Raw genomic sequence first — 57,671 nt, forward strand, 5'->3', positions numbered from 1 at the left:
AGTTCACTTGCACAACCCGCCACTGTAGGAAGTCCGATATCCTTCGGCTTCTCCGACATAAAATAATCGTTCAATAATGTTTCGAAACGCTCAATAATACTTTTATGCACCTGGTCACGTGTAATAAATTGCCTGTCATAAAAGCGCGTACAATAATTGAGGAAGAGCTCGATATTGCTAGTAATGAGAGTTCGGCTGTGTTTATCGATTGCGTGTTCCGTTTCATATTCAATTTTTGCAAAGCAGTCCAGCACGATTTGCCTTTCCCGGTCTGATAGATGCAACGCCTCATTGACATCATAAGAAAAGAATGAAAAATCATGGATATGCTTTCCAAGAGAGGTCCCTTTAATCAGATCAGGGTGGAACAATAGGGCCCATCCCCTTGGCTCAAATACTTTAACACCGGGCGGAACACCCATTATCTGACCTGGGGCGATAAACACCAGGGTGCCCTCCTGATAATCATAGGTCTTTCGGCCATATCGTAATTCGCCGCAATTGATTTCCTTAAGATAGATAGCATAAAGTCCAAAATTAAACGTTTGGGCTGGCATCGGTGCAGCCTTCGATAAATCAATCACTGTTATCAAAGGGTGCAAAGTCGGTACATCACGCATTTTGTTGTACTGCGCAACGCTTTCTATTTTTATAATTTCTTCCATCAATTTCTGGTTGTGTAAATCAAATTTAGCTGTTTAGTTTAGCTTTGGTATATCTTTTCAGTTCGACCTGTAATATTGGTAGGCAATCCCGTAATCCATATAACTCACAAACCAAAAACAGGTAGGAACTTTGTGGTGTTCAATTAGAAATGCATTGGCGGTTAAGTTCCTTTCTGCTTTCAATCTGGACTGTTTTTTTAATATTTTATATAAACTCCATGAAAACAAGAACATTAGGAAAACAAAGCCTCCAAGTTTCTGAACTGGGCTTTGGCTGTATGGGACTAAATTTTTCATACGCAAATTCGATCAGTAAAGAGGAGGCTGTTAAAATCATCCGTGCAGCGGTTGAAAAGGGTGTCACTTTTTTTGATACAGCTGAAGCGTATGGACCTTTTTCCAACGAAGAAATTGTTGGCGAAGCGCTGGCACCATTTCGTAAAGATGTAGTAATTGCCACCAAGTTTGGTTTTGACATCATTGATAATAAGATGGTTGGCGTAAACAGTCGCCCTGAACATATAAGGCAAGCGGTTGACGGTTCACTGAAAAGGCTTAACGTAGAAGTCATCGATCTGCTTTACCAGCATCGTGTTGACCCGAACGTTCCTATCGAAGATGTGGCTGGAACAGTAAAAGAATTGATTGCGGAGGGTAAGGTGATCCATTTCGGCTTATCGGAAGCGGGATCCGAGACTATTCGCAAGGCGCACGCGGTTCAACCACTGACGGTCGTGCAGAATGAATACTCTATGTGGACCCGCAAGCATGAAGTAAACGTGTTCCCATTGTTGGAAGAGCTTGGCATCGGTTTGGTCGCTTACAGCCCGCTTGGGAAAGGATTTTTAACAGGTGCGATGAATGAAAACACGAAAATCGAAAACAATGATTTTCGTCATCAATTGCCGCGTTTTCAGCCTGATGCTATGAAAGCAAACCAGGCATTGGTGGATTTACTAAAGTCCGTTGCGAATCAGAAGAATGCGACACCCGCGCAAATAGCACTGGGTTGGGTGCTTGCACAAAAGCCATGGATTGTTCCAATTCCAGGTACAACTAAATTATACCGCCTCGAAGAAAATCTTGTCGCAACAAGTATTGAATTAACAGCAGATGAATTAAGGGACATTGACCAGGCAGCAGCTAGTATCAGAATTGAAGGCGACCGTTACACCGAAGCCTTGGAAAAAACAACAGGGTTATAAAATTTAATAATACAAAAAAGATGAATTCGAACAAAGTATGGTTTATCACCGGCGGAAACAAGGGTATTGGTGCCGCCATTGTAAAAGAAGCACTAGGGAATGGCTATAATGTAATAGCTGCGGCGAGAAATATTGATAGTGCAAAAGAAACACTTGGGCATCATCCAAATCTTCTAATAGTTAAACTCGACATTACCAATAATGAGGACGTGAATAACGCTGTGAAGGCCGCGTTAGACCGCTTTGGAAGAATTGATGTATTGATAAATAACGCTGGTTATGGCTTACTGGGCTATTTCGAAGAAATGTCAGAAACATCAATTCGTAAACAAATCGAGACTAACCTATTTGGTACAATGAAGATCTCCAGAGCTATCCTTCCCGTAATGCGGAAACAAGGTTCGGGCTTTGTCGTTGTCGTCAGCTCTACGTCAGGAATAAAGGCCGTTGCCGGTAGTTCTGTTTACAGTGCATCAAAATTCGCTTTAGAGGGTTGGGTAGAGGGAATGAATATCGACATGAAAAGCTTTGGCATAGGCTTTATGTTATTAGAGCCGGGCGCATTCCGTACTGACTTTGCCAATGAAAATGCCTCTATGCAATTGCCAGACCTGGAAGTGGAGGGCTATAGTGAAGCTCGTGAAAACCTTGCTCAGATATTCCATACCATGAACGGCAATCAGGCCGGCGACCCCGCGAAACTGGCAAGGGGGCTTGTTAAAGTTGTAAAATCAGAAAATCCACCGTTACGTTTACTGATTAGCAAAGGTGCAATCCCAGCGGTTGAAACCTACTATAAAACACGTTTCGCTGAGTTCGAGCATTGGAAAGAAGTGTCAGTTGATAGTGATTTCGACAAATAATCATAATGATTGTTTGTCTGATTTTATGCCATAATTTTCTTTACATAATCCATAAAAGTGTTTTACATCCGCACTTTTGGAATCACAAAAATAACCCTATGTTTCCTTTATTATTTTGCAAATATCTCTTTAATAATTGCCAAAATCGCAGAAAGGTGTTCAATCCTGCGCTCTTTATCTCCGCCGATCGATATAACTGACTAACTAACAATCAGTTAGTTATATCGATATTTTAAGAATCGAAAAAGATTTTGAATCTTGCTTTTTTTAATTGAAAAACCCCTTAATTAGCGAAATTAAGGGGTTTTTCAATTTTAACTCTCTTTAAAAATCAAAAAACAATCACAATTCCATTGCGTCTTTCGTATCGTCTTTTTTTTCCAAAAAAAGATGCTTTCTGACTTACTTTATTGTAAATGAATGAGTTACAACAAAGTATAAACATGCTTTATAAGAAAATATAACTATCTAATAATAAGTTAGTTATGGTTTTTAAAAAAATCGAGTATAATTCCACTTTAAATCCCAGATATACAGATATATTAAGATGACTTTGAGAGTTACTATGCGGAATGCGGCCGTAATTTTATAGTACTGATGAAACAAGTTAAACCTCATGCCTTTATATTGGATTACCTGTGCTACAGCCTTATCCATTCAGGCTTAAACACAAACATCAAAATAAACATGCTGAGACATCTGATGGTAGACAAGTAATAGAGATGGTAATAAAGAAGGTAATAGAGATAGTGGCTACCGGTGGTGATGGTAAATTTGCAACTATGAGTATAGATAAAAATACGCGTTTGATTGATCTGACCGTCGCGGATTTAATGGTCATTATAAAAGAATGCATGACCGGGTTCATGCCGGTTGATGAAACCTTAAATGACGAAGACGAAATTGGCGGATACGAGATCGCCGAAACAATAACCGGGTATTCCCCTCAAACGCTTTACCAGTTAAAATCTGCCGGAGAATTACCTTATATAGGTTTACCTGGCGGGGGTATCCGGTTTTCAAAAAAGATGTTAATGAACTGGTTGCTATCTCATCAAAAGCTTACGCACCAGGAAATAGAGGAAAAAGCGGAAACCCTGAAACTTAAGCGTAAGCTGCGAAGAAAATAATGTTTACCACAAATTATTCAGATAGTATTCTGTACAGTTCCAGATTTAGGTAATAGTTACCTTTACCGATTACCCTCTTTTCCAAAACACCCATTTCCGTTAACTGATCAAGGTATTTTCTGGCGGTATTTTCAGCATAAATACCACCGCTAACAAGGTGCTTTACCCGTGTGTAAGGTTGGGTAAATATGGCGTTGACCAGCGATTCGGGGCGTGCGATGTCGGTATCTTCGATGATGGCTTTTAAAATGGCATCTTTTGCACTAACGATGTCGTTGATCTTGTCATAGGTGATGTTCGATGTCACCTCGACAGCTTTCAACATATACAACAACCAGCTCTTCCAACTTCCTCTTTGGGTTACCCCGGCAAGTCCTGCGTAGTAATCTTCTTTATGGTCCATGATGTAACGGCTTAAAAAAAGGATAGGATAATCCAGCAAGCCTTTTTTGGTCAGATAGTGGATGTTGAAAATTCTGCCGGTGCGGCCATTGCCATCCCGGAAAGGGTGTATCGCCTCAAATTGAAAATGGCCAATGGCCATTTTCAACAATGGGTCTATGGCATAAGTTTTGTCGTCGTTCAAAAATTCGATCAGGTTGTGGAGTTTTGCTTCGACTACTCCTTTGCCCCTTGGCGGCGTGTAGGAAACTTTCCCAGCATTTGGCCCGGTGCCACCCTCTTTGATAACAATTTGGGCGATGGGTGTTCTGATGCCATCATTAAACTGGCTGACGATCCGGTACATTTTCACGAAGTAATTTTCGTCAAAAATCTGCTCTTCCTTTAAATACGTATAACCTTCCCATAAGGCTTCCCGATAATACAGTACTTCTTTGGACGGCCCGTTTAATTGCTGGATTTGTTCTTCACTATAGGCCTGGTACAATTCATCATCAGTTGTAAAGATATTTTCTATTGCGCTGGATGCTTTCGCTTCCTGTAAACTAATTGAATTAATAAGCAGCCCTTGATTTGGAATGACGATACTTCTGCCCTGTAAGCGGCCAAGCGCGGCTTTGGCATTACCCAATTGACTATAAATTTCGACATCTTCATAGAGGTTTTTGTCAATTGGCAGTTCCGGCAAGGTATTCCAGGGAACATTCCGGTCAGGGTTTATTGGGTATGGCATAATACAAATATATACCATTGACCTTAAAAATTAAATATTTTAATGTCAATGAATTTTATGGCATTAAAATCATCTCGGATGACATTGATTACCTTAAAATAATGCAATTTTAAGGTATAACTTAAATTTCGCATTAACACGTCTTTGGAAACCATATTAACATAACGAAGTTTTATTAGGTAATTACTGTCGGTACACTAAATTTTTAAGTATGGCACGTACAAGAATCCCTGAGAAAAAACAAATATCTATTGGTCGCATGCTTTTAAACGGAGCAATCAATATCAGACAAACCTCCCGGCAATTAGCCATTTCCAGAAACACAGTGAAAAGTTATATCAAAAAATACAAGGCACTTGCCGATAACTGTCCAGGCGGAGCAGTTTATCAAGATGCTAGAATTCCCGTTTTCAAAATCGAATATCCACGGAATGATAAATATCAGGAATTGATAAATGTCTTGCCATTATTAATAGGTTTAGATAAACCCGCCAGCGCAAAGGATGTCTGACTACGTTATTTGGCTATTTATCCAAATGGTTACAATCGCTCCGCGTTTTGCCAGCATTTATCCAAATGGTTAAAAGAGAACAAAGTCGTGCTTCGTAACTTTTCGCAAGTGCTTACAATATCTGCGGAAGACTTAAAAATATTAAAACGATGGCGTAGATCCTCCGACAGACGTAAATGGGAACGGTCAGTGGTCATCATGGAGTCTTTTCATTTTAAATCCGCCGCTGATATTGCTATTAAGGTAGATCGCGGCACTGATAAAGTATCGGATTGGATCAGGGACTACAAAGCAAAAGGCATTAAAGGATTGGAAAAGCAACCCCGTCGTGCGAATAAGGATATCATAAACGTGCTATTGATAATAAACTGAAGAATAAAATACAAGGCATAGCTACCGCGGTTAACCAGGCTGCTATAAATAAAACTTACAATGAAAGTGATCAATTATAAATCAATGAAGAACAGGGACGGTTGTTGCAATTTTTTCAACATGCCGGAAAATTGAAAGAGCTTTTTCACCAAAGTCAGCGAAGGGATTTATAAATTCTTCACATCGACTACTAATCAGTAATATGTTTCATTATTGCCGTTAAATGTTTCGGTAAGTCATTAGGCTATATTCTATTTTTGTACAGTTAACAAACACGGATTTTGGCAACGAGCAAAACATATAACATACCGTCTTTTCTGAAATATATCAATGTAAAGGGTAATAACAGTGATTTAATACAGGTTGTCCATTATGATAAGCATCCTGATATTTTATTAAAATCGCTCCCGGCCCAGATCGACTTTTACTTATTGGCCTTAAAAGACAAAATAGAAGTACAGTCGCCTATTGAAAGTATGTCAGATTGTTATCTTTTCCTTGATAAACCGGGAAACACCGTAGCATGGGATTTGAAAAATCCTTTTTCCGGTTATGCGATATTTATTAATAAAAAGTTATTGGACAAAACGGTTAAAGATATTTCATTTGCCAATTATGACCGCCATGAAGCCTTATTTTTAACACAGGAAGAAAAAGATACCCTGTATGATCTGTTTTCAAAATCCTATAAGGAGTATGAAAAAGAAAGCTTTTCAAAAGAAGTACTGCTTTCCTATGCATCACTTATCCTTTCTTATACACAGATTTACTACGAACGTCAATTTGAAGCCCGGAGTAAAGTTTACAATAAAGTCGTTGCCAATTTTTACCAACAGTTAGACACCTGTTTAAATAATCCAAAAGGATTGTCTGAACTCCCGTCGGTAGCCTATTTTGCAGAAAAAGCAAACCTGTCCACCAATTATTTTGGTGATCTGATCAAACATTTTACGGGTACTTCGCCTATTGACCACATACACGAAGGTATAATACAGCTGGCAAAAAATAAGCTGCGGCAGACCAGGCTATCCGTAAGTGAAATTGGTTATAGCTTAGGCTTTGACTATCCTACCTATTTTGCAAGGTTCTTTCGCCAGCAAACAGGAATATCGCCTAAAGTATTCAGAAATCAGGGATGAATTAGTTCAATCTGACTGTTTCTATTTAACCCTTTATCTTTTCAATAATCTTAATTACTTAGAAGCAGCCTTTCGTTTGCTTCTTTTTTTTGTGATAGATGCTAATTCAGCAATCAGTAAAATGTTTCAGTCTTAGAGTGATATGTTTTCGTTTACCGCCTGCTGCTCACACTAATTTTGTCTTATCAAAATGAGTAATACATAAAAAAGCAAATATCATGTCACAGCAAAAAAACAATTTCAAAAACAGTAACAACGGAAACATCACGATGTCGGCCGTTATCAATTTTCCTGAAGGATTTAATGAGAACCAAAAATACCCTGTTATCGTGGTTTCACATCCGGGCGGTGGTGTTAAGGAACAGGCATCGGGATTGTACGCTAAGAAGCTGGCAGAAAAAGGGTTTGTGGCCATTGCCTATGATGCATCTTATCAGGGGGAAAGTACCGGGGAGCCACGTCAATTGGAAAACCCGTACATCCGTACAGAGGATGTAAGTGCAGTAATAGATTATCTGACCACATTGCCTTATGTTGACCAGGACAACATCGGTGCTATGGGAATTTGTGCAGGTGCAGGTTATACCGCCAATGCAGCGATAAACGACCACCGTATCAAAGCCGTAGGAATGGTAAGTGCTGTTAATATCGGTTCAATGTTCAGAAACGGCTGGGAAAACAATGTGAAGGATGCAGATGCACTTCCATATCTTGTAGCTGGTTCCAATGCCAGAACCGCAGATGCAAAAGAAGGAATCCAGACCGTTCCGTTAGCACCAATGAAAGAAGAAGATGCTCCTAACGAAGAATTGAGAGAAGCATGGGAATATTACCATACAGATCGTTGTCAGTATCCTACAGCTCCTGGGTTTGCCACAGCGAGAAGTTTAACCCAGATTATTTCTTATGATGCTTATAACAAAGCAGAAGCATTCTTTACACAACCTTTATTGGCGATAGTCGGTAGCAATGCAGGCAGTGCATGGATGAGTGAAGACCTGCTTAGCCGTGCCGCTTCAGCAGACAAAACCAAATACGTGGTGGAAGGAGCCAATCACATGACCATGTATGACGGTGAAAAAGAAGTAAATAAAGCCATTGGTCAGTTGGCACCCTTCTTCAAGAAAAACCTTGCATAATTAAACACCATCTTTTAAGAAAGCCAGGTGAGGTATGAAAGCACCCTCAGGCTTTTTAAATCTTAAAAAAATTGAACAATGAGTACACAAGCAATAAAATTCAAGAATATAGCCTGGGATAATGCAGGAATTTTGCACTTCCCTGCTGATTTTGACGAAAACAAAAAATATGCAACTGTTGTAACCATGCACCCTATAGGAAGCTGTAAAGAACAGACAGCAGGTAATGTATATGGTAAAGCATTGGCAGAAGCAGGCTTTATAGTTTTGGCTTTTGATGCCTCTTTTCAGGGAGAAAGTGGCGGAACGCCGAGATACATCGAAAATCCATATCACCGAACAGATGATGTGCGATATGCCATTGACTATCTCGAAACACTTCCATACGTAGATGCTGACAAAATCGGTATTCTTGGTGTATGTGGCGGTGGTGCTTATTCACTAAATATTGCCATGACCGAACGCCGTATCAAAGCCGTTGTATCCATTACAGGGGTTAACTTTGGTCGTTTGCTCCGTGATGGTTTTGCAGGCGGAAGCCCGATGGAAGTATTGAGCAAAGTCGCTACGCAACGTTCTGCGGAAGCGAAAGGTGGGGATTTATTGACCATCAATATGCTGCCGGATAGCGTAGAAGCAGGAAAAGCAGCAGGTATCGAAGATATAGACGTGCTGGAAGCTACTGATTATTACAAGACTTCTCGTGGTCAGACCAAGGGCGGAGCGACCAGTGCCGTGTATTCCCGTATGGGTGTCGGAATGGGTTGGGATGCTTTCTACCTGTCTGAAACTTTACTGACACAGCCTATCCTTGTGGTAATCGGTGACAAGCCGGGAGGTTTTGGGGCATTCAGGGACGGGTATGAAATTGTTCGCCGTGCCGCTTCAGCAAAAAAAGAGCTTTTGGTTATCAAAGGGTTTTCTCACTACGACCTGTACGACCAGCCGGAGCCTGTGAAACAGGCATTGGAGAAAGCTATTCCTTTCTTTAAAGAAAATCTCTAATCATTAAAATACGAAATGCCCATGGTCCTTTTCCAAGGTGCGGCTATGGGCTTATTTAATTTTCAAGAAATGTACAACGTAAATGAATTACCAGAAAAAGGATATAGCGATGTAAGGAGAGATCTTTTCACAGGCAAGGCCTGGTTAAAAACCTATGTGAGCCCCGAACATGGTACCAATGCCTATGTTGGAGAAGTTCTGTTCGAACCAGGGGCCCGCAACAATTGGCATACCCATGGAAGCAATCAGATCCTCTTGATAAGAGAAGGGGTTTGTTATTATCAGGAAGACGGCGATCCTATTCAAAAGATCCCGGCTGGAGGCCTTATTAATGTTAAACCTGGTGTAAAACACTGGCATGGGGCATCGCCTGATGGTATTATGATCCACACTGCAATAGGACTTAATGCTGAAAAAGGATTGGTAAACTGGATGGAACCTGTTTCCGACGAGCAATACAATTTTTAATAATTACAGCAAGATGAACATGAAAACAAAAGTATTGGTATTGGGTGCAAACGGAGCGATTGCACAACACGTTATAGCATCTCTTACCACTAAAGAAAATATCGAATTAACACTCTTCGCAAGAGATGTCAATCACATAAAACAGTTTACGGCATCCGCAAAAATCATTGAAGGAGATGTGTTAAACGCAAACGATTTGAACGAAGCGATCAAAGATCAGGATATTGTTTACGCAAACCTTTCGGGTGCAGTAGATAAAATGGCAAAAGAAATTGTAGTTGCAATGGATACCAATGATGTGAAGCGTTTGATATTCGTAACCTCTTTAGGCATTTATAAAGAAGTGGTAAGCAAGTTTGGAGAATGGAACGAGATGATGATCGGTTCTGATCTTGTTCCTTACCGTAAAGCGGCGGATATCATTGAAAAGTCAGATCTGGACTATACCGTTGTCCGTCCGTCCTGGTTGACCAATAATGATGAAACGGATTATGAAACCACCCAAAAGGGAGAGCCATTCAAAGGCACGGAAGTGGCAAGAAAAGCAGTAGCGGCATATATAACCGACATCATCGAAAATCCCCGCAAAGATGTAAATGCAAGCGTTGGTGTCAATAAACCGAGTGTTTATGGAGATAAGCCGGCTTTCTATTAAAATAGATAAACAATGAAAAAAGAAAGATTTGAAGCAATTACAGATGCGATATTGGCTATTATTTCAACATTACAATGAAGCTTCATAATATTAGATTTCCTCTATCATATCGCTACGGCTTACAACAAATTAGATGATGCCAAATGATTTATGAAACTTAACCAAAATCGAACCTTAGAAAAAATGCTCCCAGGCATATGTAAACGCACTTTTTGAGTTCCTAAGTCAAAAAGGAGAAAAAGCCATCGTGAAATTATCGAACCAATTTTAAAATTGGCTAAGATTCTTATTGCCACAAAGTTAGGAAGCATAAGGGAACGCGGCACTATTGCGTTCCTTTATGCTCCCTAACTGGGCTCGAACCAATATCTTATTTGAAGATAGTCATCGCATCCAAATTCCTAAACTTTCAGTATATTTGAAATAACAATTAGAGTTATTCGCCCATTGCGTGATTCGTTGCGTTTGAAAAAATGGCAATGTTAACATATTGACAGTGGGGGAGTTATATAGAAATATTCAGAACCCTCCCTCTCCGCATTCTATACCTATAAAAAGCCTAATACATACCGTAAAGGCTTTTTTTATAAACACACACGGTATCACTTTAGGTATCACTTTAAAGGATAATATACCCTGTTTTTGATAATATTTTGAATTTGTATTTTTACTTAGTGTATCAAACCTAATAAGCGTAATATTTACAACATGAAAAACCTAATCCTTTTACTTTCAATTTTCCTTATCAGCAAAGCTACTTTTGCTCAAACTGAAACCCTGGGGAATACCAACCTTCCAGGAATCTACACTGACACGGTATCAATTGACTGCAGTAAAGCGGAACTATACAGCCGTGCTAAAGCATACCTAGCTAAAAATACTATTCTTAAGAAAGATGTTATACAGATGGATGATCCTGCATTGGGTCGGTTAATTGCAAATTCTACAACCATAGAAAAGGATAAAATGAGCGACCTGGGCGGAACTTCTTATATTGTAAATTTTAGCACGGACATATCAGTTACAGACGGCAAGTATAAATATGTGATCAATAATGTCACCTATGATGAAAAGGTGGTAACCCCGCGCCGGGCAACTGGAATGTTGAAGAAAGTTGTATCCCAGTTGAAAGAGACAATGTCAATAAAAGCAGTTTGGGTTTTAATAAAATAAGGTAACACCGCAAAGTAAAGGTTATGGTAAAACACCGCTTCCTTAAAATACAGTAGTTTCTAGCAATGTGGATAAAACACACCAAAATGTTAGCTTTCAGGAAAGTAAAGACAGGTTCTAACTGTTCTTTTTCGTAAGCCAAATGGAGTGTTGCTTTGATTCTCCTGGATTCTGTTCTTTCGCCGCCAGTAAATCCTCGTCAATCATTCTCGAAGCGAGGTTAAAAAGTATGTTCAGCTCCCGCCGCCTGTTCATGTAATACGTTGCGGAAGAGCCAAAAAGCTGTAAGAACTCTTCAATCCTGGAGGTGGTCAATTCACGGATCGACATTTTACGTCCTTCCGCTCCAATAAACTCCATGAAATGGTTAAAGGCATAGCGTAAATTGTTTTTGTGGTGCTTGCTTAGATCGGATTCGAGCTTTTTATTCAAGGCCTGCTGGAAGAGCAGGCCGATTGAATCGCTTTTATTTGATTTGTTCATCCAACAAAAATCCTGTGATGCCGCGAAGTGAGCCGTAAACCCGTTTGTAAATTTCCAAAAGTCTTAGGAGTTTAATAGCTGAAGATATCCATTGAAGCATAGCAAACCAGAAGGGATAATGGTTATTCTGTTGATTCAATTTTCTTTAATTCTTTCTTGTAAAAGTTTTCGACCTGTACTGTCAAACGGCGAACGGTATCAATGATGTTATTTACGACGAATATATTAAGGGAACTTTCGTAATCTGCAACCTTGGTGTAGCGGTCACATAGACGTTGAAAATTCTTTTTGCCAATGGTTGTGTCCAATCTAAAAACATTGGCGAAATCATCGGATAACATCCGTGTTAAAGTCAATAGCTTCGCGAGGTCATCAACCGGCTGCCGGAAGCCAATGGCCAATTGAAGCACACATTTGAGTGCATGGCCTGAGACCTGGCTTAAAAAGAAGGTTGCTATCCCGCAATCGTAATCTTTGGCAATCCGCTCGGCATCTGCTAAAAATGCTTTGCCGATTTTATTCCATTTGGTCCAAATCGCTCTCATCGCCGCTATCTGCTTCTCGGCTGACTGGATCTGGAATGGGGGCAGTGTAAATCCATCTTTAGAATAGATATTAACTCCCTTGGTAAAAACATAATTCCAGAAACGACCATCGGATTTTATACCTTCAACTGCACTTCTGACACTGTAAACAATGGGATACACCTCGGTTTCATTTGTAATCGACTCTGCCAGTTTTCTTTTCCACACCGCATCTTCATTGTCTGTCAAGATTAAAAGGAAAGTGAAATTTGGGGATTTGGCCTCATCAAGATATATGATCGCTGCCAGTGATTGTTCAAGATCTAATATCGCCCCTGCAAGTTTCGTATGATCATCCCTACGGGGCGAGGCAAACTCCGACATTCTGATTGATTCGAGGTTAACAAGATTTTGCTGTATTAGTCGAATGTCCCCGGCTGGCGGGGGATGAGCTTCAGTGGTAACGGGATCATTATCCTTGGATTTATACTTTTTACTTTCATAAGGATAACCACTTTCAATTTGGTTAAGCAACCACGCAGCTGAGTGTAGTTTGCAAAGATTATTGTAGATACTCTCCATTTTCAAGATGACGCTTTCATTATTCAATTCGTAGTCTTGTAAAGCAGCATACAGCCACTGTTGCAAATGATCGCGGTAAAGTTCCACGCCTATCTCTTCATACACTTTAGTTAAAGCATAGAATGGGTTCAGTAACTCTTTTTCATATAAATCATCCGGAAAGTACGACCATCGCTGTTTGGCTTCCTGCAGTGCCTCAGCTGTTATAATATCAGGACCTTCATCAACACAATCAATTTTGCGTGTATTCCACAGTACATGGCACGCTTCGATCAAGCGGAACCATTGGCGAACGCTGTAAACTAACTCGCCCGGGCCCCGCTCGCCAGTATAATAATCATCAGAAAGCGCCGATTCTTTCAGCTTGGTTAACTGTGTTTTTTCAAAACAAGGGTGGTCTGCGAAGAAAAAGAATTCTGAAAACGCAGCGTAAGGATTTTGTATCTCCTCGAAATACAGATTTTTAGGGTAGTGTTCCCAGGGTACGTAATGACGAAAATACATATGGTTTGATTTAACTGGCGATGACTGTCATCGCCGGTACAAATTTTTGCATATTGAGTTTTCTAACCTAATCGACTCCTGTACTATGTAATACCCTTAAAGGGATAAATTACCGGATATTATTTCTATATTAGATAAAGCCGGGCTTTTAATATTTTGTTTATTTTTGAACGAACTCTACATACTGACTTATGAATACTACTGACACGAAAAAAAATATTCACCAAGGCCGGAACATTAAGCGCTTTCGTGAAATGATGGGTGCGCCCGTAAAGGGGCTTTGATAAATATACTTTAGCAAGTATTGGGCATGTGTTCCGAAGCCCATCATCAACCGACCTATCCTTGAGGGAAACCAATAACGGAGAAATCAGCATGTCGGTAAACGCATAAGTCAGGTAGCTATCGAATTTGCGACTGAATGCGGAGATGAAACGATAGATATAAGGATAAAACCCAAACTGGTTCAACGATAGTCCAAGTGGGGAGCCTCGCATCAGTGACGTAAGATAGCTGAATTGTCACTCTGTAACACCGACATGGCCTCCTAGCAGTCATGACGGCGGGAACAAGTTACAGCACAGCTGCAATCAGCAGAAAAGGACGGAAATCGTATCCGACAATCTATTAAGCTATGTTATCAAAGTGCTAAACGGGGATTGCCTAAATCGGAACGCCACTGGCGTGGCTATTAAGCTTCTGGCTTATGAATATTCGACATGGCAACGGAGTTCCCATAGTAGTCCGGGCAAGGGAAAGCCTTGTACATGGCGAAGGGGAACAGCGGTATCGCCTAACATTACTAATGGAAAATGTGAGAGACATTGAGACATCCGGCAATAATATTAGGCAGTCTATGGAAACACTGTCGATCCTCGGAGTATAAGTTTGAAAGGCTTTATCGGGTCCTGTTCAATCAGGAAATGTACTATGCTGCCTATCAACGTATCAATGCCAAAGTAGGGAACATGACGCCAGGTACTGACGGTACCACCATTGATAGCATGAGTTTAACCCGTATCGACAAACTCATAGGCGCACTCAAAGACGAAACTTATCAACCTCAACCGGCCAGGCGGGTCTACATCCCCAAGAAAAATGGTAAAAAAAGACCATTGGGTATCCCATCTTTAGATGACAAATTGGTACAGGAGGTCATCCGAATGCTACTGGAAGCCATATTTGAGGGTCAGTTTGAAAACTGTTCTCATGGTTTTCGGCCAAGCAGAAGCTGCCATACCGCATTAATGCAGGTCCAGAATCGTTTCACTGGCGCTAAGTGGTTCATTGAGGGCGACATCAAAGGGTTCTTTGATAATATCCAACACAACGTTTTGATCGAAGTCCTTAGAAAAAGGATCAGTGATGAGCGTTTCCTGCGCCTCATCAGAAAGTTTCTAAACGCAGGATATATCGAAGACTGGATATTTCATAAAACGTTCAGCGGGACACCACAAGGCGGGCTAGTCAGTCCCATACTGGCGAACATATACCTTGACCAGCTGGACAAGTATATTGAACAATATATAGCCAACTTTGATACGGGTAAAAGAAGAACAAGCAACCCTGCTTACTTCAAACTTAAAAATGAAAGATGTACCCTTATTCGCAGAATAAATAAGGGTAAACACGAGGAACTTAAGCAGGTCAGGCTGCAGCGGATCAAAGAGATCGGAGCAAACATAAGACTTGCTTCTTCTGCTAATGAGATGGATAACGGATACAAACGGCTCAAATATGTGAGATATGCGGATGATTTTATCATAGGTGTGATAGGCAGTCGAAAAGATTGTGAGAAAATAAAAGGAGACATTAAGACCTTCTTAAGCGAAAAGCTCGACCTCACCTTGTCGGACGAAAAGACCTTAATCACCCATGCACAAAGACCTGCACGTTTTCTCGGATATGATGTCCACGTCCGAAAATCCAATCATGTCAAAAGAAACAAACTAGGCCATATCAGGCGTGCATATAACAGCAAGGTAGTACTACGAATGCCCATCGAAGCAGTTCGTAAAAAGTTATTCGACTATGAAGCGCTCAAGCTGATCCGGCATAACGGAAAGGAAAAATGGAAACCAAAGGGGCGCATCAAATTGCTTAATAACGACGACCTTGAAATACTGAACGCCTATAACGCCGAAGTCAGAGGTTTCGCCAACTACTATTCGATTGCAAACAACAGTGCCGCTTTGCACTCCTTTAGATATATTATGGAATATAGCATGTACAAAACTTTCGGAAGAAAGTATCGCGCTAATATTGGACGGATAACCAAAAAATACCGGCATAATAAAGACTTCGCTGTAAAATACAGTAATCAAAAAGGGGAGCAAAAAATGAGGGCACTGAAAAAGTCTAAATAGGCAAAACGGGGTTGAAAAATCAGTTTTTCAACCCCGTTTTTTGTATCTTGAAGTGTCAAAAGAAAGCCACTACAAGATGCTCGTTCAACAACAAAAGATCCATTTTAGCGCGTTTTCGGGCTTATATGACCTGATCGTTCCTAAAGACAATCTTCTGCGGAAGATCAATGACCTGGTAGATTTTACCTTTATCTATGATGAACTGATCAGCAAATACAGCATTACTAACGGCCGGGCAGCAGAAAGCCCTGTACGGATGTTCAAGTATCTGTTGTTGAAAACGGTTTATACGGTTTCAGACGTTGATGTGGTTGAGCGTTCGCAGTATGATATGTCTTTCAAATATTTCCTTGATATGTCGCCTGAAGAAGAAGTTATTGATCCCAGTTCATTAACAAAGTTCAGAAAGCTGCGGCTAAAGGATAATGATCTGTTAAACCTGCTCATTGGTAAAACGGTCGCTATCGCTATTGAAAAAGGGGTCATCCGGTCCAGATCCATCATTGTTGATGCTACGCATTCCCTGTCACGGTCAAACCCATATTCAGCATTGGAAGTATTGCGGGAACGCTCGAAACTGCTCCGCAAAGCGGTATATGCTATCGATGAAGACATGAAGGCCGGTATGCCTGAAAAGAACACAACTGACGAACTGGAAAAGGAACTGGCTTATTGCAGCGCGCTGGAAAAGCACATCGAAGCTGATCAAACGTTAAGCCAGATACCTGCGGTGAAGGAAAAGCTGAACCTGCTGAAGGAAACGGTAGCGGATACGCAGGATCATTATACATTATCTAAAGACAGGGATGCCAAAACAGGGCATAAATCAGCTGACAACTCATTCTTTGGTTACAAGACCCATCTGGCGATGACCGAAGAACGCATCATTACCGCTGCGGTAGTAACATCAGGTGAAAAAGGTGATGGGCCGGAACTTCCCAAGCTTCTGGAGATCAGTCAGAACAACGGCATTGAAGTAGAAAGGATCATCGGCGATTCGGCTTATTCAGGAAAAGAGAACCTTGCGTTAATGAACGGACAGGATATTAAGGTGGTAGCCAAACTAAACCCAACCATTACCCAGGGGTTTAGAAAAGAAGAAGATAAGTTCAATTATAACAAAGACGCTGATATGTTCGTTTGCCCTGCAGGGCATTTGTCCATACGAAAATCAAGACAGGGAAAAAAGAACGTTGGAACAAATCAGACAGACACGTATTACTTTGATGTTGAAAAATGCAAAATCTGCCCATTTAGGGAGGGTTGCTACAAACCTGGGGCAAAAACCAAGACCTATTCTGTAAGCATAAAGTCAGACCTGCACCAACAACAGATGGCTTTTCAGGAAACGACACAATATAAGGAAAGCATCAAACACAGGTATAAGATCGAAGCCAAAAACAGTGAACTAAAAAACGTTCATGGTTATGACCGGGCGATAGCTTATGGTATCGAAAACATGCAGATGCAGGGCGCATTGGCCATCTTTACTGTCAATCTGAAAAGGATCATCAAACTGATCGCCTAAAAAACAATAAAAAGAGGTATTTAGCCGTTTTTTGCACTCCCCAAACTCCTATAGGCCCGTATTATCCACATTAAATCACCCACACAAAAGCAATCAGAACAAAAAAGCGACCAAGTAAAAGTTGCCTTTTCTCTTGATCGCTTTTCGTAATTCGTTTTATTGCACTACTTTTTCAGTGCCCTCCAAAAAATGAACACCTTTGCAAAGGTCAGCTTTCGCCGTAAAACGACAAAGATGTCTGCAAACGTCGACGGCTTGCCAAATACCATCATTGTTACTGCCAAAACCAGTCTGATAGACCGGCTAAAGGCAAAACTATGTGAATATTGCGGCGCAACGAATGATCTGGAAATGCATCATGTCAGGAAACTTAAGGACCTGAAAGGACGACAACCATGGGAAAAACTGATGATCGCACGAAGAAGAAAGACCCTTGCGGTCTGCCATTCCTGTCATCAAAAGATACACCACGGAAAAATGGACTGAAGATACTGTGGAAAGCCGTATGCGCTGAGAGGTGCACGTACGGTTTGGAGGAAAGCTCTCGGAAACCTATTTTAGTAATAAAACAAGGCGCCGGGGGCTCATCCTACGATTGAAACAAGAGGCATTGGCTATCGCGCTTGGTGAGGAATGGAGTCAGAAAAAAGTATCGTTGCTTGAACAAAAAGAAGTCATTGAGGAAAATCTCTTAAATCAGGTTGCTGAAATACTAAAGGTACCAGTAGAAGCAATTAAGAACTTCAGTGAGGATAGTGTCCTCAATATCATATCGAATACTTTTACAAGTACAGACACTTCGACTTTAAACGCCATAAATTATCAACCGACCTTTCATCCATTAGATAAAGTAATAGAGTTGTTTGAGGAAAATAAAAGGCTTTACGAACAACTTTTAGCGAGCGAACGAGAAAAGGTAGAAATACTGAAAAGTAAAGGTTAAAATCAATAGGGTATTTTTTAACAATACAAATCGTTCAAAGCTTTAGCAGATCAAACTGTTATTTCATGCGTAACCAATTTTGAACGCCATGAAAGTAACTATCAGAAAACATGCTCTTACAAGGGGGCGTCACCGCCTGTTTTTGGACTACTACCAGCTAATCCTAAACCCAAAAACAAAAAGCAGACTGGCTACGAGAACCTTTAACTCTTCGTATTCGACCATCCGGAAACTCCCGCGGAAAGAAATCTACCTTAAGTGGAAATCGAACCATAAAAATAGGACTTAAACCCTCCGTAATTCAAAAAACAGACCAAATTTAGAAACGGTATAAAATTAAAATAGTAAAAGTCGAACCACTTTTTACTGCGCGCTAACAGTCTGCTTATGAGATTCTTATGTGTATAAAAAAAGGAAACACGCTTGGTTGCATGTTTCCTTAAGTGACCTTGGGACTCGAACCAAAATTGTCATTAACTTCTTGGTTTATAGCCTTACTCTCTAATACCATCAAAAAACGTCAAAAGATGAACTAAGTGTTCGATTGGAATCCCCCTCTGCCTGCCAAGTAATCTACATTGAGGGGTCCCTTCAGATCCTGCATGCTGTGCCGATTCCGCACGGCACATGTTCGTTTCCGATACAACCCTGGGGAGTAATTATAGAATAAGTATTTAAATATCAATTAATTATATTTTAGGCACTTGTTTAGCTAATCTGTGGTATCCTGCTATAATTTAGTGTCACCTCCAACTTATCCGTGTATGCTGACCAATTATTTTAAACTCGCATTCCGCTGCCTGGCCTCAAAAAAAGGTTTTACGGCGTTGAATATTTCGGGCTTAGCGATCGGGCTAACCATTTGTTTACTCATTGTTCTTTACGTTTGGGATGAATCGGGTTACGACCGCTATAATTTAAAAGCAGACCGCATATACCGGGCAGAACTTACTGCAAAATATGGCAATAATACGAATACCTATGCCGCAGTACAAAGCGCTTTGGCGGGCACGGCTAAAAGCGACTTCCCCGCGGTGGAACAGGCAGCCCGGTTAAGACCAATAATCTACGAGCAGCCGAGCGGCTTTCGAATTAAAAAGGGTAATGCCACCCTACGGGAAACCCGGATCATTTATGCCGACCCGACCTTATTTGAGGTATTTACTTTACCTATCGCAGTAGGCGATCACGCTACGGCTTTAAAGCCACCTTTTACCGCTGTACTCACCGAAACCGCCGCCAGGAAATACTTTGGCAGCAAGCCCGCCGTAGGTAGCACATTAATACTGAACGATACCCTTAATTATAAGGTGACTGCGGTGATCAAAGATGTTCCCAGACAAAGCCATTTTAATTACGATATTTTCTTGTCTATGGCTTCGCTGGCCGACAGTCACAATCCGAATTGGGGCGGCGGAGGCTATAATACCTACCTGTTATTGCGCCCCGGCGCCGATCCGGACCTGCTCGCGCGGCAATTCACCGCCCTCGCTATGAAGAACAGCAGTTCCTGGATGGGCAAAAATGATTATGTGAAGATTGCACTAAGGCCGCTCACGGACATTCACCTTACTTCTAATTTACAACAGGAACTTGGCGCCAATGGGAACGGGCAATACGTAAAGGTATTTTCCATTATCGCGCTTTTTATCCTGCTCATCGGTTGCGTCAATTTCATGAATCTGTCAACTGCCAGGTCAGTTGGCCGGGCCCGCGAAGTGGGCGTGCGAAAAGTACTGGGCTCAGGCCGCATGGCGTTGGTACTCCAATTTTTGAGTGAATCCACCTTGATGGCGCTGATCGCCACTGTGATCGCTACTCTGTCCGCCTGGTTGTTGTTGCCCTTATTCAACCAGGTATGGGGCAAACAGCTGGCATTCGATCTGCCTGTTTTGACCCGACTAATTCCTGCAGCCTTGCTCACAGTGATCGTTGTCGGTCTGCTGGCAGGGGCTTATCCTGCCTTCTTTCTGTCTGCTTTTCAGCCCGCGGAAGTATTGAAGGGCAAGCTATCCACCGGCTTAAAGGGGGCGTTCCTCCGCCGTTCTTTGGTGGTGTTCCAATTTTCGATATCGGTTTTTCTCATCATCGGTACGCTGGTGATTTACGACCAACTGCAATATATACAAACCACTAACCTCGGTTATAACCGTGAACAGGTACTGATCATAAAAAACACCGAAGGCCTGGATAACCGTGCAAAGATACTTAAGCAACAGATTGAACAGTTGAATGGCGTTTCGTCGGCTTCCTTTACCACTTATGTGCCCACAGGGGACTTCAGCAGGCCCATGGCGTTTTTCCCAACCAAAGAAGCCGATATGGGACATAGTATGTTCACCCAGTTCTGGCCGGTAGATGAAGGTTATTTACAAACCCTGGGAATTGAACTAAAAGCCGGCCGCAACTTCTTACCTGGTGTTAAATCAGACTCCTCGGCGGTCATTATCAACGAGACCGCCGCACGTTTTCTTGGTTTTAAGGATCCTCTTAATCGAACAATTTACCGGGGCAGTATGGCGTTGCAGCCTTTCCGGGTTATCGGCGTGGTTAAAGATTTTCACTTTAACACCCTGCGTGAGAATATCACGCCCCTCGTGCTGCATTTATCGGAGGACAAAGGCGCGCTGAATATTAAGATTCATACCACTCATCTTAATGACATCATGCGCAGGCTGAAGCAGACCTGGGCCGGTATTGCGCCAGAACGGGCATTTAATTATACCTTCATGGACGAACAGTTTGATCATGTATACCGTGAAGAGAACCGTATCAGCGAATTATTCCTGATTTTCACTACATTGGCTATCGTCATTGCCTGTTTAGGCCTATTCGGGCTGGCTGCCTATGCCGCTGAACAACGTACCCGCGAAATCAGTATCCGCAAAGTGTTGGGTGCCAGTGTACCCGAACTCGTTAACTTGCTGGTCAATGATTTTCTCAAACCTGTCGGGATTGCTATCCTGATCGCTTCCCCGATGGCCTGGTTCGCTATGCGGCAATGGCTGGAGAATTATGCTTACCATACGACCGTTCAATGGTGGGTGATCGGCGCGGCTGCAGCAGGGGCTCTTTTGATCGCCTTTTTGACAGTTGCCTTCCAGTCTATTAAAGCAGCGACCCTAAATCCTGCAATAGGCTTAAAAGCAGAATAATCATGTTTGGCCCACGGTTCACTATTACACAGGCTGTCCCGATATCTCAAGCAACACGGTATATTGGAAAAAAATATGTGCTCCATGCAGCTAATAAAGCAGCATTGTATCGTTACGGAGGCTTGTTTATTAACAGGTGTGTGCAGAATTTAAATTATATTTAACGATAATGACAAAGAAGTTTTTACTATACCTTATCTTAGTTTTCATTTGCGCGGAACATGTTTTTTCACAGTCACAAAATATTAAAACCAGTGATAAGTTTTCTGCTTTTCAAACAGGGGAACCTGAGGAAGAAGGCTTTTCTTCCACGAAATTAAGCGCTATCTTCCCCTATGTCCGGAATCATCAGGTAAATGTCCACAGCCTTATGATTATAAGGAATAATAAAATCGTCTTTAATGCCAATTTTTATCCTTATACCACGGGCTTGCAACATGATATCGCATCCTGTACAAAATCAATCACCTCTTTATTGGTTGGTATTGCCATAGATAAGGGATTTATCCGCGACGAAAATGAATTAGTCAAAAACTATTTTCCGGAAATTAAGTCATACAGTGAGAACTTCCAGACTTTAACTATAAAAGACTTACTTACCATGACCTCCGGTTTGGATTGCAGGGGAGATAATGAGGAAACTTTATTCTCCGGGCTTTTCAAGGCATCCGATTGGCCGGTATATATTTTTAACATTCCAAGCACAAGTCCCTCTGGGAAACAGTTCTCTTATTGCAGTTGTAATTTCTACCTTCTTGCGGAGATTCTATACCGTTCTACAAAAGTATCTCCCGAAAAATTTGCGGATAAACACCTGTTTAAACCAATGGGGATCAAGAATTTCTATTGGACGAAAAATAATAAAGGTGTTAATTACGGATGGGGAGATCTGGCCATCAAGCCATATGATATGGCAAAAATAGGACGTTTATTATTGAGTAATGGAAAATGGAATGGCGTTCAGCTTATTTCAGAGGATTATATCAGGAAGGCAACTAATATACAAATCCCTTTTAGTGGCGGTAAAGGATATGGTTATGGATTTTGGGTCGATAATGACCATTCTTTTCAGGCTGTAGGCCGGGGCGGGCAAAGAATTCACGTTGATAGGTTATATAATGCCATTGTCATTGCTACCGGCGGTGGTTATAACTGGGATGAAAAAGGAGGATTAGATGAACTTATTGGGCATTCAGTTCATTTGGATGCTTTAAATAAAAATCAACCTGCCGCCGATAGTCTGAAAGCAGCAATTGTCAATGCGGCAAAAATCAACGGCATTCTGCCCGTAGATAATTTGGCAAGCACCCAGCAGGATGTCTTGCCCAACCGTACGATGATCTTAGGAAAAAACAGCCTGAATATTTCGACATTGCGGATCATCACCTCCGGTTATGCTGATACTATATTCAGAATTACCTACTTATCCGGAAAGGTTGTCAATTATCCATTGGGTACAGGAACAAAATATCGTTATTTTAAGGACACTTCTTCGAGCCATGTCTATGCAATCAGAGGTTATTGGAAATCGCAAGATGACTTCGTGGTAGATCTTAATACATTAACAAAAATTAATGACTATAAAATTGATTTCAAGTTAAAAAGTAATCAAGTAATAATTAAAGAAGGAACTCTGCCTATAAATGACACGTTGCGGGTTCACTTTGACGGTAATAAATAAATTTGTTACTCACAAGGCCATACAGTCCGCAATAATTTCCTTTATGACTTCCAAGATTCCATCCAAGTGTTCTAATAGAATCCCATTCACCCTGCAAAACTAAACTAAACCCAGCGATGCTCGGGTTTAGTAGTTTATTACAAATACGCCGCGTTTTAAGGTGTTCGAAATCTCATAAATATCTTTATAAAGTAATCGCAATGGTTTTTATTGATGACAAAACCAACAAAGGCGGGAGCTTGCAGATGCTCTCTGGATAAAAATACCACTCAATTTTTCTTTTTCAAAAACGTGATATCCGCTACTTCCGGTTCTAACGCGCCGGAAAGTGAAATGATGTCACCCACAGTGTTCATATGAAACTGTAGCCTGCCACCTGGTACGCGCGCCCTGAAGATGTCGAAGCTCAGGTGTTCGAAAAAGATCGGTTGCCCATTGTGTGTAGCGTGAAGGGTATCGTTTATGCTGGATATCACAATACTCCCATAAGCCGGGTGCAGGTAAGTACCCGTGTAGTCGTTCAATGGGTGTGTTAACTGAGCCCCGGCCGGGCGTTTTTGTACTGACGCAGGCGAACCAGCCTTTGGTTGCCGTGCCAGGATTAGCCCATTCCAGTTTTTGTAAAGTAACGAGAGCATTTTATCAGCGATTTGGGCTGTAATGATCTCTGCAATGGTCGCGTCGAATTTGTTGACCAGTACGACGATGCCCAGGCTGTCAGTCGGGAAAAAGGATGTCGTAGAAGAATAAAGTGGTAGGTCGCCGCTATGTGTCACCTCGTAGTGCCCCCGGTAAGAGGCGATATTCCAACCGTAGCCATAATCACCAAAGTAACAATCCGGATAAGCCGGCAGACCGGGGCGTGGATGGGAAGGGGCACTCATTTGCGGCGAAGTGGCCTCCCGGATAAACTTTGCGGATAACACCTGCCTCCCCTTGTACTTCCCATCATTGGTCATAGCGATCAACCATTTGGCCATATCATTCACTGATGAATTCATACTGCCCGCAGGATTAGCGCCGTCGCTTCCGGGAGTACCTTTGATGATCGTATCGCCCCTTAATGTATATCCCAAAGAATACTCGGACGATTTATCCAGGTCAGAGATCAGAGAACTGGTACTGCCCATTTCCAACGGGGCTAATATCTTTTCCTTCATGTAGGCTTCCCAGGTCTTTCCGCTCAATTTTTGCACAAGTCCGCCCAGTACAGTGTACATCAGGTTACAATACTTCAGTTCTTCCCGAAAGCCGGCCGAGGGCTCTAAGAACCGGATGCGGTAAACGATGCTATCCATTGATAAGGGCACTTTAGAATGTGTAAGCCAATCGTGCCTGGGCAGCCCGGTGCGGTGAGTAAGCATATCTTTAACCGTCACGTTATTGGTCAGTAAATCGTTGTAAAATACCAGTTCCGGGTAGTAACCATGTACAGGTTTATTAATATCGAGTTTGCCGTCTGTAACGAGTGTGCCAATCAGTTGCCCTGTAAAAGCTTTGGTACAGGAGGCGATGGAAAACACGGTGTTCGGTGTTACTGGCAGCTTTTGCTCAAGGTCCCTATACCCAAATCCGTTAGCGTAGATCACTTTCCCTTTTTCAACCACGGCAACTGCGCAACCCACCACATGCCAGTCGCGAAGAACACGGTTTACCATGGTGTCGATACCTCGCAACCGTGGGTCCTGGCGCAGGTTTTGTCCTTGTGTCCGAAACACAATAAAACAAAGTGCAATTAGTAATAGCACCTTAAAACTTGCTTTTTTTAGAAAGTTATTTATCATCTTATGGGTCGAATTGAGGGCTTTTCGGTGCATTTGCCCCCAATAAAGGCCGCGGCCAAACGCAAGATGTTTAAAAGAATCAAAACGTGACAGCAGCCGATGTTTTTGCGGGCTTTGTGAGAATATTTTTCAATCAAAAATAATGCTTTCTATAGCGGAAAAATAGAACAGAATTAACCCGACTCCTACAGAATGTACCGGATCATTCATTCCGGTCTTAAAATTTCAGTCCGTAATTTGTTTGTATATTGAGGCATGCAAATATTCAAAGAAGGCCATCACATCAGCCGCGTGATCGATAGTGTGCAGCCGCCGGATTTTATTGCCAGTCGTACTTTACTCTCGCCCGAAGATTTTAATGGTGCGCGTCATTACCACGATAACGCTCACTTCAGTTTTGTGTTGAGGGGTGGTTGCGCGGAAGTTAAACGTACTCACTACGAGCGCCTGCCCGGAAGCATAACCTGGTATGAAGCCGGCGAACCACATCAAATGACCAAAGTCAAGACTCCTTCCTATCATGTTAATTTTGAATTGCCGGAAAACTTTTTTACAACTTATGGCATAAAGGAAAGCGCTATAGGGCACGCACTAAAAGTGCATCCCGGGGCTGGGATTATGATGGTGAGAACTTATAATGAATTAGACAAACCGGATGTTCATTCCGAAGACGCATTGCGGATGCTGCTGCTTGGATTGATTCAGGGCCAAGCTAAGCTGGAAGCGTCAGGGATTCCGGCATGGGTAAAAATCGTACAGGAACTATTAAACGACAAGTGGAACGAAAACATCACGCTTGCAGAATTATCAATAGCTTGCGGCATCCATCCGGTTACGATATCCAGGTATTTTCCCGTGTACTTTTCTTTCACCTTCGGTCAGTATTGCCGCATGCTAAAAGTACGCCACGCCATCAGTATGATTCGTTTAAAGCGGACCAATTTATTTGAAGTGGCATATGCATGCGGATTTTCTGATCAAAGTCATTTTATTCGCAACTTCAAAGCATACACCGGCATACTTCCGGCGACATGGCAAAAAATATAATCAATATGAAAAAGGTAAGGGAAGTCTTATTTATCAGGGGAAGTGAGTTCAGGATGGTATCCTGATAAGTACAATATACAGGTAAAGATCAAGGGCAACTCCTTATTGGGATATGCCCTTGTTTTTTATAATAGAATCTAATTTTGAAAATCCGATAATGCCAAAATAAGAATCAATGGCCTTGAACAGCGGATGCGGCCTTGCGGATTACGTCGATAACAATTTCGGGATTTGAAAGCATCGGTACATGGCTGCTTTCAACTTCTGTAATTGTTGCCCCCATACGTTTAGAAACCCACCGTTGCAAATCGGGATGGACGGTATGATCCTGGGTGCACAAAATATACCAACTTGGCTTAGTACCCCAAGGTGTACCTGTGATTTTTTGTTGGTGGAATAGGTCGTAAACAGGAGCGTAATGGGTAGCCCACACCAATTTTTGTTCTTCCGCGGAAAGATCACCAGCGAAAAATTCGGTACCATTAGGGAGCATCCAGGCGCGTCCATCGGCTACCTCTACGCGTGTGAAGATGTCTGAGGGGTACTTATCAAGCTGTTCCTGTACCGTTTCGCCAATATCTGGTGCTACGGCGGCTATATAGACAAGGCCAACAACACGGTCGTCCATACCGGAAGCTGTAATGGTGGCACCGCCGTAAGAATGCCCTACGAGGATAACGGGACTGCCAACACGGTTCAGCGTCCGCTTTACCGTCGCTACGTCTTCTTCGAACGAATCCAGACCATATTGAACTGCGATCACTTCATGCCCATCGGCTTGCAGCGCAGGGATCACTTTGCTGAAACATGAGCCATCTGCCCAGATGCCATGGCAGAAAACGATTGTGGGTTTCTTTGTAGAAGTCATTTGTTTTTAGTTTCCATAAAGATAAAAACGGCGATTCCTACAAAAGTTAACCAAAGTTAACTTTTACGTTTTGAGATCCTTTTTCTTATCCTGCACAGGGACTGGAATTCTATACCGAGAAAAGATGATATTTCCTTTAGTGGCACGATATTGAACATTTCAGGTGCTTCACTCATCAGCTTCAGGTAGCGTTCTTCCGGGGACAGGTCATAATAGCCTAAAAATCTTTCTTCTACAAGTTTATATACATATTCGGCAAACAGCCTACCAACTTTGCCCCATTCGGCAGAAGCATTGTATAGCTGCTGAAGTTCATCGTAGGTTATAGAGATGATTCTTGCATCTGTGATAGCTTCAATATAATGATCACATGGAATTTGTTGAACGAAGCTTATGAATGAGACGAGTGGCTGTCCGGGCGAATGGAAAAAGGCATTCCTTTGTTCGCCATTATCATCTATTTTATAGGTGCGGAAGTATCCTTCTATTATGAAGGCCGATGTCCTGCAAATCCGGCCTCTTTTACTAAAGCTTTCCCCTTTACTTAGGTTTTTTGCTTGCCACATACTTGTTGAAAGGGCAAAAGCCTCTTCCGATAAATTACAGCACATGCCCAAAAATTCCCTTGCCACATGCAGGTTATCCATAATCAATATTTTAAAGCTTGATTGGTAACAGGTTAAGACATTTATATAAAAAGCAAAGGGTCGGCTCTATTATGATCTTTTGAAAAAGAACAAGCTCCGATTCCAGACCATTAAGATACAAATTAAGACGCTAATAATGATTAGGATCAAGTTTTCCTGTAAATTAACGTTGAAATAAAACCAGGGTGCAGCTACTTCCTATCAAATCTGCGGATGTCTTTCGCCTTATCAAAGGTTGCCAGACAACTATCCAGCGGTCTGCCTTGTTTATAAATGCAGTCGCAGAAAATTTCGCAAGCCGCGGGGTTTTTGCTGGAAGCGCATTGATTTCTGCATTCAGCTTCAGAGTTGCCCGGTATTATTTCATATAAATAGAAAGTACCGACAATGATAAAGGCCACGACGGCGAAGGAGCCTCCAAAAAATATGATCCGAAGGCGCTTACCCAAAGGCCTTTTCAACACCGGAGGCTTTGTTTCGGACAGCTTAAACGGCAAAATGTGTTTTAAACGGTCATAATCCCAAATTAATAAAAACAAGCTTGCCAAAAACATCATCGTAACGAGCCGGGTACCGTCAAAACGGGTAGCATAAGTCAGCACACAAATATTAACGATGATGGGAAAATACATTAATGCACCGATAAGGGAAGTTCTCGGGATCAGTAATAATATAGCTGTTATGATTTGAACAATTCCGATAAAGATATAGTAATATCCCGTCAGATGTAAGGCATCGAAGTAATGTCCTAAAGGGTTGTTTGGCGGCAGGCCGGCGGCGAATCGTTCTCCCATGATCTTAACGAAACCCGCTGGAATAAAGCTCGCTGCTAAAGCGATGCGGCAAAAAACAGCAAAGCGTTTAATCCATTCGTCAGCCTTTGCCTCATGGTATAACTCTTCAATTCTATTCATGTTTTTTACGAGGGATAATTTTACTTAGGAGAAAATGAAGAACTAATGCTATGACAGTCCAGTATAAAGCACAGGCAAGTGCCCGAATCGGTGGTGCCGGATCCGGATCGTTGAATATTGGTGCCAAAGGTCCTACCAAAACAATTCTGACAGGATATATGATTGTGGCTATGGTGCGCTTCCAGGCTATTGGTGAGCCAGTTCCAGGGAACCACTCGCCGTTTACAGGTTGCAACAGTAAATTAGAGATAACCTGAAAGGCAAACGCCGAAACCAGAAAGATGATAACAAATTTAGTTCTTGAAATCTTCATACTATTGAGTTTTGTAATAAATAAAAGCACTTTGAAATACAAAGTTAAATAAGTCACTTTGTATTTCAAAGTATTTAAAGAAAATTTATTATGGCTCTTAACCTAAGGCTCAAGTTATAGCAACAATTTGCCTTTTAGTAATTTAGTAATATTATAGTTTTCCCATATAAAAAAGGCAGCTAACAAAAAGGTAATACAGTCTTAAAATCATTTTATCATATAAGTGTTATACTTATCCAATAAAACTGATGGCCCTTATCCCTTTTCCTATAAATACATTTAATCACTTCCAGGGTTGCCTGCCTGACATACTGGATGAGGAAATATCACGGACATCAATTCGGCTCAGGTTGCACAATAACCCGCAAACAGACGAAGAACGTAAGTTATACCAGGAGGAACTTGACAGGCTAAGTGCCCTAAAATATATTAGCCAGCTACGAAAAGGAAAAATAAGCAGGGATGATTTCGACCAAAAGGTTGAACTAACTGCTTTGTAGGAAACGAAGTATAAATAAGTATTGCTTTTTTAGTGCATTCAAAAAGGTGATTCATCATCCATACGCTTTTAAACTTAAATACTTTTCAGCGTTAATAGCTGCCATACAACCTATACCCCCTGCCATCACTGCCTGGCGGTAAACATGGTCCTGGGCATTGCCACAGGCAAAAACACCTTCAATATTTGTCCTGCTTGATCCGGGCTGGGTGATTATATAACCATTTTCATCCATATCGATCCAGCTTTTGAATATTCCGGATACCGCCGGGCTAACGTGTATTACCGCCTGCCTCTTTGTTGTATTTGTTTCTATATTCCAAAGGAGATATCCCTGTATTTTTTTTAAACACCTCACGAAATGCTTTCACATCCGAATAACCCACCTCATACATCACTTCATTGATAGTTTTGCGGCTGGTTTCCAAAGCTTTTTTGGCCGATTCAATTTTTACCCTGGTCGCATATTCAACAGGTGTGTTTCCGGTTGCCTTAATGAACCTCCGGTCAAAGTTCCGCCGGCCAATCGCAAAATTAGCAGACAGGTCTTCAACGGATAGTTTTTCGTGCAGTTTATTTTCGATATAGATCTGGGCCTGTTCAACCATCACGTCCCCATGTAATTTTTGCCCAGTAAAAATTGAAAATGCCGACTGGCTGTTCCTATCCACCTCTATCTGGAAAATCTTGGAGCAATAAATCGCCGTTTGCCGGTCATAATATTTCTCCACCAGGTAAATCATCAGGTTCAGGAATGAATACGCCCCACCATTAGTATAAATTCCCTTCTCGTCCGTGATCAACTGGTCTGTTTGCAAGTTAACTTTTGGAAATTGCTGTCTGAAGGCATCTGCGTGCGCCCAATGGGTAGAGCAACTCCTACCATCCAATAAACCTGAAGACGCCAGCATAAACGCGCCGGAGCACATACTTGCTATATCGGCGCCACTTTTATATTGTTTCCTCATCCACTCCATCAATAATTCATTTTCCTGTCCTGTATTTTGATAAAATGGAACCGATGAAGGGATAACAATAAGGTCGGTTTTGGAGATTGATGAAATGTTGATCTGCGGTTGCACTATAAACATACCACCATAAAGCGTTTCACTTTTTGAAACGCCGGCAAGTTCTACAGTAAACAAATCCTTTTTTCCTGCTTCCCGGCAGTAGGCATTTGCCGCGGTAAACATTTCAAATATACCGGCTATACAAGCTATTGTGCTGTAATTGCTATGCGCCTGAGGAAAAATGATGGTCAGGTGTTTCATACATTTTTTTTGTAAAGATATGCAGAACATCATGTCCAAATCAACCCATCATAAAGTCCATACTACACCCCATTAAGGCATTATTTAGACAATACATTTAACCTGTATGAAAAGATTAGAAAATAAGTTGTCGTTATATATGGAAACGGCATAATGATCATAAAACTAAACAGACCAATATGAATAATTACGAAAAATTCTTCCAACTCCATCATCAGGAAAAACCATTTATAATTGCAAATGCATGGAATGTAAAAAGTGCGCAAATAATAGAAAATAACGGATATGATGCTGTTGCGACATCAAGCGGAGCTATTGCAAATTCATTAGGTTACGAGGACGGCGAAAAAATCCCTTTTAGCGAGTTGTTTTATATAGTTCAAAGAATAAAATCTTGTACAAGTATTCCCTTATCTGTTGATCTGGAAACCGGATACGCTAATGATTTGACCAAATTGAACGATAATATCCAAAAACTGATTGACATAGGCGTAGTGGGTATCAATCTGGAAGATGCCCAGGGAGAAGAAATATATTTGAAAAAGTTAAATAGTATTAAAAACTATTTAACAAAAAACAATCAGGCGCTTTTTATAAATGCAAGAACAGATGGCTTTTTACAGAAGCTGGATTCACCGTTCGAAAGGATTTTGAAAAGAGCGAAGTTATATGAAGATGCAGGTGCCGACGGATTATTTGTTACGGCTGTTCAGGATGCTGCCTTAATTAAAGAAATTACTTCATCGGTCTCACTACCGGTAAATGTAGTTGGTGTACCTAAGCTTTCATCTATCGAAACACTATCAAACTGCGGAGTAAAGAGGATTAGTATGGCGGTCTTTTTATACAAAAAAACCTATAATCAGTTGGAAAATGTTGTAAGGGATATTAATACAGAACAGTCACTCGCACCTTTATTTTAGTGGCCTCTGGAAAATGATAATAACAATGTTCCCCAAACAAGTTATTTGTAAAGATAACGACCTTGTTTCCATCTTATTGCGCGGAAAAAAATATAGTTAAAAAACTGTTTTTTTCTACATTATACCTCATATTTTTGGTTTTGTGCATCTCAAAAAACCATCAATATGATACCAGAAAACAAGCTCAGGGCAGAAAATATTAACACATATGCAATCGGCTTTCAGGAGATTGACAGATCAAAGTTTATGGATGTTGGGGGCAAGGGTGCTAACCTGGGCGAGCTGTCCAAAATCGCGGGGATACAGGTACCTGGGGGCTTTTGCGTTAGCACCGAAGCATATAAAAAAATAACCGAAAATAACCAGGAACTTAACACTTTGCTGGATAAACTTACACACCTTAAGACGGAAGACAGGCAAAATATCAGCGAAATCAGCGCAAAAATCCGTATGTCCATCGAAAACATGTCTATTGCTGAGGATATAACCGCAGAGATTACAGGTTATCTCGCAAAATTTCATAAAAATGATGCCTTTGCTGTAAGGTCAAGCGCTACAGCGGAAGACCTGCCGACGGCATCATTTGCTGGTCAGCAGGATACGTATTTGAACATCATTGGCAAGAATGCAATCCTAAAGCATATCAGCAAATGCTGGGCGTCGCTATTTACCGATAGAGCAGTAATTTACCGTATTCAAAATAGCTTTGATCACCGTAAAGTCCAGTTATCTGTGGTTGTTCAGCAAATGGTTTTCCCGCAGGCGGCGGGAATTTTATTCACCGCCGATCCAGTTACTTCTAACAGAAAAGTGTTATCCATTGATGCCAGTTTCGGACTTGGTGAGGCAATGGTTTCCGGTCTGGTGAATGCCGATCTTTATAAAGTATGTAACGGCAACATCATAGATAAGAAGATATCCGCCAAGAAACTGGCTATTTATGCCTTAAAAGATGGCGGTACTAAAGAACAGGAGATTGAGTCCGGGCAGCAAAATAAACAAACGCTGACGGATGAGCAGATTTTACAGTTGGAGCACATCGGTAGAAAGATCGAAGAACATTTCGGCCGCCCTCAGGACATCGAATGGTGTTTAGCAGAAAATCTATTTTATATTGTCCAGAGCCGGCCGATCACTACTTTATACCCTGTTCCTGAGGCAAATGACGAGGAGAATCACGTGTATGTATCTGTCGGCCATCAGCAAATGATGACTGATGCCATGAAACCATTGGGGTTATCTTTTTTCCTGTTAACGACCGCTGCCCACATGCGTACGGCTGGTGGAAGGTTGTTTGTTGATGTTACACAAATGCTGGCTTCACCCGCCGGCAGAAACACGTTAATAAACGTTCTTGGAAAATCAGATCCCATCATAAAAGACGCACTTACAACCATCATCGAACGGGGAGATTTTATAAAATTGTTAGAGGATGAAAAACAAGAATCGGGTCCGGCTAAAAACACTAAAAGTGTGCCGCATAGGGATTTTCAGGCACTAAAGGACTACAACCCAACAATCGTTTCTGATTTGATCAGGAGCAGTCAAACATGGATAGAATCGTTAAAACAAAACATCCAGCTGAAATCAGGATCTGATCTTTTTGATTTTATCCTGGAGGACATCCAGCAATTAAAGAAAACTTCAGCTGACTCAGAAAGCTTTGGTGTGGTTATGACCGGGATGAATGCTTCGTCATGGATCAATGAAAAAATGAACGAATGGTTAGGTGAGAAAAATGCGGCAGATATGCTTGCCCAATCTGTGCCAAATAATATTACTTCGGAAATGGGCCTGGAACTATTGGATGTTGCTGACGTGATCCGCCCTTATCCAGCCGTAATTAAATATTTGCAACAGGCAAAATATGATAACTTTTTGGACAGACTAATTCAATTTGACGGTGGGCAGGAAATCCGGGGCGCTATTGATACTTATCTCAACAAATACGGAATGCGATGTGCAGGGGAAATTGACATTACGAAAACCCGTTGGAGCGAAAAACCAGCTATACTTGTCCCTTTGATTCTCAGTAACATCAGAAACTTTGAGCCTAATGCCGGAAAGCAAAAATTTGAGCGGGGCCGGCAGGAAGCTCTAAATAAGGAACAGGAGTTATTGGATAGATTGAAGCAATTACCGGATGGCGAACAAAAAGCCCGGGACACGAAACGAATGATCGACCTGATCAGGAATTTTGCCGGTTATCGTGAATATCCAAAATACGGAATAATTAGTCGCTATTTTGTTTATAAGCAAGCTTTACTTAAAGAGGCCGAACATCTCGTAAAAGCCAATATCATTCATGAAAAAGAAGATATATACTATCTCACTTTTGAAGACCTTCGCGAGGTTGTAAGTACTCATAAACTGGACTACCAGATCATCAGCAAGCGAAAAGAGGAGTATAAATTATATGAAAAATTAACTCCCCCACGTGTGATCACATCCGATGGTGAGATTATTACAGGCAGGTACAAACGAGAAAACCTCCCCGCCGGGGCTATTATTGGGCTGCCTGTTTCTTCCGGAGTAATAGAGGGACGGGGCCGTGTTATTGTAAACATGGAAGATGCCAATCTGGAAGAAGGGGATATATTAGTCACCTCCTTTACCGACCCGAGCTGGACACCATTGTTTGTGTCTATAAAAGGCCTGGTCACCGAAGTTGGCGGACTAATGACACATGGAGCAGTTATTGCACGTGAATATGGCTTACCGGCAGTTGTGGGAGTGGAGAATGCAACCAAACTGATCAAAGACGGACAGCGAATCCGGGTGAACGGAACAGACGGATATATAGAAATACTATAATGGAGTTATTTTTTGTTGCCGGTACCAGTCGTACCCTTTGATCGCAATCGCCGGATCTCTTTTTGAAGTGTTTGCTTTTCCGCTTCAGATTTTGTTAGCTGGATGGCCTTTTCATAATGGGTGATGGCTTTACCAGGGCTGTAACTTGCAAACAGGTAACCCAATAATTCGTGATAGTAATTATTTTCCGCCAAGTTTAATTTTTGAGCCTCGGCAATTGCCTGTTCATGACCATAAACCTTAGCAAAGGCAAATGTCCTGTTCAATGCCGCTATTGGTGAATACTCAACAAGGATAAGCTGATTATATAATTGTAAAATTTGCTGCCATTTGTTTTTGCCGGCAGGAACGGTATGCCAATAAGCGATTGCAGCTTCCAGATGGTATTTTGAAACGTCATCTCTATTGCAGGCCTCAATCAGGTAATAATTGCCCCGTTCAATTAATGATACATCCCATAACTTTTTATTTTGCCGCTCATAAACAATGGTTTCGCCTTTATCATTTGTCCGGGCATCAAGCCTGGAACTCTGGTAGCACATCAAAGCAAGTAATGCATTTGCCTTGGGTGTATTGGTTAATGGGTTTTCCGTTAATAACAGGGTCAGTCTGAGCGCTTCCAAACAAAGATCTTTTCGTATTTGCCTGCTATTTGTTTTGGAAAAATATCCTTCATTAAATAATAAGTATAGTGTTTTTAATACGGTATCAATCCTTAGCGCTATCTCATTTTTATTTAATATACCTATTTGAAAATTATCTTTACGAAGATCTGCCCGAGCCCTTTGCAAGCGCTTTTTTATCGTTTCGATTTTAGACAGAAAGGCATTTGCTATTTCTTCTACACTGAAGCCGCAAAGAATTTGAAGGGCCAAACAAATTTGTGATTCTGACGAAATAGCGGGGTTACACACGGCAAATATCATGGATAACTGGCTGTCTGAAATATTTTGATGGGTAAACTCAAAATCGTTTATCATCTCCATTTTTTCCGTAGCAATTGTCTCTTTAAAATGTGTTTCAACAACTGCATGATGTTTCAGGCAATCCTTGGCTTTATTTTTAGCCACTTTGTAAAGCCATGCTGCAGGATTTTCCGGTATTCCGTTAATTGTCCAATTCTCTGAAGCTTTTTTAAATGTTTCACTTACAATGTCCTCCGCAATTTCAATATATTTCAAACCAAAACGACGGTACAAGACGGCTGTCATTCTGGTATACTCTAACCTGAACAAGTTAGGTAGAAGCTCGTTTCCTGCTGCGGGATCGCTGCTCATCGGTCAATTATTGTGATTGTATAGTTTAACGATTTCACGAATTTCGATGCGGCCGCCAATTTTAAATATCGGGTTGGTTTTTGCCAGTTCTACGACTTCATCAATCGTTTCTGTTTTTATAATAACATACCCACTAATAAACTCTTTAATTTCAGTATATGGTCCATCAGTCACGGCATTGGGTCCATTCACTATTTTTGCGTTCGCTGCCGATAAAGAGTTTCCTTTATCGGCCAGTTTATTTTGTGCAGCAATACTTGCCAACCAGTTGGTTCTTTCCTGGATTTGTTCCGGTGTGGGGCTCGCATCTGGTTCTTTACTCATTCTGAAAATCAAGGCAAATTCTTTCATGACATTCTTTTTATGATAATATAGGGTTTAATTTACTTGAACAGCGTTTTCAATATCACTACAAATCGGTTCATAATCAACCACAAAATCGGGCCGCGCCGTCCCCTCAATAATAAAAGGTATAATTGTATCAATTCCTATATAATTTAAAATGGTATTAAGGTAATTAACGATGTAATCATTAACAGGGTCGAACCCGCTGTTTTTATAGTTCCCGCCTGCAGTTATTGCAAGGTAAACTATTTTGCCCTTTAATAGTCCAATTTTGGTTCCATCCTCCTGATAACTAATCGTATGTCCAAATCTGACAATCTGGTCAATAAATGCTTTTAATGCAGCGTGCACACCAAAATTATACATTGGTGCTCCTAAAACTATAAAATCAGCCTCCTTAATTTCTGCGATTATAGCATCTGAATAACTCAATTTTTCGTTTTTAAAAAATGCTGAAATATGCAAACTATCCAGGTAAGGCGGATTATCGGCCAGGAGGTTCCGCTCAATAACTTTACTCTTCTGGTGCTTTAGTACAAGTTGTTTAATAATGGCCCTTCCCAGCTTAATGCTATGAGAACGATCTCCCATAGGACTTGAAATAATGTGCAATATATTTTTCATTGAAAAGTTTTTAGCCTCATAACGACATGGACCGATCAACGGGGACATCTTTTTGTATTTAATTAAATAGGGCGGGCAGAAAATTATAAATTGCCTTTTACCCTGGCGGAGTCTCCTGTTTAGATTACGGCAATCACATCTTCTTTTGTAACATCAATATAGCTGTCAATACTGACCATTGCAGGTTAATGCTTTTTTAATGTTTTATTAAGCCGGCGCAATTTATTTGTATTAATCAATTAACCAATAACCACGCCAGCACAACGGGCAGTAGCCTAATAATTCGATAAATATTTTAAAAAAAACTGCTTTTTAATAACCATATTGTATAACTATTATAACAATCTGCAATATATTTCATAAATGAAGAACAATCTTTTAAAGTACGCCTGCCTCGCTTTTTTAGCATTAAGCATAACCAAAACAGAAGCTAAACCAGTCGCGCCGGTTACAGATACCCTGCTAAACAATTACAACGTTTCCTGGGATGTGCCCGGGCCAACTTCGGCACAATCAATGCCATTGGGTAATGGCGATATAGGCCTGAATGTATGGGTAGAAAAAAACGGCGACCTGGTTTTCTACATCAGCAAAACCGATGCCTGGGGTGGCGAGCTGGATGTTCAGAAAGACCCCTGGATGCAGCAGGGCGGAGTACTCATGAAATTGGGTGCCGTTCATGTTTCGGTAAGCCCTAATCCGCTGGCCAAAAGTACAACTTTTAAACAGGTATTAAAATTACGCGATAGCGAAATACAGATACAGGAGGGCGAAGGCAAATCGGCAGTTAAGCTGCGGATTTGGGTTGATGCCAATAACCCGGTAATAAGGGTGGAAGCACAGAGCGACGCCCCTGTTTCGGTGAACGTAAAGCTCGATAACTGGCGGGTCGGCCAAACAGACACGGTGCTGAACAACGAGAAAAACCGCATTGCCTGGTATCACCATAATTCGGCAACAACAGATCCGCATCTGGCAAACCTTACTTTTGGAGCCGTTGTTAAAGGTAAAGGCCTGGTGAGCGAAGATGCATCGACACTGCAATCGGGCAGTGTAAAAACGCAGCTTATTTCCATTTATCCCTTAACTGCGGTTGCAGGTAGCGGTAAGGAGTGGCTTGCTCAACTGGATAAACAAGTGGCAGCAGTTGAGAAACTAAATGTGGAGCAAACCCGGCTGGCGCATCAAAAATGGTGGCAGCAATTCTGGAACCGCAGCCACATATTTTTAAAAGGCGATAACTTAGCCACACAGGTTACGCAGGGCTATGTATTGCAGCGTTTTGTTACCGCCTGTGCGGGCCGTGGAACCGGACCTATTAAGTTTAACGGGTCCATATTTGTGGTAGATAACCCCAACTGGAAACATGATGATAAACCCAACCCTCAAAATGCCGATTTCAGGGCTTGGGGTGGTCAATACTGGTTTCAAAACACGCGCGCAATGTACTGGCCCAGGCTCATGGCCGGCGATTTTGACATGATGCTGCCGCTGTTTAATATGTATGCCAAAATACTACCTGCCAATGCTGCTCAGGTAAAACAGTTTTACAACCATGACGGCGCTTACTTTGCCGAAACCGCGCCCTTTTGGGGCGGGTTGCAATTTATGGGGCCTGACGTAAAGGCAAATTACACCAATCATTATTTTACGCCGATACTCGAGCTAAGCATGATGATGCTCGACTATTATGAGTACACCGGCGATACCCAGTTTGCCAAACAAACCCTCCTACCGATAGCATCCGCCGGGATACAGTTTTTCGACAAGCATTTTGGTCGCGACAGTACAGGTAGGTTATTGCTCGACCCCGATAATTCTATCGAGATGTTTTGGAAGGTGCATAATCCGGCGCCCGATGTTGCTGCTTTGCACTCGGTGATCAGTCGTATGATAACGCTACCCAATACTTTGGTTGATGATAAAACCCGGCAGCAATGGCAAAAACTATACAGGGAACTACCTCCGCTACCAGTAGCCGAAGTGAACGGTAAAAATGTGTTGCTGCCCTACACTGGTGCGCAAACCGCTAAATCATTTAATAGTGAGAACCCGGAGTTGTATGCCATTTACCCGTTCAGGCTGTATGGCATAGGCAAGCCCGATCTGGACCTGGCGCTGAATACCTTTAATACCCGCAAGCAACGCGCCAAAGGCTGCTGGGTGCAAGACCCCATACAGGCCGCCATGTTGGGCCAGGCCGTTGTAGCGAAAGATTATGTAAGCTTTGCCTTTACCCGCAAATCGCCCGATCTGAAGTTCCCGGCTTTTTGGGCCAGTGGTAATGATTATCATCCCGACGAAGATAATGGCGGCAATGGCGAAAACGGCTTACAACAAATGCTGATGCAGGCCGATGGTAAAAAGATAATCCTGCTGCCTGCCTGGCCCGCCGGCTGGGATGCCGATTTTAAACTGAATGCCCCTTACAACACCACGGTGCAGGGCAAAGTAGTAAATGGTAAACTACAAAACCTGAAAGTTATTCCCGCGAGTCGCATGACTGATGTGGTGGATATGAGCAAAAGATAACGCCATGAAAAACATTCTAACCTTGTTTAAGCATCATCTTCATAGTTTGCCTAACCCAACCCCTATTGTTGAATTTATTTTAAAAATCCGAGGGGTATTAATTATCCCTCCTTGTTCAACGCCCTTGTTCCGCTACAAACGGAGCAAGGACAAAAAAGTATCATAGTTGTCTTTTTAAAGCTGTTTAATGCTAATTCCCGCGGCTTAGTTTCAGACCCGGTTATTCCTTATATCGTCTTTGATTGTAAACTGTTTTGTTGTAATTTAGCCAATGCCGTCAACTAAATATGGTAATATTTTTTTGGCTAAATTATAAATACAGCACGGGTACTTAAGTTGTAATACTTAATGTGTACTGATCAACATGAGATTTTTTTTATCGGGATTAATTGCGGTTATTTTTTTAAATATACTATTGGTACAACCTGTTCGTGCACAATCATACGGGCTCGGTTTTTATAGTCATGAAGTAGTACAGGATAAACGCACCACATTAGATCTCGGTCTGAATAATGTTGCCCCAAAAGATAATCTAGATGTTTCCTTTGATCTGGCTTTTATCCCCAACCGTCAAATATATTTTGGGTATATACTACGACTGGTGGGCGATGACAAGCAGAATATCGACCTCGTATATGACAACCAGGCCAATACCAAACACCTCAAGATTATTATTGGCGAAAAGCTTTCTAAAATTTCGTTTAATATCGATGAAAAGATATTGTTTAATAATTGGAACCGGCTCCGGATACTGATTGATTTTAAGAATGATAAGCTTACCGTGTTTGCCGGCAAGGAGGCCTTCAGCGAAGCAGGTGTACATTTAAAACAAAGCACCAATTATAAATTGCTTTTTGGGGCAAACGCTTACCGGCAGTATCAAACTACCGATTTACCACCTTTTAAACTACGCGATGTAAAGGTGGCCCAGAATAATAAGCTCCTTTCATGGTGGCCTCTTAGTGAATGGCAGGGCGACGTGGTTCCTGAAACGGTTAATCAGAATAATGGCTTGGTTACTAATCCTTTGTGGATAAAATCGCGCCACCGCAATTGGCAGGTAGAACAAGAGCTCACCGTTGCCGGAAACGCCAGCCTGGCCTTTGATCCGGCTACTGAAACGGTTTACATCATCACCACCGATTCACTGATAACCTATTCGGTAAACAGTACTGCCCCGCTAAAAAACAACGCCTATAGTTCAGGAAAACAGTTATTAATTCCCGGCGATCAGGCGTTGTTCAGCAACAATAAACTATATTACCTTTTTATAGATCAAAAAGCCATTGCCACTTATAGCATCAACGATCAAAAATGGGATAAGAGCTTCAAAAACCTACGCGCAGAAACAAATAACGGGCATTTAAATAAGTTTTTTTGCCAAACAGATACTTCCATTTATACCATTGGAGGTTACGGTCAATTGGTGTATAAAGACAGTGTAAAACAGTATAAGTTAAATACCGCTGCATGGCAAAACATTAAACCTAAAGGCGATACGTTTACCCCCCGTTATATGGCAGGTCTGGGTACTAATGCTATGGGGGATACCGCCTACATTATTGGCGGCTACGGCAGCGCGTCGGGTCAGCAAATTGTGAATCCGCGTAATTTGTATGACATGATGCGTTTTGATGTTAAAACTAAAACGTTTAAGAAACTTTTTAATATTGAAGTTAAAAACGAGGACTTTGTATTTGCCAATTCGCTTATCATTAATTCAAAATCGCGGACTTATTACGGACTTATTTTTCCGCAGCATAAGTTTAATTCCAATTTACAGCTCATACAGGGCTCACTTGATAAACCTACCTATAAATTAGTTGGCGATACCATTCCCTACCTGTTTCATGATGTGAACGCCTATGCGGATATTTATTACTGCCCGCGAAGCAGTAAGTTTTTAACGGTAACACTTTTTAAGCAGAACGAGCAAACCCGGGTTAAAATATACTCGCTGTTAAGTCCGCCGGAGCCATTGGAAACCCCGGTGCTAAGTTACGGTGGTGTTAATTATATCTGGTGGATAAGCGGCCTCCTGGTAGTGGGTTTGAGTGCAGCGGCAGGTATAACCATCAGCCGGAAAAAGAAAAAAAATGAAGCCAGCCGGTCTCTTCTAGTGCCGGTGGTCCCGGAGATTGTCAACCATACCCCCGAACAAAAAGAACAGTCCATTGAGGCCGACCATGACAACAAGCTCAACAGCAACAAAAACGCTATATTTTTATTTGGCGATCTGCAGCTTTTTACAGCTGAAGGGCAGGAGATCACCAAATATTTTACACCATTGTTAAAGGAACTCTTCCTGATTATTGTACTTTACTCCATAAAGCTAGGCCGTGGCGTAAGCTCCGAAAAACTGAATGAGATATTGTGGTTTGACAAATCAGAAAAGAGCGCCCGTAATAACCGCTCGGTAAATATTGCCAAACTCAAATCGCTGCTTGATAAGATGGGTCATTGCCATTTATCAAAAGATACCGGCTACTGGAAAATCGAAATAGATTATAACGAGATCATGGTTGATTACCATACCTACCTCAACATTGTATCAAACAAAAGCAAGCTCAACAAGCAAAAAATCATCCAGCTTACGCATATTACACAAAGGGGTAATTTTTTATCGAACATAGAATACGAATGGCTGGACGCCTTTAAATCAGAAGTATCTAATGAGATCATTGATTCATATATCCAATTTTCGAGCACTATTACCATTGCCGACGATGCAGAGTTCCTGATAAAGCTGGCCAATGACATTTTCTACTTCGACCCGGTAAACGAGGATGCCATGATCATGAAATGCAAGGCGCTATCATACCTGGGTAAGCACTCGCTGGCTAAAAACACTTTTGAAAGCTTTAGCAAAGAATATAAGGTAATTTACGGCGAAGGTTTCGAACGTGATTTTCATTCTATATTGGAGTAATAAACCAGTTACGCAAGGTATTTGTATTTACATTAATGATTTTTTAAGAATTAATTAAGGCCCCCCGCACAAATTTGGGTTTATAACCATTTATAATAAACCTAATGTCCAAAAAACAATTATTTAGCCTGTTATTGCTGTTTATAGCCGCATCGGGTTACAGCCAGTCGCTTAAACATAGTAAAACATCGGCATTTACCAGTTATAAAGGTTTGGTAATGGCTGGTTATCAGGGCTGGTTCAACGCGCCAGATGATGGCGGGGGCCGCGGCTGGAACCACTACAACTCCGACGGTAAATTTGAGCCAGGAAGCACCAATATTGATGTATGGCCCGACGTAAGCGAATATGAAAAAACCTACCAAACGGCATTTAAACATGCCGATGGTAGTTATGCTTACGTATACAGTTCGCACGATGCCTCATCAACCGAAACGCACTTTAAATGGATGCAGCAATACGGTATTGACGGTGTATTTGTGCAGCGTTTTATAGCCGATGTGCAAAGAGGGCGCGGCCGTGCGCACAATGATGTTGTTTTGGGTAATGTGTTAACATCATCAAAAAAACACCACCGGGCCGTAGCGCTCATGTATGATTTGTCAGGTATGCGCGAAGGCGGCGATTCTATAGTGATTAAGGACTGGAAGCATTTGGTAGACAGTTTAAAACTAACCAACCGGGGTAACAAACAAACCTACCTGTACCATAACGGCAAGCCGCTGGTGGCTGTTTGGGGTATAGGGTTTAACGATAACCGCAGATACGGCCTTGCCGAAGCTGAAAGAATTATAGATTTTTTAAAGAACGACCCTGTTTACGGCGGTTGCGCCCTGTTGCTGGGCGTACCCACCTACTGGCGCGATTTTGGGAACGATACCGAAAAAGATCCGCACCTGCATGACGTGCTACGCATGGCCGATATTATTCATCCCTGGTTTGTGGGGCGATATAATGAGGAATCGTATCCTAAGTTTCAAAACCGCATTGCAGATGATATTGCCTGGTGCAAAGCCAACAAACTTGATTATGTGCCGGTTGTTTTCCCGGGCTTTAGCTGGCATAATATGAACCCTCGCAGTCCGCAAAATCAGATTCCTCGCAACAGGGGGCATTTTTACTGGAAACAGATCTACGGAGCCATCAGCAGTGGTGCTGAAATGCTGTACGTAGCCATGTTTGATGAGGTTGACGAAGGTACAGCTATATTGAAAGCCTCTAAAAATCCGCCGGTAGGCCTGAGCAATTTTGTAAAGTATGAGGATGATATCCCCAATGATTATTACCTGTACTTAACTGGTTACGCTGGCAAAATGCTCCGGAAACAAATACCGCTCCGGCAGGATATTCCGTTACCTGTTAAGACGGGTAAATAGCAAAGACAAGCAGACTGATAAATCGTTTTTTAAACGAAATTTAAAAGTATTCATCAATAATACATAGCTGTTAATGTTTTATTAATATGTTATTATTTACCGGGCATAGTTTCGTCTTTAACATCAAATCGCTGATGTGAAATATTTAAACCTAAAAAATACTATAAATTTTATGAAGAGAAAGTATGCCGGTGCGCTGGCTATTTTATTAACCGCTTTTTGCTCTTTTGAAGCTCCCCGGAAACCGGTTAAATATCCTTATCAAAACGCCGCGCTGCCTGTTGAAAAACGGGTTGCCGACCTGCTAAGCCGGATGACGGTAAACGAAAAAATTAGGCAGCTGGATATGTACTCCGGCCACGAAGTTGCTAATATGAAAGGCCACGAGGCAGAATCATATTCGGATAGTGCAAAAATAAGCATAGGTACTGAAGGCATTGGCTCGGTGCATGACCTTTATCCCTTAACTACTGATATTACCAACCAGATACAGCGTTATGCTGTAGAGCATACCCGATTGGGTATCCCCGTGTTATTTATTGAAGAGGGCTTGCATGGTTATTCAGGATTGGGCAGCACCAGCTTCCCGGTGCCTATGGCCCTGGCCGGTGCATGGGATACTACCCTGGTGCACCAAGCCGGACGTATTATAGCTACCGAAATGCGTGCACATGGCGTGGCCATGGTGCTTGGCCCGGTGCTTTGCCTGCCGCGCGATCCCCGCTGGGGCCGGGTAGAGGAAACTTATGGTGAAGACCCTTATCTGGCAGCTGCCAATGGCGTGGCTATGGTTAAGGGCCTGCAAGGCCGTAAATTGAGCGATCATGATGCCGTGTTGGCCGAACCAAAACATTTTGCGGTACATGGTATTCCGGAAGCGGGCAGCAATACGGCCCCGGTAAACATGGGCGAACGTGAAGCAAGATCCTCTTTTTTATACGTGTTTGAAAAAGCCATTAAAGAAGCACACGCCATGGGCATGATGGCGGCTTATAGCGAGCTTGATGGAATACCCTGTGTAGATAATAAATGGCTGCTGAAAGATGTGTTGCGCAAAGAATGGGGATTTAACGGTTTTGTACTGTCAGACCTGGGAGCTATACGCATGTCGTTAAATAACCACCAAATTGCCGGCGGCACTGCCGATGCGTTGGCCCAAACACTTACCGCCGGGCTTGATATGCAGTTTTATGATTTTCCGCATGACGAGTTTCTTGGTGGAATAAAAAAAGCGATGGCCACCAAACAACTTAGCATGGCTGAGCTTGACCGCGCCGCTGGCGACGTATTGCGTGTTAAATTTATGCTGGGCTTGTTTGATCATCCTTATATTGACGAAGTGCTTATTAAAAAGGTTTATCATACCGAAGCCAGCCGCGCGGTGGCCTTAAAAGCTGCGCAGGAAGGTATAAGCCTGCTCAAAAATGATGGTAATATATTACCACTTGGGCCAAATGTAAAATCAGTTGCGGTGGTTGGTCCATTGGCTGAGAGTACCTATCTGGGTGGTTATGCCAACGAAGCCAGTAAAGGTGTAGCCATACTTGATGCGCTGAAACAAAAAGCCGGCGCTGATATGAAAATTAGTTTTGAAGCAGGCTATGATCCTAAAGATTCATCGGCCGCAACTCAAACGGTAAATATTGAAAAGGCTGTTGATCTGGTGAATAAATCGGATATAGCGGTGGTTGTTTTAGGCGAAGATATCGGCGAAGTAGGCGAAGGTAAAGACCGGGCAAATCTTGACCTTAACGCCCGGCAAACCCGTCTGATAGAAGCCATACAAAAAACAGGTAAGCCCATTGCAGTTGTACTTTTTAATGGCCGGCCGCTAAGCATAAATGGAGTGGCTAAAAACGTCCCTGCCATTGTAGAATCATGGTTTTTGGGTGAAACCGGTGGCCTGGCCATTGCCGATGTACTGTTAGGTAAGGTTAACCCATCTGGAAAATTACCAATGACCTTCCCGCGCTCCACCGGGCAAATTCCTTACTATTACAACCACAAACCAACCTCAGGGCATATTTATGTTGATGAAAAAAACACACCACTGTTCCCGTTCGGACATGGGTTAAGCTATACCAGCTTCACTTATTCGGGTCTGAATATTAGTCCGGCAAGCATACCGGTTAACGGTACTGTTAACGTAACGGTGAGTGTTAAAAACACCGGAAAAGTAGGCGGGACAGAGGTAGCGCAATTGTATATACGTGATGTTATTGCCAGCGTTACCACCCCCGTAAAAGCATTAAAAGGCTTTAATCGCATTACTTTGCAGCCAGGCAAGAGCGGACAAGTGCAATTTAAGTTAAGTGCTGAAGAATTGAAGCTCTGGAACCGACAGATGAAACAGGTTGTTGAGCCTGGCGAATTTAAAGTTATGGTGGGCAGCTCATCGGAAGATATCAGGCAAAAAGGAAGTTTTTGGGTGAAATAAGCAGATGTGCAGATTTTAGATGTGCAAATATGCAGATGTGAGGATGGAGAAAGACATTCTGGGATATCCGGGATTTAGTTGATGTTACCTGGCATAAGGGTAACGGGGTGTGCCTGGGGTGAGAGCCGGGCGCACTTTTTTTGGGGCCGATTACGGAACAGATAACAACAGTTTCATACCACTCACGTTACCAATGGGAGGCAAAAAATAAAGCCTGAACTTCATGAAGTTCAGGCTTTGGTGTGTGTAAGGTTGATGCAGGGCTGGTGTTTATGGTTTGGGTACGGTAGGGCGGGTAGTTGTTAAGGCAATTTGCCCTTTGAACATTTTTCCACCATCATTGGTTAGCCTCAAATAATAATCGGCAGAGCAGGCCGTACCATCTTCATCAAGGGTTACAAAGTTTGAACCGGCAGGAATAAAAGCCTGACTTTCGGCTGTTTTTGCAATCTGGTTGCCTTCGTTATATTCGTCAAACATCGATATGTAAATACCCTGGGCTCCTGTCCTCTTCATGTTGTAAAACTGGCGCCACATAAAATCGCCATGGGCACGCTGGTGCTCCTGCAGGTCGCCCGGTAAAATGCAGGGCTGGTAATCGATGCCGTGAGCCGCGCAATAAGCTTCGTCGGGCTGGTTAATGGTATTATAAAAATTGTCTGATTCAATTACATTGCCGATGCGGCCAACCATCCAGGGCGACAGCATATCAAAAGCGTTATAGGTAGCCAGGAAGCCGGGGCGCGAATCGCTTTCTTCCTTACGCCAGTGTGTAGGCACACCGCCAATAACATAGCAGCCCTTGCTTTTAAACCAGTTGATCACATCTAAACAAACTGTTGCCGAAAAGTTGTGGTTATCATCGTTAAACCCAAAACCCCAGATACATACCACAGGTTTGTCGTTCTGTTTGGCATACGCAGCAGACGCGGTATAAGCCGACATTTTGTTGGCCCAGTCGGATTTAATTTCCGATTGCATACCAGTCCACCCGCTTACATCATACATGACATAAAATTTGCGTCCGGTAGCTTCGGCAGCGGTTTTTACTTTGGCGGTTATGGCATCACGCACAGGGCCTTCGCCCCCGGTTGGATTAAAACGCTGCAGGGCAGCGCAATCAATACCGTTCTGCTGCATCCACTGAAACTGCACATTCACCGTTTGATCTGTAAATGATGAGAACAGTTTGGCAGGACTACCATTGTTAAGGTTATTGAAACCGGTTTGATAGGTTGTGGTGTAATCCCGCACATCGGGCCATGATTTAATACCCAGGTTAGTTGGCGATGGTATTTTTGACCAGTCCTGCGTGTAATGCCACCAGGCATCAATAGGCGAGCCATCGCCTTCGGCGGCAAACCAGCCCTGGTAACCAACGGTAATTTTACCCACCACATCGCCAATGGGCGAAGGAGTAACATCAACAGGCGTTTGGGGCTTATTAATCACCGGATCGGGCGGTGGTGGATTATTGCTGCTTTTTTTTGAGCAGCTGCTCATCGAACAGCTGCTTATTATTGAAAACAAGACTATCAGAGATAGGGTACTGAATTTATACTTTCTCATTATTTAAGGGGTTAATGGGTTAGCTTGAGGGTTCATTTTTTTAATTCTGCACACATATAATGTTGTTGGTGACAGCACCAACAAAGTGCAAGAGAAAAACCTTATGGTGTTCACGCTCACATCGTGAACGCTCATAAACATTCATGAACACTTGATAGTCAAGTATTTAATATTAAACCTACTGACAAAAAACTGTCAGTGGGCAGCCATAGCCGTTCGTATAAAATATACAATTATTATTTTCATGGCTTGTTAGTTTGAACAACCTTTTGAATAGTACCATCGGCATTATAGTAAAGCTTGTCAACACAAATTGATCTTTCCCAGTCCTGATGCGATATGGCGCTGGTATGGTAAAATGAATACCACTGGCCTTTGTATTGTACAATGGAACCATGATTGGTAAAGCTATCGGTAGGATCCATGTACACACCCTTAGATTCCCAGGGGCCCAGCGGACTTTTGCTGGTGGCATAGCGCATCTGATTATGTTTACCGGCCACATCATGATTGTCAGAATAGGAGAGATAGTAAATGCCGTTCCTTTTGTGTACCCAGCTGGCTTCGTGAAAATCTTCCAGGCCTTCCATTGGTTTCATTTCGCCGTCAATTTCCATCATGTTATCTTTCAGTTTACCGCCCTCGCAAGCGCCGCCACCGCCATAATAAAAGTAGACCTGTCCGTCGTCGTCAACAAATACGCAGGGGTCAATCATGGGTTTCAGTCCTTTAATATAGCCCTGCACCTTAAAGCCACTTGCCGGGCTTTTGCTGGTAGCTACACCAATTTTCCAGCTGCTGTTCCATTTGCTGTCGCTGGGGTGAGGGAAATAAAAATAGTAAGTGCCGTTTTTGTAAGCACAATCAGGGGCCCACATAAACCCACCTTCAGGTCTGCCCCATGGTACCTGGCTGGCGCGCAGTATTTCGCCATGATCCTTCCAGTGTACCATATCGTCGGTTGAAAAAACATGGTACTGGTCCATCAGGTCACAGCCGCGGGCCGGGGAAATATCATGTGAGGCATACACGTATAAACGGCCATCGGCCCAAACATGGGCAGAAGGATCGGCGGTATACATAGAGGTAATAAAGGGGTTACTACCTATATGATCTTCAGCAGGCTTTTGCTGGGCTTTAGAGCAGCTTACAGCCAGTACCAATAAACCAGCCAGTGCAACTTTACCTGCAAATACTTTAAATGTTTTTTTAATGGTCATTACACGTTTGTTTCTGAATACCGGGGAGAACTAACGCTCTCACCCGGTATTGTAGTTAAAAATCAGGAATAATTATTTTGACAGGAATCTCAGGTAATCAATCCCGGTAATAAGGTCGGGATGATCTTTACCGGTTGTGAAAAAGAAGATACGGAAGTGGTTGATGGCCGAATAATCCGCACCGCCATCGCCTGTTTTGATCGACTTGTCGAAATCAAGCGTTATTTCATTCCAGCCGTTTTTTAGGTTTGGAATGAGCGGCCCCACATCCCATGCCGATTCGTTGGCATCAGATTTTCCGGAACTGGTAATTTCGATAGAACCATCATTTTTGAGCAGCGATACATCAGATATATATAGCCAGAACCTGAACCTGCCGTTAGCCTCGGTAAGTTTGGTATCCAGCGGGGCAGGCAAATCTTTAATAAACTGCATAAAGTCTGACCCATTGGTTATGGTATTTTTAATATAGCCTGCTCCTTCTTTTTGGCCGGTGGTTGTAATACTGAAATCGCCTACAGTCTGCCATCCGTCTTTCACATCTACTTTGTCAAAAACCACCAGGTCATTTTCAACCGGTACTTTTGTAGTGTCAACCGGGGGCGGTTTCAGTCCCGAGGTATCGCGTGAGGTGTACTTTTCTTTTTTACAGGCGGTTAGTGCGAGGCCTATGATGAAGATGGAACATACCATCGTTGTTTTAATGAATTTCATTTTCCTGTTATTTAGGTTAATTATTTAGGAATATCTACCTGTACTATTTCCGAAAAATTTGAACTGTTGTAGCTATCGCTTAAACGCACTCCTGCGCGCACAAAAAATGTACGGCCCGGTATCAGGTTAGGGATAGTTAAGGTTATTGATTTTTCGGCAGGGCTCATGTCTGTAAACTGCTTATTGATAATTACCGCATTTACATCAGAAAAATCCCTTATCGAAGCGCCCGCACCTACCAACTTGGTTGTGTTTACGTAGGGCTGTACATCCTTAATAATTGGTAAACCCGCTGCAATAGGGGCGGTAATATCAAACTTGAGCGTTAAAGTAGTACCGCTTAAGGTAGATGTAAAGTTTTTAATAATGATGTATGGCGTAACAGTAAAGTCATGCTTAGTGTCGTTGCCAATATTTACAATTATAGTATCAGTTACAGGCCAGAAAGCACCACCTGTAGGCACAACTTTATAATTTCCTTTAAATAGTTTGGTATCCTGAAATGTACCATCAAACTTACTGGGGATTGTTTGCGGGGTTGTCCAGCCTACCTGCTGCAGCCTTATTTGACTGCTGTTGCCCGAGGTAAGTAAATTACCCCCCGCGGATGATACTATATTGCCCTGAAAAGATGCATTAGGGCCATCGTAATTATCTATTTTGGTACATGCGGCGCTGGCCAGTATACATACACCCGCCAAAATTCTGCCTATTAATGTTTTCATAACTTAAATTTTAAATGCTTAATAATTAGGATTATTAGGGAGCAGGTTAGGGTTCTTTCCAATTTCGCCACCCGGAATTGGTTCATAATATGACTGTTTCTGAAAAGTATATTCGCGGTTAAACAGTTCAGGTTCGGCCAGGAAAATGTATTTATTTTCATTAAATACATAGTATGGCATCAGACCTTTGAAATGAGCGCGGTCAAGCACCACATCGGCAATGCGCCATCTTTTCAAATCCCAATAATATTGGTTTTCAAAAGCGAGCTCCATGCGCCTTTCTTTACGGACCTTGTCCAGATCAATAGAAGCATAAAGTGTTGCACCGGCCCTTTCCCTGATCTGGTTAATGGAAGTTAACGCGTCGGCAGAATTGCCCAATTCCATGGCTGCCTCTGCACGGTTCAGTAATATTTCACCGTAGCGCAGGTCTATCCAGGGTTGTTCGCTTCTGTACAGATCAACAGAGGCTTGTGGTTTATTGTAATCAACATATTTACGAACGTAGAATCCGGTACGGGTTAACTCATCGCCGCCGGTCCACGGGCCTGTAAAGCCAATTACTTGTTTGCCCTGGTACAGGGTTTTGGTGTCGCCCGAAAGTATGTAAGAACGCGAGTTGGGTTGCTTGGCAACCTCGGCTGCTGCTGTACCGCTAAAAGAAGGGTAAATGCCCCGCTGCATATCAAATGTAAGTCCTCTTAAAATTGCGCCCGGGAAATAAATGGTAGCCAGCAATCTCGGCTCCAGCCCCTGCATTATCTCGGCCCGGTTGTTAAAACGCTTTGGTGTGCCGTCGTCATTAGTTATTTGCAGATTGCCCCATAGCTGCACCAGGTCTAACGTTGGATACGAACGCGACAACGCATTGGCAGTCATGTAACGAGGCGACATGGTAGCATCCCAGCTGTGTGCCGTATTGTTAGCAATGGAATATTGTTTGATGAAAATATTCTCGGGACTGCCGCTTTTTAAAAACACATCGGCAAAGTTTTGAACCTTATCTGAATTGGCATTGTAAAGCGAGTAATGTCCTTCCAGTAATTTGGCGGCATCATAAGCTGCTTTAAAGTAGGTAGCCGCCTTAGCAGCTGGTATACCAACTAAACCTGACGAGCGTGCCTGACCATCAACAAAATTCACTGAACCGTATTTGGCGACACATGCTGCATACAGCATAGCTCTTGATTTTAACGCGGCGGCAACGTACTTGTTTGCCCTTCCGGCATCACTTGATTCGGGCATCATCTGGAAACCCAGGTCAAGCTCAGCACCTATAAAATCCCAGGTGGCTTCCTCTTTGTCGCGGTGCACCTGCAGGGTTGATAACGCCGCGCCCGGATCTTGCGGAACGGCTATAATAGGTACGCCGCCATAACGTTTGGCCATGCCAAAATAATAGTATGCTCTTAAAAAGTGAGCTTCGCCCAAAAGTGCATTTACTGTTGGTTGGGTGAGGGTAGCAACATGTTTAGGCAACTCAGCAATAAGCGTGTTTACATTCCGGATATCGCCATAGGGCCAAAAGCCAAAACCGCTGCCAATTTCCATACCACCATAAGGGCCAACTTCTTCGCCGGTGACAGAGGCAGAATTGTAAAAATTCATCCAGGGGTTACCAGGGTTAAAACCGGGATGCGAATAATGAACACCATTCACATCAACATCCTCACCCCCATCTGGCCTGTATTTAAAATCCTCAATAGGTAAATTTCTATAAATGGTTGCCAGGAACGATTTAACACCAGCCTCGCTGCTGTATATAACATCGGGGGTAACTATATTGGTTGGAGGGATATTTAACTTTTGGCAGGATGATACTGTAGCTCCAACACCTATAGATACTGCTATAATTAATTTATGTAAACTTTTCATGTGTCAATAATTAAAAGGAAACGTTAGCTCCCAGATTAAAAGTCCTGTTCATTGGATAGGTGTACCCGCCCAAAGCTTTGCCGAAATCGCCATTGTCTCTTGGGTTAGGGCCCTGGTGTTCAGGATCGTAGTTTTTTAGGCCTGTGAATGTTAACAGGTTGTAGCTGTTTACATATACCCTGAACTTTTTAACACCTATGCTTTTTAAAATTGACGTGGGCAGGGTATAACCAAACTCCAGGTTTTTTACACGCAGATAGCTGGCGCTTTGTATGGCCTTTGTGCCCTGCGCATCTGGCGAACCCATTGCAGGGTAAAAGCCGGGTATCCATTGGGTGTTGGGGTCAAATACGTTGGCGTATGGGTCGGCGGTGTGCCAGCTGTCCAAAAAGCGTGTCAGTGCGCTCCTGTTATACATCAATGGCGATGCAAACTGTTCGCCGTATTGTACGTAAACACCAGCCGCACCCTGCAGCAGCATGTTCATATCAAAACCTTTATAACTCACGCCAATAGTAAAGCCGTAGTTATATAAGGGGATATCGGTGGTAGCAATAGGGTGACTGTCTTTATCATCAATAACACCGTCGTTGTTCCAGTCCTTGTAATAATAGTCGCCGGGGATAACGTTATTATTGCCACCGCCGGTGTTAACACCATAATTATATATCTGGTTGTAGCTGGTGAACTGCCCGGCATACTCAGGGCCCCACCAAACGTTCTGATAACGGTTAGTTTGGTTCTCTTTCCAGTTCAAATACTCGTTGCCCGATGTGCCGCGAAGAACATTTAGATTTTTTAAACGGGTGGTACCGATGTTACCGATAAGGTTTAAACCAACCTGACCAAAGGTGTTTCTATAGGAAAGGCTGAAATCCAAGCCCTGTACCCTGTCGCTGTTATAGTTAATTTGTGGTACGGCTGCACCTACAGTGCCGGGCAGTGCTACAGAAGGCTGGGCGGGTAATCCAGTCCTGTCATTCCTGAAAACCTCTACAGTACCATCTATTTTACCGCCCAGTAAGCTAAAATCCAGAGCTATGTTCTTGATGGTATTTACAGACCAGGTTAAACCCGGGTTACCCAGTTTAGGTGCCGAGCCATTTACCGCGCCCGCACCGAAAATATAGCTATTGATAGGGTAAGTATATCCGTTAACATAGTTAAAAGCCGGTGCATTGGCCTCGTCGCCTGTTTGGCCGTAAGAAGCCCTCAGTTTTAGGTTGGATATGATGTTTTCAGAAACCAGGTTACGGAAAAAGTTTTCCTTTGATATTACCCAGCCTACGGATCCGCCCGGGAAAAATCCCCATTGATCAGGACCTGGCTGGTACAGGTTATTACCATCACGCCTAAAGCTGAACTCTGCAAGGTATTTGCCTTTAAAATCGTAGTTAAACCTGCCTATGATACTTTTATGCGCACGGTCCTGCAAAGCTCCTGCATCCATGCCGCCGGCCATATTGGTGTTTTGCAAACCGCCAAACAAATAATCAACCGGGATCTCAATGTCGCGGTATGCATTAAAGTTATCGGCGGTTTCATGGCTTTGCTCATAAGTAACCATGGCGGTTATGTTATGATTTTCCAGAAAGGTGTGCGCATAATTTAAGGTTAACTGGGCTAAGGTATTTAGGTGGGTATAGTATTGCCTTGTTATACCCGCTGGCGTATTGGCTACGCTTGGTATATAGGTTTCATCTTCGGCCTTGTAAGTGTAAAGGGTGTAGGTTCTTTTGATGATATTATTGTCGGCAACGCCATAATCAACGTTAAACAAACCTTTAGCGCTTAGGCCGGGTACGCCGGGTATATCATACTGTAAATTTAACTGACTGGTGATATTTTTGTTCCTGAACCTTTTGGAGCCTACCTTATCCGCATCGGTAATAATGGATGGATTCATGTTATCGTCCATTACCGCGGGGTATAAAGGGTTGTCGTTAGCGTATATCTGGTGGGTAGGTATCTGGTTCCAGGTGTATTTATACACGGTCCATTCATCGGTATAAGGCTGGTTCTTCTCATCCATCCAGGCCGATGTTAATACTTGCGCCCGCAGGCCTTTGGTAATGTTGGCCGTAACGTTTGAGCGGAAATTATACTTGTTATAGTTTAAGTCGCCGGTTTTAAAAACGCCATCCTGTTTTTGATAGCCAAAGTTGAAGAAGTAGCTTATCTTATCGTTACCGCCATCAATGTTTAAATTGTGCTGTATCTGGTTGGCTGTTTTCCTGAAAACCATGTCAACCCAATCGGCCGATTTGTAAGTACCGTCAATCCAGGGTTTAATATCAGCATATGAAAACTGCGGGGTTACGTTGCGTACAAAGTTGTTGGCAAAATCGCGTTTAACCTTTTCGTTGGTAAGCATCATAAAATCAACTGCGCCTACACCTTCTGGCATCCCCAAAAAAGTCTGGATAGCGCTGTTTACAGAATAGTTAATGTTGATTTTTCCGTTTTTTGAACCTTTTTTGGTTGTAATTAAAATGGCACCACCGGCAGCACGCATACCATATATAGAGGCCGCAGCATCTTTCAGTACCGAAACACTTTCAATTTCATTCGGGTCCATACGGCCAACGGTTGACTGGTCGCCGCCAATTACACCATCAATTACAATTAACGGGGAGCCCTGATATCCCCTGATGTTTAAATTATTGGCATAAGAACCTGGTTCTGCAGTTGTTTGAACTATACGTACGCCCGGTATTTTACCGGTTAACATGTTCACCACGCTTTCGTTTTTGGTAGTAGTAATCTCCTTGCTTTGCAGTGTGGCTACAGAGCCAGTTATGGTTGCCCTTTTTTGTACACCATAACCTACAACAACTACCTCTTCAAGGCTTTTATTGGTGGTTTTTAACGCTATGGTGCCATCCTTAATGTCTTTAACAACAATTTCCTGGGTTACGTATCCAATATATGATAGTTGTAAAACGGTATTTGGGCCGGGTACATTGAGCTGGAATTTTCCGGCAGCATCGGTAATGGCGCCGGTGGTGGTACCTTTAATTTTTACACTTACCCCCGGAAGTGTAGATCCATCGGTTAAGTCTATAACTTTTCCGCCGATGGTGGTTTGCTGTGCGAGCAAACTGAGCGGGAAAAGAAAGAAAATGATAAATAAGTATCTAAGTTTTTTCATATTGCTTCTCTGTTAATGATTTAGTTTTATTGGTTTGGGTTACCTTTTTTCAGGTAAACGGCAGTGCATTACAGCAGCATACCTACGGAGGGTAAGGATGATAACGGGACATGATTTGTTTGGTTCATAGATACACCCGCCGGTTGCCAATGGGGCGGAAACAGATAGTGTATCGGGTTTATAATTTTATACAAATCAAGAGTTGGCGATTAATAAAAAATAAATAATTGATTAATTTTTGCCATTAATGCACTTTTTTAGCAATCGATTGCAGACTTAAATGGAGATAATAGTAGAATCGGCTCGGGGTTGAAGCTTATAGAAGAAGACATAAACAGCAAGGCAGGTAATTTATCAACCTTAACAAAGGATGACTACGTTAAAGCATACTACTTGAATTGGAAGGAGGAAATACAATTAATTAACAAAGCTGTAAGTCATTAACCCACGGCTTTTAATGAAGAGTTATGTGTTGATCATCATGTAGTTGATCACCTGCACCAATACCTTTTTCTTTCCAGTACTTTTCTATGTGTTCCAAAGATTTACCTTTTGTTTCGGGGAGTAATTTGTATACGGTTACATATGCTATCACACAAAAGAAAGCAAAGAACCAAAAAGTACCGGCACTGCCAAAATTATCCAGGAGTATCGGGGTTAACTGCCCAACTATGGCATCGGCCACCCACATTACCATAATGCTTATGGCCAACGCCCTGCCACGTATGGCATTAGGGAATATTTCTGACGCCACCACAAATTTTAGCGGACCTATTGAAAAGGCAAAAAAAGCAAGAAAAGAAAGCACACAAACCAGTAGCGATATACTTGCGGTTGCACCGGTGTAAAAGCAAATACCCGTAGCGATAAGTGTTACCGTAGCGCCTGCTGTACCATATAAGTACAATGGGCGGCGCCCCCAGCTATCAACTTTCCAAATGGCAATAAGTGTAAACAGCATATTTGCCACGCCAAATATGATCTGGCTGATTAATGAATTACTTAGCGAAATGCCTGCATTGCTTAAAATACTTGGTCCATAATAAATAATAGCGTTAATACCGCTAAACTGCGAGAACAATGGTAACAATATGCCTATGAGCAAGGCTTTACGCATACCTGGCGCAAATAACTCTTTGTATGAACCCTGGTGTTTTATTATTGTATTTTCATGCGCAATATCTGGTTCGGTATTTCCGAATAAGCGCATGGTTATATTGGTAGCCTCTGCCCTGCGGCCTTTTTGTATCAGCCATCTCGGGCTTTCGGGTACAGCAAGTAAACCCAGCAAGAACAACAATGCCGGGATAGCCCCTAAACCAAGCATTGCCCGCCATATTTCCTTCTGAAAAAACCCTTCACCGGGCGACTGAGCAATGTAACTAACCAGACCCGCATTAGTAAGGTAGGCTGCCAGGATGCCAAGTGTAACAGCCAGCTGATAATAAGTAACTAATCTGCCCCTTATATTTGCCGGCGCAATTTCAGAAATGTACAGCGGCACTACGTTTGATGCTATCCCTATGCCTATACCGCCCAGTAACCGTGATGCAATTACCCAAAACAAAGATGGCATAAAGGCACAACCTAATGCAGAAAGTAGAAATAATACTGCTGATAGCAACAAAGGTGCTTTTCGTCCGAGGCGATCACTTACCTCACCCGAGAACGCTACACCAATAATGCAGCCTACCAGCCCCGATGACACAAACCATCCTTCCTGGGCCGCAGTTAAATGAAACTGTTTTTCAATCAGCGGTAGTACACCGGATACAACTGCTATGTCAAATCCGAACAGAAAACCACCGAGAGAAGCCACAAGGGTAATGGTACTCAATCTCAATTTTTTAACTTCTTTCATAATTATTTTACAGGTATTTGGTTAATGTTTGGCTATTGGTTGGCGCAGACATTGACGAGGGGCGCATTACCGGCTGGCCCTGAATAGGCTGAACAGTAAAATTCTTTAATCCTGAATAAACCTATACAGCCGGCATTTCAAATATATTGTTTTAATGTTTTAAATGCAGAAAAGGTATTATTAATGATCTGTTTATTTAACAAGCCCTTTTTCTAATGATGGGAGCAACATTTGATATAATCTCAAATAGTCCGATATTATCCGGCTCGGACAGCGGCACTTTTTCAAAAGAAATGATGGCATAATGAACGTTTATGATAGCTTCCAAAGCCATAGTCAAACGTTATTACAATTCGCCGTTCGCTCTGAGCAGTCTTTTGAACATTTTGGATTGTTGGCTTTGGTGACTTAAAGCTAAAAAAGCCCATTCCTTATAAAAAACATCTACTATTCAATTCAATCATAAGCTGATTTGTATATGAATTGTATATTCTGAAAACAAAAAGCCACTTACGAATTGGAATAAGTGACTGATTATCAGGTTTATAATATCTAAGTCAAACCGATGAACTCTTGCATGCCATCGCTATTTGATTGACTTTAAATAGTTTAAAGCAGCAAAACGAACAATACAAATAATCTAATAATCAGTTATTTAAAAAATCAGCAAAATAATGAGTCATTGCTCCTTTAAATCCTTTTAAACTACTTTAGAGGGTACTGGGATTAC

45 protein-coding genes (1 of these 45 cut by a window edge) are annotated in these 57,671 nt (G+C 42.2%); 25 read left to right on the top strand and 20 right to left on the bottom strand.

Features of this window, described 5'->3' with window-relative positions; genetic code table 11:
* Positions 1–665 carry the 5' portion of a helix-turn-helix domain-containing protein gene (locus SNE25_RS30635; protein ID WP_321562811.1) on the bottom strand. The gene continues 232 nt to the left of window position 1, outside the view, so the window shows 665 of its 897 coding nt (coding positions 1–665); the start codon lies at positions 663–665; its stop codon lies off the left edge, out of view.
* Positions 666–883: 218 nt separating this feature from the next.
* On the opposite strand from SNE25_RS30635, the gene SNE25_RS30640 reads away from it, so the two are divergent.
* The 3 genes from SNE25_RS30640 to SNE25_RS30650 all read left to right on the top strand — a co-directional run bounded on the left by SNE25_RS30640 (position 884) and on the right by SNE25_RS30650 (position 3,863).
* Positions 884–1,870: an aldo/keto reductase gene (locus SNE25_RS30640; RefSeq protein WP_321562812.1), complete on the top strand. Its 987-nt coding sequence runs from the start codon at positions 884–886 to the stop codon at positions 1,868–1,870.
* Between the two features lie 20 nt (positions 1,871–1,890).
* Positions 1,891–2,733: an SDR family NAD(P)-dependent oxidoreductase gene (locus SNE25_RS30645; protein WP_321562813.1), complete on the top strand. Its 843-nt coding sequence runs from the start codon at positions 1,891–1,893 to the stop codon at positions 2,731–2,733.
* Between the two features lie 638 nt (positions 2,734–3,371).
* Positions 3,372–3,863: a helix-turn-helix domain-containing protein gene (locus SNE25_RS30650; protein ID WP_321562814.1), complete on the top strand. Its 492-nt coding sequence runs from the start codon at positions 3,372–3,374 to the stop codon at positions 3,861–3,863.
* A 13-nt stretch (positions 3,864–3,876) separates the two neighbouring features.
* On the opposite strand, the gene SNE25_RS30655 is transcribed toward SNE25_RS30650, so the two are convergent.
* Positions 3,877–4,998 (bottom strand): Fic family protein, encoded by a 1,122-nt coding sequence (locus SNE25_RS30655; protein WP_321562815.1) that lies wholly within the window; start codon positions 4,996–4,998, stop codon positions 3,877–3,879.
* 211 nt (positions 4,999–5,209) lie between these two features.
* Here SNE25_RS30655 and SNE25_RS30660 point away from each other — a divergent pair, with 211 nt between their 5' ends.
* The 7 genes from SNE25_RS30660 (at position 5,210) to SNE25_RS30690 (ending at position 11,460) form a co-directional block, all read left to right on the top strand.
* A complete protein-coding gene (locus SNE25_RS30660; RefSeq protein ID WP_321562816.1) occupies positions 5,210–5,509 on the top strand; it encodes a hypothetical protein in 300 nt (99 codons plus the stop codon).
* 653 nt (positions 5,510–6,162) lie between these two features.
* Entirely contained in the window at positions 6,163–7,020 is an 858-nt protein-coding gene (locus SNE25_RS30665; protein ID WP_321562817.1) for a helix-turn-helix domain-containing protein, read from the top strand.
* 218 nt (positions 7,021–7,238) lie between these two features.
* A complete protein-coding gene (locus SNE25_RS30670) occupies positions 7,239–8,159 on the top strand; it encodes an alpha/beta hydrolase (RefSeq protein ID WP_321562818.1) in 921 nt (306 codons plus the stop codon).
* A 78-nt stretch (positions 8,160–8,237) separates the two neighbouring features.
* Positions 8,238–9,164, top strand: coding sequence for an alpha/beta hydrolase (locus SNE25_RS30675; RefSeq protein WP_321562819.1), 927 nt, complete (start codon positions 8,238–8,240; stop codon positions 9,162–9,164).
* A gap of 69 nt (positions 9,165–9,233) precedes the next feature.
* Positions 9,234–9,632, top strand: coding sequence for a cupin domain-containing protein (locus SNE25_RS30680; protein ID WP_321562820.1), 399 nt, complete (start codon positions 9,234–9,236; stop codon positions 9,630–9,632).
* Between the two features lie 19 nt (positions 9,633–9,651).
* Positions 9,652–10,287, top strand: a complete 636-nt coding sequence (locus tag SNE25_RS30685; protein WP_321562821.1) for an NAD(P)H-binding protein — start codon at positions 9,652–9,654, stop codon at positions 10,285–10,287.
* A gap of 708 nt (positions 10,288–10,995) precedes the next feature.
* Positions 10,996–11,460 (top strand): DUF4468 domain-containing protein, encoded by a 465-nt coding sequence (locus tag SNE25_RS30690; protein WP_321562822.1) that lies wholly within the window; start codon positions 10,996–10,998, stop codon positions 11,458–11,460.
* A gap of 117 nt (positions 11,461–11,577) precedes the next feature.
* Here the strand turns inward: SNE25_RS30690 and SNE25_RS30695 are convergent, their stop codons facing one another.
* On the bottom strand, positions 11,578–11,943 hold the full coding sequence (locus tag SNE25_RS30695) for a hypothetical protein (protein WP_321562823.1): 366 nt from the start codon (positions 11,941–11,943) through the stop codon (positions 11,578–11,580).
* 122 nt (positions 11,944–12,065) lie between these two features.
* The gene (locus SNE25_RS30700; protein ID WP_321562824.1) at positions 12,066–13,553 is read right to left on the bottom strand and encodes a hypothetical protein; all 1,488 of its coding nucleotides are present in this window, start codon (positions 13,551–13,553) and stop codon (positions 12,066–12,068) included.
* Between the two features lie 923 nt (positions 13,554–14,476).
* Here SNE25_RS30700 and SNE25_RS30705 point away from each other — a divergent pair.
* The 6 genes from SNE25_RS30705 to SNE25_RS30730 all read left to right on the top strand — a co-directional run bounded on the left by SNE25_RS30705 (position 14,477) and on the right by SNE25_RS30730 (position 23,226).
* The gene (locus SNE25_RS30705; RefSeq protein ID WP_321562825.1) at positions 14,477–15,919 is read left to right on the top strand and encodes a reverse transcriptase domain-containing protein; all 1,443 of its coding nucleotides are present in this window, start codon (positions 14,477–14,479) and stop codon (positions 15,917–15,919) included.
* A 76-nt stretch (positions 15,920–15,995) separates the two neighbouring features.
* A complete protein-coding gene (locus tag SNE25_RS30710) occupies positions 15,996–17,447 on the top strand; it encodes an IS1182 family transposase (protein ID WP_321562826.1) in 1,452 nt (483 codons plus the stop codon).
* A 234-nt stretch (positions 17,448–17,681) separates the two neighbouring features.
* Positions 17,682–17,933 carry an HNH endonuclease gene (locus SNE25_RS30715; protein WP_321562827.1) on the top strand — a complete coding sequence of 84 codons (252 nt, stop codon included), beginning with the start codon at positions 17,682–17,684 and terminating at the stop codon, positions 17,931–17,933.
* Between the two features lie 109 nt (positions 17,934–18,042).
* Positions 18,043–18,390, top strand: a complete 348-nt coding sequence (locus SNE25_RS30720) for a transcriptional regulator (protein WP_321562828.1) — start codon at positions 18,043–18,045, stop codon at positions 18,388–18,390.
* 764 nt (positions 18,391–19,154) lie between these two features.
* Positions 19,155–21,545, top strand: a complete 2,391-nt coding sequence (locus tag SNE25_RS30725) for an ABC transporter permease (protein ID WP_321562829.1) — start codon at positions 19,155–19,157, stop codon at positions 21,543–21,545.
* A gap of 169 nt (positions 21,546–21,714) precedes the next feature.
* Positions 21,715–23,226, top strand: a complete 1,512-nt coding sequence (locus SNE25_RS30730) for a serine hydrolase domain-containing protein (RefSeq protein WP_321562830.1) — start codon at positions 21,715–21,717, stop codon at positions 23,224–23,226.
* Positions 23,227–23,495: 269 nt separating this feature from the next.
* On the opposite strand, the gene SNE25_RS30735 is transcribed toward SNE25_RS30730, so the two are convergent.
* A complete protein-coding gene (locus tag SNE25_RS30735) occupies positions 23,496–25,010 on the bottom strand; it encodes a serine hydrolase (RefSeq protein WP_321562831.1) in 1,515 nt (504 codons plus the stop codon).
* Positions 25,011–25,265: 255 nt separating this feature from the next.
* Between SNE25_RS30735 and SNE25_RS30740 the strand changes: the two genes are divergently transcribed.
* A complete protein-coding gene (locus SNE25_RS30740) occupies positions 25,266–26,057 on the top strand; it encodes a helix-turn-helix domain-containing protein (protein ID WP_321562832.1) in 792 nt (263 codons plus the stop codon).
* A gap of 172 nt (positions 26,058–26,229) precedes the next feature.
* Here SNE25_RS30740 and SNE25_RS30745 read toward each other — a convergent pair whose 3' ends face one another.
* The 3 genes from SNE25_RS30745 to SNE25_RS30755 form a co-directional block, all read right to left on the bottom strand.
* Positions 26,230–26,925 carry an alpha/beta hydrolase gene (locus SNE25_RS30745; protein WP_321562833.1) on the bottom strand — a complete coding sequence of 232 codons (696 nt, stop codon included), beginning with the start codon at positions 26,923–26,925 and terminating at the stop codon, positions 26,230–26,232.
* Between the two features lie 56 nt (positions 26,926–26,981).
* Positions 26,982–27,572 carry a Crp/Fnr family transcriptional regulator gene (locus tag SNE25_RS30750; protein WP_321562834.1) on the bottom strand — a complete coding sequence of 197 codons (591 nt, stop codon included), beginning with the start codon at positions 27,570–27,572 and terminating at the stop codon, positions 26,982–26,984.
* Positions 27,573–27,763: 191 nt separating this feature from the next.
* Positions 27,764–28,486, bottom strand: coding sequence for a hypothetical protein (locus SNE25_RS30755; protein WP_321562835.1), 723 nt, complete (start codon positions 28,484–28,486; stop codon positions 27,764–27,766).
* 50 nt (positions 28,487–28,536) lie between these two features.
* Here SNE25_RS30755 and SNE25_RS30760 point away from each other — a divergent pair, with 50 nt between their 5' ends.
* Both SNE25_RS30760 and SNE25_RS30765 read left to right on the top strand, forming a co-directional pair.
* Positions 28,537–28,743, top strand: coding sequence for a hypothetical protein (locus tag SNE25_RS30760; RefSeq protein WP_321562836.1), 207 nt, complete (start codon positions 28,537–28,539; stop codon positions 28,741–28,743).
* A gap of 304 nt (positions 28,744–29,047) precedes the next feature.
* Positions 29,048–29,299 (top strand): hypothetical protein, encoded by a 252-nt coding sequence (locus tag SNE25_RS30765; RefSeq protein WP_321562837.1) that lies wholly within the window; start codon positions 29,048–29,050, stop codon positions 29,297–29,299.
* 54 nt (positions 29,300–29,353) lie between these two features.
* On the opposite strand, the gene SNE25_RS30770 is transcribed toward SNE25_RS30765, so the two are convergent.
* Positions 29,354–29,533, bottom strand: coding sequence for a hypothetical protein (locus tag SNE25_RS30770; protein WP_321562838.1), 180 nt, complete (start codon positions 29,531–29,533; stop codon positions 29,354–29,356).
* A 37-nt stretch (positions 29,534–29,570) separates the two neighbouring features.
* On the bottom strand, positions 29,571–30,569 hold the full coding sequence (locus SNE25_RS30775) for a GlxA family transcriptional regulator (protein WP_321562839.1): 999 nt from the start codon (positions 30,567–30,569) through the stop codon (positions 29,571–29,573).
* 179 nt (positions 30,570–30,748) lie between these two features.
* On the opposite strand from SNE25_RS30775, the gene SNE25_RS30780 reads away from it, so the two are divergent.
* Both SNE25_RS30780 and ppsA read left to right on the top strand, forming a co-directional pair.
* Entirely contained in the window at positions 30,749–31,492 is a 744-nt protein-coding gene (locus SNE25_RS30780) for an isocitrate lyase/PEP mutase family protein (protein ID WP_321562840.1), read from the top strand.
* A gap of 165 nt (positions 31,493–31,657) precedes the next feature.
* Positions 31,658–34,306, top strand: a complete 2,649-nt coding sequence (gene ppsA / locus SNE25_RS30785) for a phosphoenolpyruvate synthase (protein WP_321562841.1) — start codon at positions 31,658–31,660, stop codon at positions 34,304–34,306.
* A 5-nt stretch (positions 34,307–34,311) separates the two neighbouring features.
* On the opposite strand, the gene SNE25_RS30790 is transcribed toward ppsA, so the two are convergent.
* The 3 genes from SNE25_RS30790 to SNE25_RS30800 are packed head-to-tail and all read right to left on the bottom strand — an operon-like array spanning position 34,312 to position 36,552.
* Complete coding sequence (locus SNE25_RS30790) at positions 34,312–35,583, bottom strand: RNA polymerase sigma factor (RefSeq protein WP_321562842.1); 1,272 nt, start codon at positions 35,581–35,583, stop codon at positions 34,312–34,314.
* Positions 35,584–35,586: 3 nt separating this feature from the next.
* Positions 35,587–35,934 (bottom strand): YciI family protein, encoded by a 348-nt coding sequence (locus SNE25_RS30795; protein WP_321562843.1) that lies wholly within the window; start codon positions 35,932–35,934, stop codon positions 35,587–35,589.
* Between the two features lie 27 nt (positions 35,935–35,961).
* On the bottom strand, positions 35,962–36,552 hold the full coding sequence (locus SNE25_RS30800) for an FMN-dependent NADH-azoreductase (RefSeq protein ID WP_321562844.1): 591 nt from the start codon (positions 36,550–36,552) through the stop codon (positions 35,962–35,964).
* A gap of 363 nt (positions 36,553–36,915) precedes the next feature.
* Between SNE25_RS30800 and SNE25_RS30805 the strand changes: the two genes are divergently transcribed.
* The 4 genes from SNE25_RS30805 (at position 36,916) to SNE25_RS30820 (ending at position 45,826) form a co-directional block, all read left to right on the top strand.
* Complete coding sequence (locus SNE25_RS30805) at positions 36,916–39,084, top strand: DUF5703 domain-containing protein (RefSeq protein WP_321562845.1); 2,169 nt, start codon at positions 36,916–36,918, stop codon at positions 39,082–39,084.
* A 364-nt stretch (positions 39,085–39,448) separates the two neighbouring features.
* Positions 39,449–42,013, top strand: coding sequence for a Kelch repeat-containing protein (locus SNE25_RS30810; RefSeq protein ID WP_321562846.1), 2,565 nt, complete (start codon positions 39,449–39,451; stop codon positions 42,011–42,013).
* Between the two features lie 104 nt (positions 42,014–42,117).
* Entirely contained in the window at positions 42,118–43,389 is a 1,272-nt protein-coding gene (locus tag SNE25_RS30815; RefSeq protein ID WP_321562847.1) for a glycoside hydrolase family 71/99-like protein, read from the top strand.
* A gap of 172 nt (positions 43,390–43,561) precedes the next feature.
* Entirely contained in the window at positions 43,562–45,826 is a 2,265-nt protein-coding gene (locus SNE25_RS30820) for a glycoside hydrolase family 3 N-terminal domain-containing protein (protein WP_321562848.1), read from the top strand.
* 270 nt (positions 45,827–46,096) lie between these two features.
* On the opposite strand, the gene SNE25_RS30825 is transcribed toward SNE25_RS30820, so the two are convergent.
* The 7 genes from SNE25_RS30825 to SNE25_RS30855 all read right to left on the bottom strand — a co-directional run bounded on the left by SNE25_RS30825 (position 46,097) and on the right by SNE25_RS30855 (position 56,941).
* Positions 46,097–47,395, bottom strand: a complete 1,299-nt coding sequence (locus tag SNE25_RS30825; protein ID WP_321562849.1) for a glycoside hydrolase family 71/99-like protein — start codon at positions 47,393–47,395, stop codon at positions 46,097–46,099.
* Positions 47,396–47,637: 242 nt separating this feature from the next.
* Entirely contained in the window at positions 47,638–48,615 is a 978-nt protein-coding gene (locus tag SNE25_RS30830) for a family 43 glycosylhydrolase (RefSeq protein ID WP_321562850.1), read from the bottom strand.
* Positions 48,616–48,687: 72 nt separating this feature from the next.
* Complete coding sequence (locus SNE25_RS30835) at positions 48,688–49,329, bottom strand: hypothetical protein (protein ID WP_321562851.1); 642 nt, start codon at positions 49,327–49,329, stop codon at positions 48,688–48,690.
* Between the two features lie 20 nt (positions 49,330–49,349).
* On the bottom strand, positions 49,350–50,054 hold the full coding sequence (locus SNE25_RS30840; RefSeq protein ID WP_321562852.1) for a DUF3823 domain-containing protein: 705 nt from the start codon (positions 50,052–50,054) through the stop codon (positions 49,350–49,352).
* Positions 50,055–50,072: 18 nt separating this feature from the next.
* Positions 50,073–51,929 carry a RagB/SusD family nutrient uptake outer membrane protein gene (locus SNE25_RS30845; RefSeq protein WP_321562853.1) on the bottom strand — a complete coding sequence of 619 codons (1,857 nt, stop codon included), beginning with the start codon at positions 51,927–51,929 and terminating at the stop codon, positions 50,073–50,075.
* Between the two features lie 10 nt (positions 51,930–51,939).
* On the bottom strand, positions 51,940–55,080 hold the full coding sequence (locus SNE25_RS30850; protein WP_321562854.1) for a SusC/RagA family TonB-linked outer membrane protein: 3,141 nt from the start codon (positions 55,078–55,080) through the stop codon (positions 51,940–51,942).
* A gap of 454 nt (positions 55,081–55,534) precedes the next feature.
* Complete coding sequence (locus SNE25_RS30855; protein WP_321562855.1) at positions 55,535–56,941, bottom strand: sugar porter family MFS transporter; 1,407 nt, start codon at positions 56,939–56,941, stop codon at positions 55,535–55,537.
* Positions 56,942–57,671: the final 730 nt, after the last annotated feature.

Source organism: Mucilaginibacter sabulilitoris (genome assembly GCF_034262375.1).
Classification (GTDB): domain Bacteria; phylum Bacteroidota; class Bacteroidia; order Sphingobacteriales; family Sphingobacteriaceae; genus Mucilaginibacter; species Mucilaginibacter sabulilitoris.

What these genes read in the sequence shown, in the direction of transcription:
- SNE25_RS30640 (WP_321562812.1), top strand. Translation starts at nt 884, where the DNA reads ATGAAAACAAGAACATTAGGAAAACAAAGCCTCCAAGTTTCTGAACTG.
- SNE25_RS30645 (WP_321562813.1), top strand. Translation starts at nt 1,891, where the DNA reads ATGAATTCGAACAAAGTATGGTTTATCACCGGCGGAAACAAGGGTATT.
- SNE25_RS30655 (WP_321562815.1), bottom strand. Translation starts at nt 4,998, where the DNA reads ATGCCATACCCAATAAACCCTGACCGGAATGTTCCCTGGAATACCTTG.
- SNE25_RS30660 (WP_321562816.1), top strand. Translation starts at nt 5,210, where the DNA reads ATGGCACGTACAAGAATCCCTGAGAAAAAACAAATATCTATTGGTCGC.
- SNE25_RS30670 (WP_321562818.1), top strand. Translation starts at nt 7,239, where the DNA reads ATGTCACAGCAAAAAAACAATTTCAAAAACAGTAACAACGGAAACATC.
- SNE25_RS30675 (WP_321562819.1), top strand. Translation starts at nt 8,238, where the DNA reads ATGAGTACACAAGCAATAAAATTCAAGAATATAGCCTGGGATAATGCA.
- SNE25_RS30680 (WP_321562820.1), top strand. Translation starts at nt 9,234, where the DNA reads ATGTACAACGTAAATGAATTACCAGAAAAAGGATATAGCGATGTAAGG.
- SNE25_RS30685 (WP_321562821.1), top strand. Translation starts at nt 9,652, where the DNA reads ATGAAAACAAAAGTATTGGTATTGGGTGCAAACGGAGCGATTGCACAA.
- SNE25_RS30690 (WP_321562822.1), top strand. Translation starts at nt 10,996, where the DNA reads ATGAAAAACCTAATCCTTTTACTTTCAATTTTCCTTATCAGCAAAGCT.
- SNE25_RS30695 (WP_321562823.1), bottom strand. Translation starts at nt 11,943, where the DNA reads ATGAACAAATCAAATAAAAGCGATTCAATCGGCCTGCTCTTCCAGCAG.
- SNE25_RS30700 (WP_321562824.1), bottom strand. Translation starts at nt 13,553, where the DNA reads ATGTATTTTCGTCATTACGTACCCTGGGAACACTACCCTAAAAATCTG.
- SNE25_RS30705 (WP_321562825.1), top strand. Translation starts at nt 14,477, where the DNA reads ATGTACTATGCTGCCTATCAACGTATCAATGCCAAAGTAGGGAACATG.
- SNE25_RS30710 (WP_321562826.1), top strand. Translation starts at nt 15,996, where the DNA reads ATGCTCGTTCAACAACAAAAGATCCATTTTAGCGCGTTTTCGGGCTTA.
- SNE25_RS30715 (WP_321562827.1), top strand. Translation starts at nt 17,682, where the DNA reads ATGTCTGCAAACGTCGACGGCTTGCCAAATACCATCATTGTTACTGCC.
- SNE25_RS30725 (WP_321562829.1), top strand. Translation starts at nt 19,155, where the DNA reads ATGCTGACCAATTATTTTAAACTCGCATTCCGCTGCCTGGCCTCAAAA.
- SNE25_RS30730 (WP_321562830.1), top strand. Translation starts at nt 21,715, where the DNA reads ATGACAAAGAAGTTTTTACTATACCTTATCTTAGTTTTCATTTGCGCG.
- SNE25_RS30735 (WP_321562831.1), bottom strand. Translation starts at nt 25,010, where the DNA reads ATGATAAATAACTTTCTAAAAAAAGCAAGTTTTAAGGTGCTATTACTA.
- SNE25_RS30740 (WP_321562832.1), top strand. Translation starts at nt 25,266, where the DNA reads ATGCAAATATTCAAAGAAGGCCATCACATCAGCCGCGTGATCGATAGT.
- SNE25_RS30745 (WP_321562833.1), bottom strand. Translation starts at nt 26,925, where the DNA reads ATGACTTCTACAAAGAAACCCACAATCGTTTTCTGCCATGGCATCTGG.
- SNE25_RS30750 (WP_321562834.1), bottom strand. Translation starts at nt 27,572, where the DNA reads ATGGATAACCTGCATGTGGCAAGGGAATTTTTGGGCATGTGCTGTAAT.
- SNE25_RS30755 (WP_321562835.1), bottom strand. Translation starts at nt 28,486, where the DNA reads ATGAATAGAATTGAAGAGTTATACCATGAGGCAAAGGCTGACGAATGG.
- SNE25_RS30760 (WP_321562836.1), top strand. Translation starts at nt 28,537, where the DNA reads ATGACAGTCCAGTATAAAGCACAGGCAAGTGCCCGAATCGGTGGTGCC.
- SNE25_RS30765 (WP_321562837.1), top strand. Translation starts at nt 29,048, where the DNA reads ATGGCCCTTATCCCTTTTCCTATAAATACATTTAATCACTTCCAGGGT.
- SNE25_RS30770 (WP_321562838.1), bottom strand. Translation starts at nt 29,533, where the DNA reads ATGGATGAAAATGGTTATATAATCACCCAGCCCGGATCAAGCAGGACA.
- SNE25_RS30775 (WP_321562839.1), bottom strand. Translation starts at nt 30,569, where the DNA reads ATGAAACACCTGACCATCATTTTTCCTCAGGCGCATAGCAATTACAGC.
- SNE25_RS30780 (WP_321562840.1), top strand. Translation starts at nt 30,749, where the DNA reads ATGAATAATTACGAAAAATTCTTCCAACTCCATCATCAGGAAAAACCA.
- ppsA (WP_321562841.1), top strand. Translation starts at nt 31,658, where the DNA reads ATGATACCAGAAAACAAGCTCAGGGCAGAAAATATTAACACATATGCA.
- SNE25_RS30790 (WP_321562842.1), bottom strand. Translation starts at nt 35,583, where the DNA reads ATGAGCAGCGATCCCGCAGCAGGAAACGAGCTTCTACCTAACTTGTTC.
- SNE25_RS30795 (WP_321562843.1), bottom strand. Translation starts at nt 35,934, where the DNA reads ATGAAAGAATTTGCCTTGATTTTCAGAATGAGTAAAGAACCAGATGCG.
- SNE25_RS30800 (WP_321562844.1), bottom strand. Translation starts at nt 36,552, where the DNA reads ATGAAAAATATATTGCACATTATTTCAAGTCCTATGGGAGATCGTTCT.
- SNE25_RS30805 (WP_321562845.1), top strand. Translation starts at nt 36,916, where the DNA reads ATGAAGAACAATCTTTTAAAGTACGCCTGCCTCGCTTTTTTAGCATTA.
- SNE25_RS30810 (WP_321562846.1), top strand. Translation starts at nt 39,449, where the DNA reads ATGAGATTTTTTTTATCGGGATTAATTGCGGTTATTTTTTTAAATATA.
- SNE25_RS30815 (WP_321562847.1), top strand. Translation starts at nt 42,118, where the DNA reads ATGTCCAAAAAACAATTATTTAGCCTGTTATTGCTGTTTATAGCCGCA.
- SNE25_RS30820 (WP_321562848.1), top strand. Translation starts at nt 43,562, where the DNA reads ATGAAGAGAAAGTATGCCGGTGCGCTGGCTATTTTATTAACCGCTTTT.
- SNE25_RS30825 (WP_321562849.1), bottom strand. Translation starts at nt 47,395, where the DNA reads ATGAGAAAGTATAAATTCAGTACCCTATCTCTGATAGTCTTGTTTTCA.
- SNE25_RS30830 (WP_321562850.1), bottom strand. Translation starts at nt 48,615, where the DNA reads ATGACCATTAAAAAAACATTTAAAGTATTTGCAGGTAAAGTTGCACTG.
- SNE25_RS30835 (WP_321562851.1), bottom strand. Translation starts at nt 49,329, where the DNA reads ATGAAATTCATTAAAACAACGATGGTATGTTCCATCTTCATCATAGGC.
- SNE25_RS30840 (WP_321562852.1), bottom strand. Translation starts at nt 50,054, where the DNA reads ATGAAAACATTAATAGGCAGAATTTTGGCGGGTGTATGTATACTGGCC.
- SNE25_RS30845 (WP_321562853.1), bottom strand. Translation starts at nt 51,929, where the DNA reads ATGAAAAGTTTACATAAATTAATTATAGCAGTATCTATAGGTGTTGGA.
- SNE25_RS30850 (WP_321562854.1), bottom strand. Translation starts at nt 55,080, where the DNA reads ATGAAAAAACTTAGATACTTATTTATCATTTTCTTTCTTTTCCCGCTC.
- SNE25_RS30855 (WP_321562855.1), bottom strand. Translation starts at nt 56,941, where the DNA reads ATGAAAGAAGTTAAAAAATTGAGATTGAGTACCATTACCCTTGTGGCT.